Source organism: Streptomyces sp. SP18CS02 (genome assembly GCF_036322365.1).
Lineage (GTDB): Bacteria > Actinomycetota > Actinomycetes > Streptomycetales > Streptomycetaceae > Streptomyces.
In genome coordinates, this window is sequence record NZ_JAQYXC010000252.1 from 114,984 (window position 1) to 166,406 (window position 51,423).

Annotated in this window: 40 protein-coding genes, 1 tRNA gene, 1 rRNA gene and 1 pseudogene (1 of these 43 cut by a window edge); 15 read left to right on the plus strand and 28 right to left on the minus strand. The window is 71.7% G+C overall.

Translation table 11 applies throughout. The annotated features are described in order from the left end of the window. From PUR26_RS04060 to miaA, 5 genes are all read right to left on the minus strand, one after another. A protein-coding gene (locus PUR26_RS04060; RefSeq protein WP_329869280.1) for a M1 family metallopeptidase crosses the window boundary here: on the minus strand, nucleotides 1-480 show its start. 990 nt of this gene lie to the left of the window's left edge; only the first 480 of its 1,470 coding nucleotides appear in the window; its start codon is at nucleotides 478-480; its stop codon lies beyond the left edge, outside the window. Nucleotides 481-703: 223 nt separating this feature from the next. Then, nucleotides 704-2,824 carry a RelA/SpoT family protein gene (locus tag PUR26_RS04065; protein ID WP_329869282.1) on the minus strand — a complete coding sequence of 707 codons (2,121 nt, stop codon included), beginning with the start codon at nucleotides 2,822-2,824 and terminating at the stop codon, nucleotides 704-706. Nucleotides 2,825-2,965: 141 nt separating this feature from the next. Next, a complete protein-coding gene (dapF, locus tag PUR26_RS04070) occupies nucleotides 2,966-3,838 on the minus strand; it encodes a diaminopimelate epimerase (RefSeq protein WP_329869284.1) in 873 nt (290 codons plus the stop codon). Nucleotides 3,839-3,988: 150 nt separating this feature from the next. Next, the gene (locus PUR26_RS04075; RefSeq protein ID WP_329869350.1) at nucleotides 3,989-4,477 is read right to left on the minus strand and encodes a hypothetical protein; all 489 of its coding nucleotides are present in this window, start codon (nucleotides 4,475-4,477) and stop codon (nucleotides 3,989-3,991) included. Between the two features lie 106 nt (nucleotides 4,478-4,583). Continuing rightward, nucleotides 4,584-5,522 (minus strand): tRNA (adenosine(37)-N6)-dimethylallyltransferase MiaA, encoded by a 939-nt coding sequence (gene miaA / locus PUR26_RS04080; protein WP_329869286.1) that lies wholly within the window; start codon nucleotides 5,520-5,522, stop codon nucleotides 4,584-4,586. 182 nt (nucleotides 5,523-5,704) lie between these two features. On the opposite strand from miaA, the gene PUR26_RS04085 reads away from it, so the two are divergent. Together PUR26_RS04085 and PUR26_RS04090 are read left to right on the plus strand one after the other, a co-directional pair. Further along, complete coding sequence (locus tag PUR26_RS04085; protein WP_329869288.1) at nucleotides 5,705-6,010, plus strand: hypothetical protein; 306 nt, start codon at nucleotides 5,705-5,707, stop codon at nucleotides 6,008-6,010. A 36-nt stretch (nucleotides 6,011-6,046) separates the two neighbouring features. After that, nucleotides 6,047-6,292, plus strand: a complete 246-nt coding sequence (locus tag PUR26_RS04090) for an antitoxin (RefSeq protein ID WP_329869290.1) — start codon at nucleotides 6,047-6,049, stop codon at nucleotides 6,290-6,292. Between the two features lie 265 nt (nucleotides 6,293-6,557). Here the strand turns inward: PUR26_RS04090 and PUR26_RS04095 are convergent, their stop codons facing one another. Further along, a complete protein-coding gene (locus PUR26_RS04095) occupies nucleotides 6,558-7,313 on the minus strand; it encodes a class III extradiol dioxygenase subunit B-like domain-containing protein (RefSeq protein ID WP_329869292.1) in 756 nt (251 codons plus the stop codon). A gap of 72 nt (nucleotides 7,314-7,385) precedes the next feature. Next, nucleotides 7,386-8,903 carry a tRNA (N6-isopentenyl adenosine(37)-C2)-methylthiotransferase MiaB gene (gene miaB, locus PUR26_RS04100; protein WP_329869294.1) on the minus strand — a complete coding sequence of 506 codons (1,518 nt, stop codon included), beginning with the start codon at nucleotides 8,901-8,903 and terminating at the stop codon, nucleotides 7,386-7,388. Between the two features lie 110 nt (nucleotides 8,904-9,013). On the opposite strand from miaB, the gene PUR26_RS04105 reads away from it, so the two are divergent. Continuing rightward, complete coding sequence (locus tag PUR26_RS04105) at nucleotides 9,014-10,012, plus strand: TAXI family TRAP transporter solute-binding subunit (protein WP_329869296.1); 999 nt, start codon at nucleotides 9,014-9,016, stop codon at nucleotides 10,010-10,012. Between the two features lie 138 nt (nucleotides 10,013-10,150). Here the strand turns inward: PUR26_RS04105 and PUR26_RS04110 are convergent, their stop codons facing one another. Further along, entirely contained in the window at nucleotides 10,151-11,545 is a 1,395-nt protein-coding gene (locus PUR26_RS04110; RefSeq protein ID WP_329869298.1) for a sensor histidine kinase, read from the minus strand. 9 nt (nucleotides 11,546-11,554) lie between these two features. Next, on the minus strand, nucleotides 11,555-12,265 hold the full coding sequence (locus PUR26_RS04115; protein ID WP_329869300.1) for a response regulator transcription factor: 711 nt from the start codon (nucleotides 12,263-12,265) through the stop codon (nucleotides 11,555-11,557). A gap of 260 nt (nucleotides 12,266-12,525) precedes the next feature. Here PUR26_RS04115 and PUR26_RS04120 point away from each other — a divergent pair, with 260 nt between their 5' ends. The 8 genes from PUR26_RS04120 (at nucleotide 12,526) to PUR26_RS04155 (ending at nucleotide 19,748) form a co-directional block, all read left to right on the plus strand. Continuing rightward, nucleotides 12,526-13,311 (plus strand): amino acid ABC transporter ATP-binding protein, encoded by a 786-nt coding sequence (locus PUR26_RS04120; protein ID WP_329869302.1) that lies wholly within the window; start codon nucleotides 12,526-12,528, stop codon nucleotides 13,309-13,311. A gap of 34 nt (nucleotides 13,312-13,345) precedes the next feature. Continuing rightward, nucleotides 13,346-14,266 carry a glutamate ABC transporter substrate-binding protein gene (locus PUR26_RS04125; protein WP_329869304.1) on the plus strand — a complete coding sequence of 307 codons (921 nt, stop codon included), beginning with the start codon at nucleotides 13,346-13,348 and terminating at the stop codon, nucleotides 14,264-14,266. 116 nt (nucleotides 14,267-14,382) lie between these two features. After that, the gene (locus PUR26_RS04130; protein ID WP_329869306.1) at nucleotides 14,383-15,030 is read left to right on the plus strand and encodes an amino acid ABC transporter permease; all 648 of its coding nucleotides are present in this window, start codon (nucleotides 14,383-14,385) and stop codon (nucleotides 15,028-15,030) included. Further along, a complete protein-coding gene (locus PUR26_RS04135) occupies nucleotides 15,027-15,962 on the plus strand; it encodes an amino acid ABC transporter permease (protein ID WP_329869308.1) in 936 nt (311 codons plus the stop codon). Before PUR26_RS04130 ends, PUR26_RS04135 begins: the two co-directional genes overlap by 4 nt. Before the next feature lie 186 nt (nucleotides 15,963-16,148). Further along, entirely contained in the window at nucleotides 16,149-17,939 is a 1,791-nt protein-coding gene (locus PUR26_RS04140) for an FAD-dependent monooxygenase (protein ID WP_329869310.1), read from the plus strand. A 210-nt stretch (nucleotides 17,940-18,149) separates the two neighbouring features. Further along, a complete protein-coding gene (locus tag PUR26_RS04145) occupies nucleotides 18,150-18,692 on the plus strand; it encodes a cysteine dioxygenase (RefSeq protein ID WP_329869312.1) in 543 nt (180 codons plus the stop codon). Further along, nucleotides 18,689-19,087 (plus strand): rhodanese-like domain-containing protein, encoded by a 399-nt coding sequence (locus PUR26_RS04150; protein ID WP_329869313.1) that lies wholly within the window; start codon nucleotides 18,689-18,691, stop codon nucleotides 19,085-19,087. The genes PUR26_RS04145 and PUR26_RS04150 overlap by 4 nt, the downstream gene beginning before the upstream one ends. 169 nt (nucleotides 19,088-19,256) lie before the next feature. Continuing rightward, entirely contained in the window at nucleotides 19,257-19,748 is a 492-nt protein-coding gene (locus tag PUR26_RS04155; RefSeq protein WP_329869314.1) for a hemerythrin domain-containing protein, read from the plus strand. 374 nt (nucleotides 19,749-20,122) lie between these two features. Here PUR26_RS04155 and recX read toward each other — a convergent pair whose 3' ends face one another. From recX to PUR26_RS04175, 4 genes are all read right to left on the minus strand, one after another. Next, nucleotides 20,123-20,692: a recombination regulator RecX gene (gene recX, locus PUR26_RS04160; RefSeq protein ID WP_329869315.1), complete on the minus strand. Its 570-nt coding sequence runs from the start codon at nucleotides 20,690-20,692 to the stop codon at nucleotides 20,123-20,125. 3 nt (nucleotides 20,693-20,695) lie between these two features. Then, nucleotides 20,696-21,820, minus strand: coding sequence for a recombinase RecA (gene recA, locus PUR26_RS04165; protein WP_329869317.1), 1,125 nt, complete (start codon nucleotides 21,818-21,820; stop codon nucleotides 20,696-20,698). A 278-nt stretch (nucleotides 21,821-22,098) separates the two neighbouring features. Beyond that, nucleotides 22,099-23,235 (minus strand): AI-2E family transporter, encoded by a 1,137-nt coding sequence (locus PUR26_RS04170; RefSeq protein ID WP_329869352.1) that lies wholly within the window; start codon nucleotides 23,233-23,235, stop codon nucleotides 22,099-22,101. 250 nt (nucleotides 23,236-23,485) lie between these two features. Beyond that, on the minus strand, nucleotides 23,486-23,680 hold the full coding sequence (locus tag PUR26_RS04175) for a DUF3046 domain-containing protein (protein WP_329869319.1): 195 nt from the start codon (nucleotides 23,678-23,680) through the stop codon (nucleotides 23,486-23,488). A gap of 79 nt (nucleotides 23,681-23,759) precedes the next feature. Between PUR26_RS04175 and PUR26_RS04180 the strand changes: the two genes are divergently transcribed. Next, entirely contained in the window at nucleotides 23,760-24,665 is a 906-nt protein-coding gene (locus PUR26_RS04180) for a hypothetical protein (RefSeq protein WP_329869321.1), read from the plus strand. A 119-nt stretch (nucleotides 24,666-24,784) separates the two neighbouring features. Here the strand turns inward: PUR26_RS04180 and PUR26_RS04185 are convergent, their stop codons facing one another. The 3 genes from PUR26_RS04185 to PUR26_RS04195 all read right to left on the minus strand — a co-directional run bounded on the left by PUR26_RS04185 (nucleotide 24,785) and on the right by PUR26_RS04195 (nucleotide 26,854). Further along, nucleotides 24,785-25,093, minus strand: a complete 309-nt coding sequence (locus tag PUR26_RS04185) for an AzlD domain-containing protein (RefSeq protein WP_329869322.1) — start codon at nucleotides 25,091-25,093, stop codon at nucleotides 24,785-24,787. After that, a complete protein-coding gene (locus tag PUR26_RS04190) occupies nucleotides 25,090-25,851 on the minus strand; it encodes an AzlC family ABC transporter permease (protein ID WP_443076963.1) in 762 nt (253 codons plus the stop codon). The genes PUR26_RS04185 and PUR26_RS04190 overlap by 4 nt, the downstream gene beginning before the upstream one ends. Nucleotides 25,852-25,954: 103 nt before the next feature. Next, nucleotides 25,955-26,854: an AraC family transcriptional regulator gene (locus PUR26_RS04195; RefSeq protein WP_329869324.1), complete on the minus strand. Its 900-nt coding sequence runs from the start codon at nucleotides 26,852-26,854 to the stop codon at nucleotides 25,955-25,957. 89 nt (nucleotides 26,855-26,943) lie between these two features. On the opposite strand from PUR26_RS04195, the gene PUR26_RS04200 reads away from it, so the two are divergent. Both PUR26_RS04200 and PUR26_RS04205 read left to right on the plus strand, forming a co-directional pair. Continuing rightward, the gene (locus tag PUR26_RS04200) at nucleotides 26,944-31,575 is read left to right on the plus strand and encodes an ATP-dependent helicase (protein ID WP_329869325.1); all 4,632 of its coding nucleotides are present in this window, start codon (nucleotides 26,944-26,946) and stop codon (nucleotides 31,573-31,575) included. Between the two features lie 270 nt (nucleotides 31,576-31,845). Then, nucleotides 31,846-32,634 (plus strand): Fpg/Nei family DNA glycosylase, encoded by a 789-nt coding sequence (locus PUR26_RS04205; RefSeq protein ID WP_329869326.1) that lies wholly within the window; start codon nucleotides 31,846-31,848, stop codon nucleotides 32,632-32,634. 451 nt (nucleotides 32,635-33,085) lie between these two features. Here the strand turns inward: PUR26_RS04205 and PUR26_RS34590 are convergent. The 10 genes and pseudogenes from PUR26_RS34590 to PUR26_RS04255 form a co-directional block, all read right to left on the minus strand. Beyond that, nucleotides 33,086-33,274, minus strand: a pseudogene (locus PUR26_RS34590) (hypothetical protein); the annotation flags it as partial. Between the two features lie 158 nt (nucleotides 33,275-33,432). Then, nucleotides 33,433-33,903 carry a Dps family protein gene (locus PUR26_RS04215; RefSeq protein WP_329869327.1) on the minus strand — a complete coding sequence of 157 codons (471 nt, stop codon included), beginning with the start codon at nucleotides 33,901-33,903 and terminating at the stop codon, nucleotides 33,433-33,435. A gap of 195 nt (nucleotides 33,904-34,098) precedes the next feature. Then, nucleotides 34,099-34,482: a helix-turn-helix domain-containing protein gene (locus PUR26_RS04220; protein WP_329869329.1), complete on the minus strand. Its 384-nt coding sequence runs from the start codon at nucleotides 34,480-34,482 to the stop codon at nucleotides 34,099-34,101. A gap of 109 nt (nucleotides 34,483-34,591) precedes the next feature. Beyond that, a complete protein-coding gene (locus PUR26_RS04225; RefSeq protein WP_443076964.1) occupies nucleotides 34,592-35,116 on the minus strand; it encodes a CinA family protein in 525 nt (174 codons plus the stop codon). Further along, complete coding sequence (gene pgsA, locus PUR26_RS04230; RefSeq protein WP_329869333.1) at nucleotides 35,113-35,808, minus strand: CDP-diacylglycerol--glycerol-3-phosphate 3-phosphatidyltransferase; 696 nt, start codon at nucleotides 35,806-35,808, stop codon at nucleotides 35,113-35,115. Before pgsA ends, PUR26_RS04225 begins: the two co-directional genes overlap by 4 nt. Then, the gene (rimO, locus tag PUR26_RS04235; RefSeq protein ID WP_329869335.1) at nucleotides 35,805-37,259 is read right to left on the minus strand and encodes a 30S ribosomal protein S12 methylthiotransferase RimO; all 1,455 of its coding nucleotides are present in this window, start codon (nucleotides 37,257-37,259) and stop codon (nucleotides 35,805-35,807) included. The genes pgsA and rimO overlap by 4 nt, the downstream gene beginning before the upstream one ends. 71 nt (nucleotides 37,260-37,330) lie before the next feature. Then, entirely contained in the window at nucleotides 37,331-38,158 is an 828-nt protein-coding gene (locus PUR26_RS04240; RefSeq protein WP_329869337.1) for a helix-turn-helix domain-containing protein, read from the minus strand. A gap of 192 nt (nucleotides 38,159-38,350) precedes the next feature. After that, entirely contained in the window at nucleotides 38,351-41,143 is a 2,793-nt protein-coding gene (locus PUR26_RS04245; RefSeq protein WP_329869339.1) for a DNA translocase FtsK, read from the minus strand. Nucleotides 41,144-41,477: 334 nt separating this feature from the next. After that, nucleotides 41,478-42,158 (minus strand): response regulator, encoded by a 681-nt coding sequence (locus tag PUR26_RS04250; RefSeq protein ID WP_329869340.1) that lies wholly within the window; start codon nucleotides 42,156-42,158, stop codon nucleotides 41,478-41,480. Between the two features lie 244 nt (nucleotides 42,159-42,402). Next, a complete protein-coding gene (locus PUR26_RS04255; protein ID WP_329869342.1) occupies nucleotides 42,403-47,937 on the minus strand; it encodes a HAMP domain-containing protein in 5,535 nt (1,844 codons plus the stop codon). Nucleotides 47,938-48,218: 281 nt separating this feature from the next. Between PUR26_RS04255 and PUR26_RS04260 the strand changes: the two genes are divergently transcribed. Beyond that, nucleotides 48,219-50,870, plus strand: a complete 2,652-nt coding sequence (locus tag PUR26_RS04260; RefSeq protein ID WP_329869343.1) for a SpoIIE family protein phosphatase — start codon at nucleotides 48,219-48,221, stop codon at nucleotides 50,868-50,870. A 56-nt stretch (nucleotides 50,871-50,926) separates the two neighbouring features. Here PUR26_RS04260 and PUR26_RS04265 read toward each other — a convergent pair. Beyond that, nucleotides 50,927-50,999 (minus strand) — tRNA-Thr (locus tag PUR26_RS04265). Between the two features lie 333 nt (nucleotides 51,000-51,332). Further along, nucleotides 51,333-51,423, minus strand: a 5S ribosomal RNA gene (gene rrf / locus PUR26_RS04270); the annotation flags it as partial.

Here is a 51,423-nt window from a genome sequence, read left to right on the forward strand (position 1 = left end):
GTGCCCGGCGTCGGCCTGGTTGGCCATCGCCAGCCCGTCGGCGGTGGCGACCCAGCCGCCGGCGTCCTTGGGGCCGCCCGGGTCGCTGGTGTGGCTCACGGCGATGTGCACCCGGGCACCCGCCTCGACCGGCTGGGCGGGGGTGACGACCAGGTCCTCGCCAGCGGTCGTGAAATCGGCGGCGCGGCCGTCGACCTCGACCGAGCGGACGGTGCCGTGGGTGAAGTCGAGGTTGACGCGGTCCAGTCGTTGTGCGGCCCGCGCGTCGATCTTGGTGAGCGCGTCCAGCGGCTTCTTGTTGTCCCCGGGGTAGGTGAGGGCGATGTCGTACGAGAGGACGTCGTACCCGGGGTTTCCGAGGTGGGGGAAGAGCGGGTCGCCGATGCCGAGCGGTTCGGGCGCGGGCAGGGCCGCTGCGATCATTCCGGCCGAGGCGGCGGCGAGCAGGGCCACGCGCAGGCGTCGAGAGGTGAGGGGCATGGACCAACCGCTACCAGCGCATACGGCGCGAAGAGCGACGGCGCGCGCCTCGCGCACCCGAACGGCGCCGGAAGCGTCCCGATGAGGGCGGGTACCTGCGGGCCGGCCGGCCGTACGGGTTCACCGAGCCGGGCGGGTCCACGGGGCCGGCCGGGGGCTCGCCCACCCCGGACCGGCGGGAGGACCGGTACCGCAGGGGGACCGGTACCAGGCGCGTCGCCGCTCAGGCGGGCGTCGCCGGCTCCTGGGCGCGGCTGACGTCGTAGACGCCGCCGACGTCGCGCATGGCGCGCATCAGCGCGGGCAGCTCGGCCGCGTCGGCGAGCTGGAGGGTGTACGTGTGCCGGACCCGCTGTTCGCTGGGCGGCTCGACGATGGCCGAGACGATCGCCGCGCCCGCCGTCGCGATGACCTCGGTGAGGTCGGCGAGCAGCCTGGGCCGGCCGAACGATTCGGCGACGAGGGTGACCCGGCAGCCGGCCGCTTCGCCCCACCGCACCGCGACCGGGGCGCGGCCGAGGGCCTTCATGCGCCGGACCGCGGCGCACTCCGCCCGGTGGACGGTGACGGCCCCGCCGCGTACGGCGAATCCGGTGACGTCGTCGGGCGGCACCGGAGTGCAGCAGCCGGCCGGGCGGACGCCCGCGTGCGGGGGGTCGACGACGAACGCGTTCGCCCCGGAGTGCCGGTCGGGCGCGGCGGGGGGGCTGCCGGGCGCGGCGGCGGTGACCGCCGGGGGGCGCGGGGCGGTCGTGGCCGCCTTCACGCCCTCGGGGTGCGCGTCCAGCCAGGCGCTGATGGCGATCCGCGCGGCGGGCGTGCGGGCGTGGCCGAGCCACTCGGGCGAGGGCCCGGACGCGGAGTCCTGGGCCAGCAGCAGCTGCACGGTGTCGCCGTCGCCCAGGACCGTGCCGAGCGAGGTCAGCCGGCCGTTGACCCGGGCGCCGATGCAGGCGTGCGCCACTTCGCCGTACTGCTCGTACGCGGCGTCCACGCAGGTGGCGCCGGCCGGCAGCCCCAGCCTTCCCCCGTCGGCGCGGAACACGGTGATCTCCCCGTCCTGGGCCAGGTCGGCGTGGAGCGAGGTCCAGAAGGTGTCGGGGTCGGGCGTGGACTGCTGCCACTCCAGCAGCCGGGACAGCCAGCCGGGGCGGGTGGGGTCGGCACGCTCGCCGTCGTCGGCGCCGTCGGCCGGGTCGGCGCTGTCGAGGGGGGCGGCATAGGGGTTGCCCAGGGCGATGACCCCGGCCTCGGCGACCTTGTGCATCTGGTGCGTACGGATGAGGACTTCGGCGACCGCCCCGTCCGGAGCGGCGACGGCCGTGTGGAGCGACTGGTAGAGGTTGAACTTGGGCGCCGCGATGAAGTCCTTGAACTCGGAGATGACCGGGGTGAAACAGGTGTGCAGTTCACCGAGGACGCCGTAGCAGTCGGCGTCCTCGCCGACCAGGACGAGCAGACGTCCGAAGTCGGTGCCGCGCAGCTCGCCGCGCTTGAGCCTCACCCGGTGCACGGAGACGAAGTGCCGAGGACGGATGAGGACTTCGGCGTTGATGCCGGAATCGCGGAGCACGTTGCGCGCGTCGTCGGCGATGGCGGCGAGGGCGTCCCCGGCGGTGGCGTTCTCGGCGATGAGGGCGCGGGTGTTCTCGTACTCGGCCGGGTGGAGGATGGCGAAGACCAGGTCCTCCAGCTCGGTCTTGAGCGCCTGCACGCCGAGTCTCTCCGCGAGCGGGATGAGGACGTCGCGGGTGACCTTGGCGATGCGGGCCTGTTTCTCGGGGCGCATCACGCCCAGGGTCCGCATGTTGTGCAGCCGGTCGGCGAGTTTGATGGACATGACGCGTACGTCGTTGCCGGTGGCGACAAGCATCTTGCGGAAGGTCTCGGGTTCGGCGGCCGCGCCGTAGTCGACCTTCTCCAGCTTGGTGACGCCGTCCACCAGGTAGCAGACCTCCTCGCCGAACTCCTCGCGGACCTGATCGAGCGTCACCTCGGTGTCCTCCACGGTGTCGTGGAGGAGGGAGGCGGTCAAGGTCGTGGTCTCGGCGCCGAGTTCGGCGAGGATCAGGGTGACGGCGAGGGGGTGGGTGATGTACGGCTCCCCGCTCTTGCGGAACTGTCCGCGGTGCGAGGACTCGGCGAGGACGTAGGCCCGGCGCAGGACGGCCATGTCCGCGTCCGGGTGGTGGGCGCGGTGCGCCTCGGCGACATGGCTGATGGCGTCCGGCAGCCGGTCCCGGGTGGTGGGACCGAGCAGTGCGGCGCGGCTGAGCCGTCGGAGATCGATCCTCGGGCGGCCGCGCCTGCGACTGGGAGCGGGGTTGGTGGCCTCTGCGCTCATGGGGCACCTCCGGCGGCGTCGACCGGCGGTGGGCGGACAAGGCATGCCCGCCGGGGCCGGTGCTTGATGCTACCGAGCCCATCACGTGGCGTTGACCTGCTCTCGCTCAGAGTGAAGCGGATCACCCATTCGAGCGACAGGTCAGGCACGGGTGGTGACGAGCCAGGCGGGGTCGAGGTGTCCCTCGGCCACGATCACCGCCGGTCCGGTCATCTCGATCTCACCGTCGGGGTGCTCGGTGATCCTCAGGGTGCCGCCGAGGACGTCGACGGTGTACGTGACGGGGGTGCCGGTCTCGGCGGGATCGGCACCGTCCCGGCGGGCGGCCGCGACGGCGACCGCGCAGGCGCCGGTGCCGCAGGAGCGGGTCTCGGCGGCGCCCCGCTCGTGCACGCGCATGGCCACGTGGCGCGTCCCGCGGTCGACGACGAACTCGACGTTCACCCCGTCCGGGTAGACGGCCTGGGGCGCGAACGGCGGCGGGACCCGCAGTTCGCCCGCGTGGTCGAGGTCCTCGACGAAGGCCACGGCGTGCGGATTGCCCATGTTCACGTTGCGCGCGGGCCAGCTGCGGCCGTCGACGGTCACGGTGACGCCGTCGTCGGGGAGCAGGGCACGGCCCATGGAGACGGTGACGTCGCCGTCCTTGGCGACGTGGACCCGCTTGACCCCGGAGCGGGTGGCGACGGCGACGTCACCGGCCGTGATGTGGCCGGCGTGCTCCAGATAGCGGGCGAAGACCCGGACGCCGTTGCCGCACATCTCCGCGACCGAGCCGTCGGCGTTGCGGTAGTCCATGAACCACTCGGCCTCGTCGGCCATCTGCCGCGCCTCGGCGTGGGCGGCGGACCGGACGACGTGCAGCAGTCCGTCGCCGCCGACACCGGCCCGGCGGTCGCAGATCCGCGCCACCACGGAGGCGGGCAGGTCGATGGCGTTGTCCGGGTCGGGCACGATCACGAAGTCGTTCTCGGTGCCGTGGCCCTTGAGGAAGGCGGTGTGTGCTGTGGTCACGCGATCAATCGTACGGGGCCGCTCCGACAGCCGCCGGAACCGGGCGGCGGGCCGGGGCGGTACTCCCCGGGGACGGCACGGACGGCACGGACGGCGGAACCGAAGTACGTCAGCGGCACCGGGGCGGTGCGGTCGCGGCGGGGCGGATTCTCAGCGGAGGCGGGCGACGCGCCACACGGCCAGTGCGACGAGCAGGCCGACACCGACGACGTACAGCGCGATCACGCGCCAGTCGGGGCGTTCCCCCGAGCCCCGGGCGGGCAGTCCCGGCCAGGTGTAGCCCACGCGCCGGGCGGCCATCATGCCCCAGCCGGCCGCGCAGCCGCAGAGCAGCAGGCCCAGCATGGCGAGGACGGCGCCGCCGTCGCCCGAGCCGAAGGCCAGCGGGAAGGCGAACATCAGGGAGCCGAGCGCCGCCAGCCCCACGATGGGGGCCAGCTGCCAGATGCGCAGCCGGCGCTGCGGGCGCAGTTCGACCTCGACCTCGTCGGGGGCGATGTCCGGCGTCCCGTCCTCGGTGAGGTCGGGACCGTCCGGGCTCAGCCCGGGTGCGTCGGGCACCCGTGCGCCGCCCGGTGCGCTGTCCGGTGCGCTGTCCGGTGCTCCGTGCTGTTCTCTGTCGCGAGGGCCGGCCTCCATCGCCACGCGCCCTCCCCACTCGGATCCACTGGTCGATCGATGCTCGATGATGGCACGCCCCCGACCGCCGGAATGACGGGCAGGGCGTCCCGATGCCATCACGTGATCAGGCTGTAACCGCTCGTTCGACCAACGTCAGCGCCAGTCGCGGGAGTTCCGCGCGGTCCGCGACGGCGCCGCTCAGCCAGTGCACGCGCGGGTCACGCCGGAACCAGGAGTCCTGCCGGCGCGCGAACCGCTTGGTGGCGCGCACCGTCTCGGCCCGTGCCGCGTCCTCGGTGCACTCCCCGGCCAGCGCCGCCAGCACCTGCTGGTAGCCGAGGGCGCGGGCGGCCGTACGCCCTTCGCGCAGGCCGCGCTCCTCCAGTACCCGTACCTCGTCGACGAGGCCGGCGTCCCACATCCGGTCCACCCGCGTGGCGATCCGCTCGTCCAGTTCGGGACGTCCGACGTCGACGCCGATCTGGACGGTGTCGTACACCGAGTCGTGCCCGGGAAGGTTGGCGGTGAACGGCTTGCCCGTGATCTCGATGACCTCCAGGGCCCGGACGATGCGGCGGCCGTTGCCGGGGAGGATGGCACGGGCGGCGCCGGGGTCGGCGGCGGCGAGCCGGACGTGCAGCGCGCCGGGGCCTCGCTCGTCGAGCTCGGCCTCCAGGCGGGCGCGGACATCGGGGTCGGTGCCGGGGAATTCGAGGGCGTCGACGGCCCCTCGTACGTACAGCCCCGAACCGCCGACCAGGATCGGTGTGCGACCCTCGGCGAGCAGCCGGTCGATGTGCGCGCGGGCCAGTCGCTGGTACTCGGCCACGCTGGCCGCCTCGGTGACGTCCCAGATGTCGAGGAGGTGGTGGGGAACGCCGCCGCGTTCCTCGGGCGTCAGCTTGGCGGTGCCGATATCCATCCCACGGTAGAGCTGCATGGAGTCCGCGTTGACGACTTCACCGCCGAGCTGTTGGGCGAGGAAGACGCCCAGATCGGACTTTCCGGCCGCGGTGGGCCCGACAACGGCGATGACCCGCGGGGCGGGAGCTGCACTTCTCACTGCCCCAGTCTCGCAAACCTCGGGGCCATTACCCGAACGAGCTACGTGACGGCACGCTCCCGGGTTCGTTGCCTGTTGCGAGGTTCCGACCGCCGGTTTACCGACCGGCTCCACCGGGCGACGCAATGGGACGCTCCGGCCGACGCGGAATTTCGCCTTCACAAGTACCCTATGGAGCAAATATGGGCGTTTTGGATTGGTTTCGCCGGAAGAGTAAGGACTCTGCCAAGGCCCCGGCCGAGGAGACGGCGACCGACACGGTGACGGCGGATCCCGCTGACTTCGACCCGGCGGCCTCGCCGGCCTCGCCGGCCGAGGCATCGGACACCGCCTCGGCGGAGTCGGCGGCCGAGGCGTCCGAGACTTCGGACACGGCCGAGGCGGCGGAGAAGGCGGAGCCGGCCGTCGCCGAGGGCGTCGAGATCCCCAAGCAGCAGTCCGCCGAGGAGGCGGCGGACAACGAGGCCGGCGAAGGCGCCCGTAAGTAGGACCCGACGACGGACACTTCGAGGGAAGGTGACCCCATGGGCCTCCTGGATTCGTTGAAGGCCAAGCTCGCCCCGGCCAAGGACAAGGTCTCCGGCCTCGCGCAGCAGCACGGGGACAAGATCGACCACGGGCTGGACAAGGCCGCGCGCCTGGTCGACCAGAAGACCAAGGGCAAGTACAGCGACAAGATCGAATCAGGTACGGGCAGGGCCAAGCACGCCCTGGACCGGATCGCCCACAAGGACGACGGCGGCACACCGCCGACGCCGCCGGTCTCCTGACTTCGGCCATCACGGCACGGCGGACGGCCGCGGAGCACACGCTCCGCGGCCGTCCGCCGTTCGCGGGGCCGGGGGTGCCGGAGTTCCGTCACACCGGACCGTCACCGAGGCGGGCGGGGGGCGCAGCGGGTCCTCGCGCGGCCGCGCCCGGAACGCCGGACCGCGGGACCACCGAACGGCAGGACCACCGGGACGCAGGACCACCGGACCGCCGGACCGCCGGCATCACGCGGTCGCACGGTCACGGGGTGAGGGGGCCACGCGGCTACGACCAGGTGGCGACGTAGTACCCGACGCCGTACGGAGCGTCCTCGTGGAGCAGCCGGCCGGCCAGGCCCGCCCCCTCCGCGGCGCCCGCGAGGACCTGCCAGGGAGCCCGGCCCGCGACCTTCAGTTCATGGGCCAGGTGCTCGTCCAGCGCCGCCAGGGCTCCGGTGTCCGCCCGGCCGAGGGCGCGGCCCACCCGCGCGTCGAAGGGCGCGGCCCGCTCGTCGAGGTACCCGGGCGCCTTGAGGGTGCGGCAGGCACTCCCGTCGCCCATCACCAGGAGCGCCACCCGGCCGCCCCGGCCGACGAGCTCGCGGCCCGTGTCCGCGCAGCGCGAGGGGGCGAGCCGCTCCCCCACGGCGACGGCCTCGACCGGGGCACCGGACCAGGTCGCCCGGTCGAGCAGCCAGGCAGCGACGGCGAGGGACGCGGGCAGCGGCCGCGCGTCGCGGGCGCCGGAGGCGTCAGGGACGTCGGAGGCGTCCGGAGCGGCCTCGCGGTCGCCGGGGAACCGTACCCGGACGTCCACGCCGAAGCCCCGGAAGTCCCCCACCGATCCGGCCGGGTACCGCTCGGGCCCGCCGTCGCCCGGGTACGGCCCGACCACGACCAGCCGGTCGGGCCGGGCCGCGGCGAGCACTCCGACGGCGTCGGCGCACGCCGTGCGGGCGGCGTCCAGCTCGGGCGCGGCACCGGCGGCGACAGGGGGGACGAGGAGCGGGGGGCAGGGGCAGACAGCCGCGGCGACAAGCATGATCCGCAGCGTAACCGGTGGTTCCCGCGACCGGCCGGGGAGCGGCCCCCGGGGGGACGGTGGTTCGCGCCGTCAGCCGACGGAGCAACCCTCGGTGACCGGAGGGAGCGGGTCCGGGGCGCCGATCCGGGGAAGGCCGAGCATGACGCCGGCGGGCTTGGCCGCCTGCGCCGTGTTGCGCTTCTCCCAGGCGTCGCCCGCGCGGGTGCGGCGCACGCCGGTCGTCGGGCCCTCGGCCAGCAGGTGGTGCGGGGCCGCGTAGGTGACCTCCACGGTCACCACGTCACCGGGGCGCACCTCCTCGTCCGGCTTGGTGAAGTGCACCAGGCGGTTGTCCGGGGCACGGCCGGACAGGCGGTGGGTGGCGCCGTCCTTGCGGCCCTCGCCCTCGGCGACCATGACCTCGAGGGTCCGGCCGACCTGCTTCTTGTTCTCCGCCCAGGAGATCTCCTCCTGGAGGGCGACCAGCCGCTCGTAGCGCGCCTGCACGACCGCCTTGGGGATCTGGTCCTCCATCTCGGCGGCCGGGGTGCCGGGGCGCTTGGAGTACTGGAAGGTGAAGGCGTTGGCGAAGCGGGCCTCGCGGACCGTGTGCATGGTCTGCTCGAAGTCCTCCTCGGTCTCGCCGGGGAAGCCCACGATGATGTCGGTGGAGATGGCGGCGTGCGGGATCGCGGCACGGACCTTCTCGATGATGCCGAGGAAGCGCTCCTGCCGGTACGAGCGGCGCATGGCCTTCAGGACCGTGTCGGAGCCGGACTGCAGCGGCATGTGCAGCTGCGGCATCACGTTCGGCGTCTCGGCCATGGCCGCGATCACGTCGTCCGTGAAGTCCCGCGGGTGCGGGGAGGTGAAGCGCACGCGCTCCAGGCCCTCGATCGTCCCGCAGGCCCGCAGCAGCTTGGAGAACGCCTCGCGGTCGCCGATGTCGGAGCCGTACGCGTTCACGTTCTGGCCGAGCAGGGTGATCTCGGAGACGCCCTCGCCGACGAGCGCCTCGATCTCCGCGAGGATGTCGCCGGGCCGGCGGTCCTTCTCCTTCCCCCGCAGCGCGGGGACGATGCAGAAGGTGCAGGTGTTGTTGCAGCCGACGGAGATGGAGACCCACGCGGCGTAGGCGGACTCGCGCCGGGTGGGCAGGGTGGAGGGGAACGCCTCCAGCGACTCGGCGATCTCGACCTGCGCCTCCTCCTGGATGCGCGCCCGCTCCAGGAGCACCGGCAGCTTGCCGATGTTGTGCGTACCGAAGACGACGTCGACCCAGGGCGCCTTCGTCACGATGGTGTCCCGGTCCTTCTGGGCCAGGCAGCCGCCGACGGCGATCTGCATGCCGGGGCGCCTGGTCTTCATCGGGGCGAGCCGGCCGAGGTTGCCGTACAGCTTGTTGTCGGCGTTCTCGCGGACCGCGCAGGTATTGAAGACGACCACGTCGGCGTCGCCGTCGGAGCCCTCGGGCGCGCGCACGTAGCCGGCGCCCTCCAGCAGGCCGGAGAGCCGCTCCGAGTCGTGGACGTTCATCTGGCACCCGTAGGTGCGCACCTCGTATGTTCGATTGGTGTCCACTGCCTGGCTCCGGTCGCTGCTGGTCATGGAACAAGGGTAGGCGGTGCCCGGGGGCCTCCCGGCCGAGGAGTGGGGTCCCGGGTCTCTTCCCGGCCAGGGCCTGGCCATTACGGGGAGTGAGCTGGCAGGATCTCGCCATGCTTTCGGTCCTGTCCCGCGTCGCCCGCCGCCGTGCCCTCCAGGGGTCCGTCGCGGCCCTGCTGACGACGGGGCTGCTGCTGTGGTGGCTGATGCCGTTCGGCGACGCCTCGCCGAGCGGGAAGGTCACGTTCAGCACCGGGGTGCCGACGGGGGTGTACCAGCGCTACGGCGAGCTCCTGGAGGAAGCGCTGGGGCGCAATATGCCGGACGTGGCGGTGACCCTGCGCAACAGCGAGGGCTCCCAGCAGAACCTGGCGCGGATCGCCTCGGGAGAGGTCGATTTCACGATCGCCACCGCCGACGCGGTCGCCAAGTACATCAAGGAGAGCAGGCCCGGATCGCACCGGCTGCGCGGCTGCGCGCGGCTGTACGACGACTATGTGCAGCTGATCGTGCCCAAGGGGTCGAGGGTCCGCTCGACTGGCGACCTGGCCGGGCTGCGCGTGGGGGTGGGGCAGGAGGGCTCCGGGGTCCGGCTGATCGCGGAGCGGCTGCTCAAGGCGGCGGACCTGGACGCGACGGGGGCCATCCGGCCCGTGTCCGCCGGGATCGACACGATGCCGGGACTGCTGGAGCGTGGGCAGCTGGACGCCTTCTTCTGGTCGGGCGGTCTGCCCACCAGCGCGGTGCAGAAGCTCTCGGAGCGCTTCCCGGTACGGCTCGTGCCGCTGGAGGGCGACCTGGTGGAGAAGGTGCACGAGTCGGGCGGGACCAGCCGGTTCTACCGCTCGGCGGTGGTGCCCGCCGACGCCTACGCGCTGGCCCAGGAGGGACAGCCGGTCGAGACGCTGGCGGTGGCGAACCTGCTGGTGACGACCGACCGGACGGACGCGGAGCTGACGGAGGGCGTCACCAGCACCGTGATCAGGAGCCGGGACCGGATCGGCGGGGAGGTGCACCCGGCCCAGCTGGTCGATCTGCGGACGGCCATCTACACGGACCCGCTGCCCCTGCACGACGGGGCACGGCGCTACTACAGCTCGGCCAAGCCCTGAGCCCGGCGCCTCCCCGGCACGGGCGGCACCGCTGCCGGACCCGGTGTCACCCGCGGCCCGTCAGGAGGCCGGCTCGGTACGCGCAAGCGTGACCGTCGGACCACCGGCTCCGTACACGGAACGACGCCCCGCAGCCCGTCAGGAGGCCGGTTCCGTACGCGGAAGCGTGACCGTCACCCGCAGACCGTGCGGCTCCCGGTGGGCGTACGCGATGGAGCCCCCGCCCGCCGAGAGGAGCGCGCGCGAGATCGACAGGCCCAGGCCCGACCCCTTCACGTTCTGATGACGGCCGCTGCGCCAGAAGCGGTCGCCGACGCGCGCCAGCTCGTCGTCGGTGAGGCCGGGCCCCCCGTCGGTCACCACGATGGTGGAGGTGTCGCTCCGGGAGGCGACGGTGACGGTGACCTCCTCCCCGGCGGGTGTGAACTTCAGCGCGTTGTCGATCACGGCGTCCAGGGCGCTGGAGAGGGCGACCGGGTCGGCCCAGGCGGTGACGGCGGCTTCGCAGCCGGTCAGCCGGACGCCCTTCTCGTCGGCGAGCGGACGCCAGGCCGCGACGCGCTCCGCCGCCAGCTCTCCGATGTCGGTGAGCCGCAGGTCGGCCGCGGCGTGCTCGGCGAGCGCCAGGTCCAGCAGGTCGTCGAGGACCTGGGCCAGGCGCTTGCCCTCCGTACGCACCGAGGCGATCTCCGGGTTGCCCGCCGGGAGTTCGAGCGCCAGGAGCTCGATCCGCAGCAGCAGGGCGGCCAGCGGGTTGCGCAACTGGTGCGAGGCGTCGGCGACGAAGGCCCGCTGCTGTTCCAGGACCTCCTCCACGTTGTCGGCCATCTCGTTGAACGAGCGGGCCAGCCGGCGGAGTTCGGGCGGGCCGCCCGCGGCGGCGACCCGCGAGTTCATCCTGCCGGTCGCTATGTCGTGGGTGGCCGCGTCCAGGACGCGTACGGGCTTGAGCACCCAGCCGGTGAGGCGGAAGGCGGCGCCGACGGCGAGCAGCATCGCCGCGACCTCGCCCGCCGCGATCAGCAGCCAGCCGTGCAGGATGCGGGAGCGCAGCTGCCCGGTCGGCGAGTCCGTGACCACGACGGCGACGACGTCCCCGTCCCGCACCACCGGTGAGGCGACCGCGAGCCGGGCGTTGCCCTGCCAGGGCCAGACCTGGGGCGGGTCGTGGCTGCGACGCCCGACCAGGGCTTCCCTGAAGGCCCGCCGCGGCTCGCCCTTGTCGGGCACGTCCCAGCCGGCGGGGGCGCGGGCCATGGAGGTGCCGTCACGGAAGAAGACGCCCGCCTCGATCCCGTACACCTCGTTGTAGCGGACGAGTTCGTCCTGGAGGGTGGAGGTGCGCTCGTCGATGCCGTGTTCGCGTTCGGTGACGAACTGGGCGAGGGCCGCGAAGCGCGCCGTGTCGTCGATCCGGTCGATGACGACGGTCTGCTGCTGGGCGGCGGCGAGGCTGCCGGCGAGCGGGAATCCGAGCGCGAGCAGCACGCCCGCCATGAGGACGATGAGCAGGGGGAGCAGGCGGGTGCGCACAGGAGGAAGTTACGTGGCCGGGGCGACCAGGCGGTAACCGACGCCGCGTACGGTCTCGATCAGGGCGGGCATCGCCAGCTTGGCGCGCAGGGAGGCGACGTGCACCTCCAGGGTGCGGCCGGTCCCCTCCCAACTGGTCCGCCAGACCTCGCTGATGATCTGCTCCCGCCGGAAGACGACGCCCGGCCGCTGGGCGAGGAGGGCGAGCAGGTCGAACTCCTTGCGGGTGAGCTGGACCACCGCTCCGTCGACACAGACCTGACGCGTGGCCAGCTCGATGACCACGGCCCCGAGCCGCAGGGGCACCTCGTCGGCGGCCGTCGCGGACTCGTCGCCGTCGCCGCCCGCGGAGCGCCGGCTGACGGCGTGGATCCGGGCGAGCAGCTCACCGGTGTCGTACGGCTTGACGACGTAGTCGTCGGCGCCGAGGTTCAGGCCGTGGATCCGGGAGCGGACGTCGGCCCGGGCGGTCACCATGATCACCGGAGTGGTGGTGAGCTTCCGGATCTTGCCGCACACCTGGTAGCCGTCCTGGTCGGGCAGGCCGAGGTCGAGGAGGACGACTCCGAAGGGCGCCTTGCCCACGCTGCCCGAGGGCAGCACGGCCTGGAGCGCCTCCTCGCCGTTGCGGGCGTGGGTGACGTCGAAGCCGTGCTTCTTGAGGATCGCGGACAGGGCCGCGGCGACGTGGTCGTCGTCCTCGACGAGCAGCAGTCTCATGGCCCCCCTCCGAAAGGTGCGATCGCTTCGGCGACCAAATGGTCACCTGGGCATGAACGCCGATGCCGCGTCCCCAGTCAAGAGGGTTCTCGTTGCAGCGGGGTTTCCGTTATCCACCCGGTACTCCGCCCCGGGCCCCGTTCACGCGGTGTGTCCGGCCGCAGCCGGATCGTTATCCTCAATTTCCGCTCAGATGTAATGACGCTGGTCGCACTGCGTGATTAATGTCCTCCCAACCAAGCAGGACGGAGCAAGAGCCGATGAGCGGAGTGTCAGTGACCAAGGGCGCGGAAGACGTCGTACCGACGGCGGGCGACCTGGTCGTGCTGAGCAACGTCAACAAGCACTTCGGCGCGCTGCACGTGCTCCAGGACATCGACCTGACCATCGCGCGTGGCGAGGTCGTGGTCGTCATCGGGCCCTCCGGGTCCGGAAAGTCCACGCTGTGCCGCACCATCAACCGCCTGGAGACGGTCGACTCCGGTTCGATCACGATCGACGGCAAGCCGCTGCCCCAGGAGGGCAAGGAGCTCGCCCGGCTGCGCGCCGACGTCGGCATGGTCTTCCAGTCGTTCAATCTCTTCGCGCACAAGACGGTGCTGGAGAACGTCATGCTGGGCCAGACCAAGGTCCGCAAGACCGAGAAGGGCGCCGCCGAGCAGAAGGCCCGCAAGCTGCTGGACCGGGTGGGTGTCGGCTCGCAGGCCGACAAGTACCCGGCACAGCTCTCCGGCGGGCAGCAGCAACGCGTCGCCATCGCGCGCGCGTTGGCGATGGACCCCAAGGTCATGCTCTTCGACGAGCCCACGTCGGCGCTCGACCCGGAGATGATCAACGAGGTCCTGGAGGTCATGCAGCAGCTGGCGCGCGACGGCATGACGATGGTCGTCGTCACGCACGAGATGGGCTTCGCCCGCTCCGCCGCCAACCGCGTCGTCTTCATGGCCGACGGCAAGATCGTCGAAGAGGCCGCGCCCGAGCAGTTCTTCAGCAACCCGCGCAGCGACCGGGCCAAGGACTTCCTGTCGAAGATCCTCCACCACTGACGACCAACGAACCACGACATAAGGGATGTTCACCATGAAGCTCCGCAAGACGGCCGCGCTGGCCGTTGCCGTGCTCGCGCTGACCGCGACCGCCTGTGGTGGCAAGGAGGGCTCGGCCGGCGACAAGCCCGGTGGCGTGCAGCCGGGCGCGACGAACGCGCCGCAGCTGCCCCAGTACATCGTCGCCTCGAACGTGAAGCTGGACTCCCCGGCCTTCAAGGCGGCCAAGGAGCGCGGCAAGCTGATCATCGGCTCCAAGGCCGACCAGCCGTACCTCGGCTTCGAGGACCAGGCCACGAAGAAGCGCTCCGGCTTCGACATCGAGATCGCCAAGATGATCGCCGCCGACCTGGGCTTCACCGAGAGCCAGATCGAGTGGAAGACCGTCGACTCCAGCACCCGTGAGACCGCGATCTCCAAGGGCCAGGTCGACTACTACGTCGGCACCTACACGATCAACGACAAGCGCAAGGCGCAGGTCGGCTTCGCGGGTCCGTACTACATGGCCGGCGCCGCGCTCCTGGTCCGCAAGGACGAGGCGACGATCACCGGTCCGCAGACCCTCAAGGGCAAGAAGGTCTGCTCCATCACGGGCTCCACCCCGCTCCAGGAGATCAAGAAGCCGCAGTACGGTGCGCAGACCACCGAGCTCGCCAAGTACTCGGACTGTGTGCAGCAGGTGCTCACCAAGCAGGTCGACGCCCTCACCACCGACGACTCGATCCTCAAGGGCTACGCCGCGGCCAACCCCGCCAAGCTCAAGGTGGTCGGTGACCCGTTCACCAAGGAGCCGTACGGCGTGGGCATGAACAAGGACGACAAGGTGCTGCGCGAGGCGATCAACAAGTCGCTGGAGACGCACATCAAGGACGGCACGTACAAGAAGATCTACGACGCGACGCTGGGCCTTTCCGGCTCCCCGTTCGTCCAGCCGCCGGCGATCGTCCGCTACTGACGAACAGCCCGAAGCGAGGCGCCCCGTACGGGAGTACGGGGCGCCCCTCCACCTGCCCGTGAGCATGCGCACCGCGCCCATGCCGCCAAGCCGCTGACCGCCGACGCGGAGACCTCATGAACGTACTACTCGACCATTTCCCGGAGTTCCGCGACGGCTTCATAGGAACCGTGTCGATCACCGCCGTCAGCTCGGCCATCGCGCTGGTCCTCGGCGTCGTCATAGCGGGTTTCCGGGTCTCGCCCGTACCTCCGCTGCGCTTCTTCGGCACCGCGTGGGTCACCCTGCTGCGCAACACCCCGCTGACGCTGCTCTTCCTGGTCTCCTTCTTCGTCGTCCCGGAGATCCTCTTCCCCGGCATGAGCCCGTTCCTGCTCGGATCGCTCGCGCTCGGCTTCTACACGTCCTCCTTCGTCTGCGAGGCCGTGCGCTCCGGTATCAGCACGGTGCCGGTCGGCCAGGCCGAGGCGGCCCGTTCGCTCGGCATGACGTTCTCCCAGACCCTGCGGATGATCGTCCTGCCGCAGGCCACCCGGACCGTACTGCCCCCGCTGAGCTCGATCTTCATCGCGCTCACGAAGAACTCGGCCATCGCCGGTGCCTTCAGTGTCGCCGAGCTCTTCGGCTGGCAGAAGCTGATGAGCGAGGAGGGCTACGACATCCTGCCCATCTTCCTCTGGGTCGCCCTCGGCTACCTGGTCATCACCTTCGCCATCAGTGGCGTCTTCCGACTTCTTGAGCGCCGTATGGAGGTCGCCCGATGAGCGCCAGTGTCCTGTACGACGCACCCGGCCCCAAGGCCGTCGTCCGCAACCGGATCTACGCCGTCGTCGGCACCCTGGCCATCCTGGCCCTGGTCGGCGTCAGTGTCGTACGGCTCAGCGACAAGGGGCACCTCGCCCCCGAGATGTGGGACATCTTCAACTACGCCGGCATCCGGCAGAACATCGCGGACGGCGTCGTCGCCACCCTCAAGGTGTTCGGCCTCGCCGCGGTCGGCTCGCTGGTGCTCGGCGTGGTCCTCGCCGTGGGACGGCTCTCCGACCACAAGCCGGTCCGGTGGCTGGCGACCGGCTTCATCGAGCTGTTCCGCTCGATCCCGCTGCTGATCACCATCTACGCCGTGTGGGTCGGTTTCCTGGCCGACTACTCGATGTGGGCGCTGGCGCTCGGACTGTCGGTCTACAACGGCTGCGTCCAGGCCGAGGTGCTGCGCGCCGGCGTGAACGCCGTGCCGAAGGGCCAGCGCGAGGCCGCGTACGCGCTCGGCATGAGCAAGACGCAGGTCATGGTCAGTGTGCTGCTTCCGCAGGCGGTCCGCGCCATGCTGCCGACGATCATCAGCCAGCTGGTGGTGACCCTCAAGGACACCTCGCTCGGATACATCATCCTGTTCCCCGAGCTGCTCTACTCGGCCCGCCTGATCGCCTCCAACACGCTGGTCAACGGCCAGTACCCCTACGTCTCGACCATCGTGGTGGTCGGCGCCATCTACGTGGCGATGTGTCTGCTGCTGTCCGCCCTGGCCACCTGGATCGAGAAGCGGGGCCGGCGCGCCAAGACCGGCATCGGGGTGGCCTCGGCAGCCGAGCCCGCCGCCTCCTCGACCGTGATCGGTAGCGAGGCCGGGACCGTCGGTGCCGTCGCGGACGGCGGGGCCGACGGGACCGACGGGGCGGGCGTTTCGAAGAACTGACGGTATGTGACATCATCCGGGTGTCGTGAGGGGGCAGTGGCGCTCGCGCCGCTGCCCCCGTCGCTTGACGCGGGCACTCGCAGTGGGTTGCATACGTTCTGTGATCGCCTCGCACCGGACCCCAGCAGCTGTTTCCCCTGTTTCCCCTGTACACCGCACGACCGTCCGGGCCTCAGGAGTCACGCCGTGGACCCGGTGATCATCGTCGGCGCGGGCCCGGTCGGGCTTGCCCTGGCCCTCTCCCTCGCCGCGCAGGGTGTCCCCTCCGTCGTCCTCGACGAGAGCGCCGGCAAGGAAGAGCCCCGCCCCGCGCGAACCGCCGTACTGCGCGCGGACATGGCCGCGTTCGTGGAGCGGCTGGGATGCGCCACCGTACGGTACGAAGGGGCCCGCTGGGCCGGCTGGCGGTCGATGCGCCGCAGGCAGGAAGCGCGACGCGTCCTGTTCGCCGAGGAGCCGGACACGCCCGGCGGGCGGGGCGACTCCGACCGGGAGCCCGGCCCCCGTCCCGGTCCCGGTCCCGGCATCGGCCATGACAGCGGCAGCGGCTTCGGCTTCGGCTTGGGTTTCGATCGACGTCCGGATCACGACTTCGACGACAGCGGCGGCTTCGAGCCCGACGGGCCCGAAGAGCCCGACGGCGACCGTGTCCCCTCACCGCTGCACATTCCTCAGCACGCGCTCGCGGGCGGCCTGCGCCAGGCGATCGCCACGCTCCCGGCGGGCGAGCTGGTGCAGGTGGTCCCGCACAGCCGCCTCGACGCGATCGAGCAGGACGCGCACGGCGTCACCGCCCACACCCGCGGCCCGGAGGCGACCTGGTGGCGCGGCAGCTACCTGGTCGGCTGCGACGGCGCCCGCTCCACGGTACGCAAGCTGCTGGGGGTCCGTTTCCCCGGACGTACGGCGGTCGAACGGCACGCCGTCGCCACGCTCCGCACCGAACTGCCCTGGCCCGGGGAGGGGCTGCTGCACCGCCAGCCCCCGTGGCGGGGCGGCGACGAGATCACGGCGCGCCCGCTGCCGGACGACGGCTGGCGGCTGGACTGGCTGCTGCCGCCGCGCGGCGAGCTGGTGACGCCCGACGCCCTGGTGTCCCGGATCCGCGAGACGCTGGCCGGCTGGTGCGGTACGACCCCCGCCTACGATCTCGTCGACACCGGCGTCTACACGCTGCACCACCGGCTCGCCCGGAGCTGGCGCGTGGACCGGGCCTTCCTCGCCGGCGACGCGGCCCATCTGCTGGGCGCGCTCGGCACCCAGGGCCTCGACGAGGGGCTGCGGGACGCCGAGAACCTGGCCTGGAAGCTGGCCCAGGCCTGGCACCACGGCGCCTCGGTGACCCTGCTCGACAGCTACCAGACCGAGCGGCGAACGGCGGTGGCGGCCCGGTTGCGCGCCGCCGACCAGTCACTGCCCGTGCTGCGGGGGGCGGGCGGCCTGCGGACGTACCTGCGCGGAGGCACGCGCGGGTACGACACCCTGCTGACCGACGGCCACCTGGGGCGCGGGCCGCTCGGCGCTCCCCCCTCGTACGCCCACTCCCCCCTGATGCCCGAGCACGTGGAGGCGCACGCGAGCGTCGGCACACCGCCGGGCGCGCCGGTCGCCGACGTCCGGGTCACGGCGCCGGACGGCACGAGCGTGCGGCTGCGGGACCGGCTGGGCCGGGGCCGGCTGCTGGTGGTGCTGGTCGCCCCCGGGACGGGGGTGTGGGACCGGCGGCACTGGATGACCGCCGGTGTGATGCCTCGCCTGGCGGCCGCGGTGACCGCGATGCCGGTCGAGGGCGAGCTGCTGGTGACCGAGGCGTACCCCGGCGCGGCCGCGCACTCGGTGCTGCTGGTGCGGCCCGACGGTCATCTGGCCGCGGCGTTCGAGGGGGTGCGTCCTCAGGAGCTGAGGGCGGCCGCCGACGCCGTGCGCGGGGGTGCTCCGTCGGCGGTGCGGAGCGACGAGACCGCGAACATCAATTGACCGGCGCGGGAGGACGTGCTGTACTCCCGACCATGACCGACACCGATGTGCGCCTGTGGCGGAGGGTCCATATGGACCTGCTCCGTTATGCAGGCGGCGTGTGTCGTCCGTCCTGCTGAAATCGCCATTCCCCCGCGCCCCGGCGCGCGCGTCCGCGCGCGGCCGTGTGTTGCGCGCACTTCCGGTTCCAGTACCCCAGGACGGTTCTACGTGTCCCCTTCCGTACCCCGGTCCGTCTCCGTACGGGCCGCCGAGGCGGCGGCGCCGACCGCTGCCCGGCTTCTCGACTTCGTCCGCCGCACCGCCGCCGACGACCGGCTGGTCGCCTCCCTGCCCCTCGATCCGGAGGGCCGCACCTGGGTCCGGCTCGAAGGGCCCGGTGGCAGCGAGGCCTGGCTGATCGGCTGGCCGCCCGGGACCGGCACCGGGTGGCACGACCACGCCGAGTCGATGGGCGCCTTCGCCACCGCCCGCGGCACCCTCAAGGAGAACTCCCTGTCCGTGCGGCTGCCCTCGGACGGCTGGCGCACGCTCGAACTCCATGAGGGCGTCGACCGTGAACGTGCGCTGTCGGCGGGCCGCGGGCGGGCGTTCGGCCGGCACCATGTGCACGAGGTGCTCAATGAGTCGGCCACCGAGCACGCGGTGTCGGTGCATGCGTACTATCCGCCGTTGCCGCTGATCAGGCGCTTCAGCCGGACGGGCGCGGTACTGCGGCTGGAGCAGGTCGAACGGCCGGAGGACTGGCAGTGAGCAGCGGACGGGTGGGCATCGACGAACTGCTGGAGCGGGTGCGCGAGGGGCTGGAGCGGATCGGCCCCCGCGAGGCCTTCGGCGCGGCCGAGGCGGGTGACGCGCTGCTCGTGGACATCCGTTACGCGGCGCTGCGCGACCGGGACGGGCTGATCCCGGGTGCGCTGGTCATCGAACGCAACGAGCTGGAGTGGCGGCTGGACCCGCGGGGCAGCCACCGGGTGCCGGAGGCCGTGAACCACGATCTGCGTGTCGTGGTGATCTGCAACGAGGGATACGCGTCGTCTCTCGCGGCGGATTCCCTGCGGCAGCTGGGGCTGCACCGGGCGACGGATCTCATCGGGGGCTTCCAGGCCTGGAGGTCCGAGGGGCTGCCGGTCACCCTCGGCCGGTGACCTCGCTCCCCGGGGCGGTCACCGGCCGAGGGTGACCGCCCCGGTTCCAGGAGGGCCGGGGGGCCGGCTCACCGGGTGAGGACAGGATTGGTCCGGCGGGCGGCGGCAAGGTGGGGAAGTGAGCTGATGGCGGAACGCATCAGCGCCGTCTGTCGAGGAAGGACCCCGCATGCCGATCGAGCACGACGTCGTGGAACTGATCCTGGCCGATCACCGGAAGATGGAGGACCTGTTCCGCGAGATGCGGGACGTGGAGGGTGACCGTGAAGGCGCGCTGAAGACCTTCGCGGACCTGTTGATCGCCCACGCCGAGGCGGAGGAGGGCAAGGTCTATCCGGCGCTCAAGCGGTTCCGCGACATCCCGGACGACGAGGTCGAGCACGGCGTGGAGGAGCACACCGAGGGCAACGAGGCGCTGCTGGACCTCCTTGAGGTGAAGGAGGTGGGCTCGGAGGAGTGGGACGAGAAGCTGGAGAAGCTGGTGGAGGCGGTGAACCACCATGCGCACGAGGAGGAGAGCACGATCCTCAACGGCGCCCGCGAGAACGTCCCGGACGAGCGCCGAGCCGAACTGGGCACCGCGTTCATGGCGGAACGCGAACGCCGGCTGGCCGCCGGCTGCGGCGATCCTGCTTATATCCGCCGCCTTCTCGGCAAGTGAGCCCGCGGCACCTCTCCACCACGCGGCTCTTCCCCGTCGTTTCCGCCGCTCCCGTGCCCGTCGACCGTCGCTCCTCGTGAACGGGCGCAGTGCCCCTTTCACCCGGCCCGCACGCGGGTGCCCGCTTCGGTACGGGAGCCACGCGGGCGGCCGTGGCACCCGGGGCACATAGCCTCCGTGGCACGAGCCACGCCCGGCAGGACGGGCGCGGCAGCACGACGCCGACCGCTCTCTCCCGCGGGCACCCGTGACGAGAGCTCGACGTCCCGGTACGCGTGCGAGAGCTCGACGCCGCGGCGCCCGTGGGCGGGAGCGGCACTCGACGCGGGGCAGCCCCCGTGGCACGAGCCACGCCGGGCCCGCGGCGCGGCGGGTCAGAGGCCGTAGGGGTCCAGGTCGTCGGTCGACTCGCCCTCGGCCTCCAGGGCCTGCCTCACCACTCGCAGAGCCATGCCCTCCGGGTAGCCCTTGCGGGCGAGCATTCCCGCGAGGCGCCTCAGGCGGCGGTCACGGTCGAGGCCCCGGGTCGAGCGGAGCTTGCGGTCCACCAGCTCACGGGCGGTCGCCTCCTCCTGCTCCGAGTCGAGCTGCCCGACCGCCTCGTCGATCAGTTCGGCGTCCACCCCCTTCGTCCGCAGCTCCCGCACCAGAGCGCGCCGTGCCAGGCCGCGGCCGTGGTGACGGGACTCGACCCACGCACCCGCGAACGCGGCGTCGTCGATCAGCCCGACGTCCTCGAAGCGCGCGAGGACCTCGTCGGCGACCTCGTCCGGGATTTCTCGTTTGCGCAGGGCGTCGGCGAGCTGCTTGCGGGTGCGGGGGGTCCCGGTGAGCAGGCGCAGGCAGATCGCCCGCGCCCGCTCAGCCGGATCCTGGGGCGACAGTTCCTTCTCGGCCCTCGACGAGTCGGCGCTGTCGCCCGGCCATTCGGTGCGCCGGGCCACGGCCTAGCCCTTGGCCGCCGTGGCCTTGGTGGCCTTGGTGACCTTCGACGCGGGAGCCGGGACCGCCTTGGACTCGTCGGTGGCCGTGGCCCCCGCCGCGTCCGCGCCCGGCTCGGCCGCCGTGGCCTCCGGCCGGACGCCGACGCCCAGCTTCTCCTTGATCTTCCTCTCGATCTCGTTGGCGAGGTCGGGGTTGTCCTTCAGGAAGTTGCGGGCGTTCTCCTTGCCCTGTCCCAGCTGGTCGCCCTCGTACGTGTACCAGGCGCCCGCCTTGCGCACGAAGCCGTGCTCCACGCCCATGTCGATCAGGCCGCCCTCACGGCTGATGCCCTGGCCGTAGAGGATGTCGAACTCGGCCTGCTTGAAGGGCGGCGCGACCTTGTTCTTGACGACCTTGACCCTGGTGCGGTTGCCCACCGCGTCGGTGCCGTCCTTGAGCGTCTCGATCCGGCGGATGTCGAGCCGCACCGAGGCGTAGAACTTCAGCGCGCGGCCACCGGTCGTGGTCTCCGGCGAGCCGAACATCACACCGATCTTCTCGCGGAGCTGGTTGATGAAGATCGCGGTGGTCTTGGACTGGTTGAGCGCGCTGGTGATCTTCCGGAGCGCCTGGCTCATCAGGCGGGCCTGGAGACCCACGTGCGAGTCGCCCATCTCGCCCTCGATCTCCGCACGCGGCACGAGCGCGGCGACGGAGTCGATGACGATCAGGTCGAGCGCACCGGAGCGGACCAGCATGTCCACGATCTCCAGAGCCTGCTCGCCGTTGTCCGGCTGCGAGAGGATCAGGCTGTCGATGTCGACCCCGAGCTTCTTCGCGTACTCGGGGTCGAGGGCGTGCTCGGCGTCCACGAAGGCCACCTGCCCGCCGGCCTTCTGGGCGTTGGCCACCGCGTGCAGGGTGAGAGTCGTCTTACCGGAGGACTCGGGGCCGTACACCTCCACCACCCGGCCGCGCGGCAGGCCGCCGACGCCGAGCGCGACGTCGAGCGCGGTCGACCCGGTGGGGATGACCTCGATGGGCTCGTTCGGTCGCTCGCCCAGGCGCATCACTGCGCCCTTGCCGAACTGTCGTTCAATCTGCGCGAGCGCGGCGTCGAGCGCCTTCTCGCGGTCGGTTCCTGCCATGGGTTCCACCCGGTTTGCTTGAGTCGATCGCTTCACGTCAAAGACGCTAACCCCTGCCACTGACAATGGGCCCCGACGTCCCTCCGACCTGTGGATAACTCGGCGGCAGACACCTCGTCGGCCCCGGCGAACAGCGGGCCGGAATCCCATAAGAATGGATGTTCGATTTTGGTGTCAAGCGAGCCACACCGCGTGCGGAGCGCTCGTGCCGCCGCCCCTTCCCGCACGGGATCCGGGCGGGCGGCCCGGCGCGCGCCGCCGAGACGCTCAGCCCCCGGTCAGACGTCGTCGTGCGGCGCCGCCTGGTCCTTCTTCGCGCGCAGCGCCCGCTGCACCCGGGCCAGCACCGCCTCTCCGTGCCGCCGGTGACCGTGCACCCGCGGGTCCTCCGTCACGGCGTACCGCTTCACGTAGGCGCCCAGGAACGCCTGGAGCGTGGCGACCGCCGGGATCGCGATCAACGCGCCGACCGCGCCGAGCAGCGCGGTGCCGGCCACGACCGAGCCGAAGGCCACCGCGGGATGGATGTCGACGGTCTTGGCGGTGAGCTTCGGCTGCAGCACGTAGTTCTCGAACTGCTGGTACACCACGACGAAGATCAGCACCCACAGCGCGTACCAGGGGTTCACGGTGAAGGCGATGAGCATCGGCAGGGCGCCGGCCAGATACGTACCGATGGTGGGGAGGAACTGGGACACCAGACCGACCCACACCGCCAGCGCGGGCGCGTACGGCACACCCAGTATCTCCAGCAGGATGAAGTGCGCGATGCCGGAGATCAGCGCCATCAGCCCGCGCGAGTACAGATAGCCACCCGTCTTGTCGACGGCGATCTCCCAGGCGCGGAGCACCTCGGCCTGCTTCGCCGGGGGCAGCACGGAGCACAGGGCCCGGCGGAACCGTGGCCCGTCGGCGGCGAAGTAGAACGAGAACAGGAAGATCGTCAGCAGCTTGAACAGCCCGCCGAGCACGGTCGCCGAGACGTCGAGGACGCCGCTCGCGCTGTTCTGCACGTACTTCTGCAGCCAGTCGGAGCGCAACAGGCTGTCCTGGACCTCGACCCTGGACAGCTCGGTGTGGAAGGTGTGGTTGATCCAGTTGATGACGGAGTCGAGGTACTGGGGGAAGTCCCCGACCATCTCGACGATCTGGCCGGCCAGCATCGACCCGAGCAGCACGACGAAGCCGATCGCGGCGACCAGTACGGCGAAGAACACCAGGAAGGTGGCGAGTCCGCGACGCATGCCGCGGGCCGCCATCCGCCCCACCGCGGGCTCGATGGCCAGGGCGAGGAAGAAGGCGATCAGGATGTTGACCAACAGCCCGATGAGCTGATGAAAGGCCCAGCTTCCCAGTTGGAAGCAGGCGTAGAGGGCGAGTGCCAGCGCCATCGCACGCGGAAGCCAGCGGGGCATGCGGGCGGCCGCGGCACCACCCGGCGACACCGGGCCCGCGGGCGGGCCACCGGCCGTACTCACGCCGGAACCACCGGCCGTGCTCACGCCGGAACCACCGGGCATGCCCGCGCCGGAGGCGACCGGCGCCGTCTCGTTGGTCGCCGGGCCACCCGGCGACGGCTCGCCGGGCGTCGGCTCGTTCTTGTCAGTCGGGGCCACAGGGCAAGTCTCGCGTACGGCTGGGACAACCGGCAGTCCGCCCTGGCGATCAGCGCTTCTCCGCGGGAACGTCCAGCGCCGCGCAGACCGCCCGCCAGACGTCCTTGGCCTCCCACCCGGCGTCCAGGGCCTCGTACACGGTCCGCCCGCCCAGCTCCGACATCACGTGGTCCCGGGCGAAGGACTCGGCGTAGGACGCTCCGAAGTGGTCCGCCATCCGCTCCCAGAAAATCGTCAACCGCATGACACCAGTATCCCGCTCCTGAGAGTGCAGCCCGCCCCACCCGGCTTGCCGGGAGCCCTTTTCGCCCTACCGTCGGAGCATGGCTGGAACTCCCCTCGCGCGCGCCGAGCACTTCATCTGGCTGACGGCCCGCGTGCTCGAACAGCGGCGGTTCGCTTATCACTTCCTGGGAGGCGGTGCCGAAGCCGTCGAAGCCGCCCTCACCGCGTACCTGAACGAGGACGGCGGCTACGGCCACGCCCTCGAACCCGATCTGCGCGGCCCGGTGAGCCAGCCGCTGCACGCGGGGCACGCACTGCGCGTGCTGGACTCCATCGGCCGCTGCGGCGGGCTGCGGGTGGAGCGGATCTGCCGCTACCTGACGGCGGTGTCCACCCATGAAGGGGCGCTCCCCGCGGTCCACCCCTCGGTGCGCGGCTATCCGGTGGCGCCGTTCGTCGAGATCGTCGACCGCCCGCGCGGCGAGTTGCTGGCGACCGGTCCCGTGGTGGGGCTGCTCCACAAGAACCAGGTGTGGCACGCGTGGCTGTTCCGTGCCACGGACTTCTGCTGGGCCGCCGTGGACGCGCTGGAGAAGTCGCATCCCTACGAGGTCCACGCGGCGGTCGCGTTCCTGGACGGGGTCCCGGACCGGGCGCGCGCGGAGGCGGCCGCGGACCGGCTCGGCCGGCTGGTCCGGGAGCGGCGGCTGGTGGTGCTGGACCCCGAGCGGATCGATGACCACCCGGTCGCCCCCGGCTACGCGCCGGGCGAGCACCACTTCCCGCACGACTACGCGCGCGTGCCCGACTCGCTGGCACGGCGCTGGTTCACCGACGACGAGATGGCCCGTTCGCTGGACCACCTCGCCGCCGAGCAGGGCGAGGACGGCGGCTGGCCGGTCACCTGGCGCCAGTGGGCGCCCGGCACGGCCCTGGAGTCACGGCCTGTCGTGACGATCGAGGCGCTGCGCACGCTGCGGGCACACGGCCGCGGGATCGGCTGACGGCACACCGGAAGCGAGAACCGGAGCCACCGGCTCACCACCGCGGCCCGGAACGCCACCCGCCGCGGGCCGGCCACCGCCTCGGCAGGCCGCCCGCCCCCCCCGGACGCCACCGCGCGTCAGCCGCCGATGGCCCGTACGCCCGCCGTCACCACCACGGCGGCGCCGACCACCACCAGGAACGGGGCGCGCAGGACGAGGGCGAGCGCGGCAGCGGCGAGACCCGCGGCGCGCGCGTCCACGACCAGCGCGCTGCCGGTGCTGAAGGTCTGCTGCGCGGTCAGGGCGGCCAGCAGGGCGACGGGCAGCAGCGCCGACAGCCGTCGTACCAGCGGCCGCTCCAGCGCACCCGCCGGCACCAGCAGCCCGATGAGCTTGACCAGGTAGCAGCCGGCGGCGGTCAGACCGATCGCGATCCATATGCTCATCGGCCCGTTTCCTTCCGCCGCTGCCTGTCATCGATCCGGCGGCCCTCGAACCACAGGACCGCGGGTGCCGCCAGCGCCGCGGCCAGGACCGGTACCCCCGCGGGCAGCACGGGCAGGAAACCGAGCCCCAGCAGAACCGCGATCCCGGCCACGGCCCGTTCGGTCGTCGTACGCAGCATGGGGGCGAGCAACGCGAGGAAGACCGCCGGGCCCGCGGCGTCCAGTCCCCAGGCGTCGGTGTCCCCGATCGCCTCGGCCCCCAGCGCCCCGAGCAGCGTGGTGAGGTTCCACAGCACGTACAGGGTCAGGCCGGTGACCGTGAAGCCGATACGGGCGGCGCGCCGGGTCGGCTGGGCCAGCGAGACGGCCGTGGTCTCGTCGATGACCCAGTGGGCCGCGAGCGGCCGTACGAACCGGGGCAGCGCGAGGAGCTGGGACAGCCGCAGCCCGTAGAAGGCGTTGCGGGTGCCCAGGAAGAAGGCGCCGGCCGCCGCGGTGAACGGGTTGCCTCCGCCCGCCAGCGCTCCCACCAGCGCGAACTGCGAGGCGCCGGTGAAGACCAGGAGACTGAGCGCACAGGTCTGGAGGACTCCGAGGCCGGCACCGGCCGAGGTGACGCCGAAGGCGAAGCCGGAGAGCCCCACGGCGACGCCGACGCCCAGTGCGTCGCGGACGACGGCACGGTCGGGCTTCACGGGGGGTTCGGCATGCGGTGGGGAGCCGGTGCACGGGGACGCTGGAGCTGTTTGTTCTGCCACGTCAGGGACCTTAGGAGCGGGGGCGCTCCCCGGTCTTGTACGTTCTTGCGCGTCCGGGGGCCCGGCGCCCGGCGGGGGCCGGACGGACCTTCCCGGCCCGCGCCTACGTCCGGGCGCGCCCATCCGCCCGCCGGGGCGTGAAGGGGCGCCCGGCCTCGTGCGGCCGCGCGCGTTCGCGCTGGTAGGCGCCCGGCGGCACTCCGACGATCCGGGTGAAGTGCCGGTTCAGGTGCGGCTGGTCGGTGAATCCGACGGCGGCCGCCGCCTCGGCGGGCGGGGTGCCCGCCTCCAGGAGACGGCGTGCGCTGCGCACGCGCGCGTTGGTGAGCCAGGTGTGCGGCGGCATCCCGTACGCGGCCTTGAAGGCCCGCAGCAGCGCGAAGGGGCCGACGCCGAGCTCCCGCGCCAGTTGTTCCAGGGAGGGCGGGTCGGCCATGCGCTCCTGGAGGAGGTCCTTGGCGAGGGCGGCGGTACGGGCTCCGGCCGCCTGCGGGGCACGGGCCGGCAGGGAACGGCCGTGACGGGTCAGCAGCCGGGCCACGGCGACGCGCAGCACGCTGTCGGCGGCGAGGGCGTTGCCCTCCTCCGCGGCCCGGTGGACCGCACGTATGAGCCGTGCGGTCTCCTCGTCCTCGACGATGGTCTCCGCGAACCCGGCCGTGCCCCGCAGTGTCGTCGTCTCCTCGGCTATCCCCGCGACCAGCTGCGAGGAGGGGTACAGCGTGGCGTACGACCAGCCTTCGGGCACCCCGGCGTGGGCGGCGTGCGGGACCTCCGGATTGATCATGACGACGGTGCCGGGCCTGGCACGGATGGTGCCCTCGGGCATGACGACGTCCTCGATGCCGTGCCGGACCGCTCCGAGCACGAAGCCCTCATGGCTGTGTCGTGCGAAGGAGTGGCGGACGTAGCGCGCCCGCAGCAGGTCGAGGCCGGGCACTCCGGGGTACTGCCAGTGCCTCGCCCACTCGTCCTTCCGCTCACCCTCTCGCCCGGTCCCCATCCCCCCATTCTGCTCCGGGCGACACCCGCTGACCTGCGCGTCCACGTCCTGGACATCCGTTGTCAGTGGTCGGGTGCACGATGGAGGGCATGGCCAGGACTGCGCTCGACTCGTTCTCCCCCGCGACCCGCGGATGGTTCACGGGGGCTTTCAGCGCGCCCACCGCCGCGCAGGAGGGCGCCTGGCGGGCGATCGGTGAGGGATCCGACGTGCTGGTCGTGGCCCCGACCGGGTCGGGCAAGACTCTGGCGGCCTTCCTGGCCTCGCTGGACCGGCTCGCCTCCGCGCCGCCGCCAGCCGACGCGAAGAAGCGCTGCCGGGTGCTCTACGTCTCGCCGCTCAAGGCTCTCGCCGTGGACGTCGAGCGCAATCTGCGCAGCCCGCTCACCGGGATCCGGCAGGAGTCGGTCAGGCTGGGGCTGCCCGAGCCGGACGTACGGGTCGGGATCCGCTCGGGCGACACCCCGGCCGCCGAGCGCCGCTCCCTGGCCACCCGGCCTCCGGACATCCTGATCACCACGCCCGAGTCGCTGTTCCTGATGCTCACGTCCTCCGCCCGGGACGCGCTCTCGGGCATCGAGACGGTCATCCTGGACGAGGTCCACGCGGTCGCCGGCACCAAGCGGGGCGCGCATCTGGCGGTGTCGCTGGAGCGGATGGACGAGCTCCTGCCCCGCCCGGCGCGCCGTATCGGGCTGTCCGCGACGGTGCGTCCGGTGGACGAGGTGGCCCGGTACCTCTCGCCGCAGCGGCGGGTGGAGATCGTCCAGCCCCCGTCCGGCAAGGAATTCGACCTGTCGGTGGTCGTCCCGGTCGAGGACCTGGGCGAGCTGGGCGGCCCCCCGGCGGCGGATGCCGCCGCGGATCCCGACCGTGCGGAGAAGCCGTCGATCTGGCCGCATGTCGAGGAGAGGATCGCCGACCTCGTCCAGTCGCACCGCTCCACGATCGTCTTCGCCAACTCGCGCCGGCTGGCCGAGCGACTGTGCAACCGGCTGAACGAGATCGCCTATGAGCGGGCCACGGGCGAGGCCATGCCCGAGGACCAGTCGCCCGCCGAGCTGATGGCCCAGTCGGGCGCCGCCAGGGGCGCGCCGCCGCTGCTCGCCCGGGCGCACCACGGCTCGGTCTCCAAGGAGCAGCGCGCCCTGGTCGAGGAGGACCTGAAGGCGGGGCGGCTGCCCGCCGTGGTCGCCACGTCCAGTCTGGAGCTGGGCATCGACATGGGCGCGGTGGACCTGGTCGTCCAGGTCGAGTCGCCCCCGTCCGTCGCCTCCGGGCTCCAGCGCGTCGGCCGGGCCGGGCACCAGGTGGGCGCGGTCTCGACGGGCGTGGTCTTCCCCAAGTACCGCGGAGACCTGGTGCAGGCGGCGGTGGTCACCGAGCGGATGCGCACCGGCTCCATCGAGTCGATGCGCATCCCGGCGAACCCGCTGGACGTGCTGGCCCAGCAGCTGGTCGCCATGGTTGCCCTGGACACCTGGCAGTTCGACGACCTCCTGGCGGTGGTCCGGCGCGCCGCGCCCTTCGCGTCGCTGCCCGAGTCGGCGTTCACCGCCGTCCTGGACATGCTGGCCGGACGCTACCCCTCCGACGCGTTCGCCGAGCTGCGCCCGCGTGTGGTGTGGGACCGGGTGGCGGGCACGGTCACCGGCCGGCCCGGCGCACAGCGCCTGGCCGTCACCTCCGGCGGCACCATCCCCGACCGTGGCCTGTTCGGGGTGTTCCTGGCCGGCTCCGACCCGAAGAAGGGGGGCGGGCGGGTCGGCGAGCTCGACGAGGAGATGGTGTACGAGTCACGGGTCGGGGACGTGTTCACCCTCGGCACCTCCTCGTGGCGGATCGAGGACATCACACGCGACCGGGTGCTGGTCTCGCCCGCTCCCGGTGTGCCGGGGCGGCTCCCGTTCTGGAAGGGCGACCAGCTGGGCCGTCCGCTGGAACTGGGCCGGGCGGTGGGTGCCTTCCTGCGCGAGGTCGGCTCCCTGTCGCCGGACGACGCGCGGCTGCGGCTGCTGTCGGCGGGGCTGGACGCGTGGGCGGCCGACAACGTCCTGGCGTACCTGGACGAGCAGCGCCGCGCCTGCGGCCATGTGCCGGACGACCGGACCATCCTCGTCGAGCGGTTCCGCGACGAGCTGGGCGACTGGCGGGTGGTGGTGCACTCGCCGTTCGGCGCCCAGGTGCACGCCCCCTGGGCGCTGGCCCTGGCCTCCCGGCTCTCCGAGCGGTACGGCATGGACGCCCAGGTGATGCACGCCGACGACGGCATCGTGCTGCGGCTGCCGGACGCGGACCTGATGGGGCTGGACCTGCTCGACCAGGACGTGGCGGCGCCGGGCCCGGAGTACGACAGCGAGAAGGCGCCGGTCGGCGCCGCCGACGTGGTCTTCGACAAGGGCGAGGTCGACCAGATCGTCACCGACCAGGTGGGCGGTTCAGCGCTGTTCGCCTCCCGGTTCCGCGAGTGCGCCGCCCGCGCCCTGTTGCTGCCCCGCCGCAGTCCGGGCAAGCGGACGCCGCTGTGGCAGCAGCGTCAGCGGGCCTCCCAGCTGCTCCAGGTGGCGAGCGAGTTCGGCTCGTTCCCCATCGTCCTGGAGGCGGTCCGCGAGTGCCTCCAGGACGTGTTCGACGTCCCCGGGCTGCGGGAGCTGATGGGGGATCTGGAGGCGCGCCGGGTCCGGCTGGTGGAGGTCACCACTCCCGAGCCCTCGCCCTTCGCGCGCTCCCTGCTGTTCGGCTATGTCGCCCAGTTCCTGTACGAGGGCGACTCCCCGCTCGCCGAGCGGCGGGCCGCGGCGCTCTCCCTGGACTCGCGCCTGCTGGCCGAGCTGCTGGGCCAGGCCGAGCTGCGCGAGCTTCTCGACGCGGACGTCCTCGCCGAGCTGGAGGGCGAGCTCCAGTGGCTGTCGGAGGACCGCCGCGTCAAGGACATCGAGGGCGTGGCCGACCTGCTGCGCCTGCTGGGCCCTCTCACCGACGCCGAGCTGGCCGAGCGCGGTGCCGAACCGGGCTGGGCCCGGGAGCTCGGCGAAGCGCGCCGGGCCATCCGCGTCCGTATCGGGGGCGCCGACCACTGGGCGGCCGTGGAGGATGCCGGGCGGCTGCGCGACGCCCTGGGCACCGCCCTCCCGGTCGGCGTCCCCGAGGCGTTCACCGAGCCGGTGAAGGACCCGCTGGGCGACCTCCTCGCGCGGTACGGGCGTACGCACGGCCCCTTCACCTCCTCGCAGGCAGCCGCCCGCTTCGGCCTCGGCACCGCCGTCACGGACGGGGCCCTGCAGCGCCTGGCGGCGGACGGCCGCGTCGTGCAGGGCGAGTTCCACCCCGCCGGCATCGGGCAGGAGTGGTGCGACGCGGCCGTCCTGCGACGCCTGAGGCGCCGTTCGCTGGCCGCCCTGCGCCACGAGCTGGAGCCTGTTCCGCCGACCGCGCTGGCCACCTTCCTCCCTCAGTGGCAGCATCTGGGCGGCCACAGCCTGCGGGGCGTCGACGGCCTCGCCCGCGCGGTCGAGCAGTTGCAGGGCGCGCCCGTCCCCGCCTCGGCCCTGGAGAAGCTGGTCCTGCCGGCGCGCGTCACCGGCTACACCCCGGCCATGCTCGACGAGCTGACCACCACCGGCGAGGTCCTGTGGGCCGGCGCGGGCGCCCTGCCCGGGAAGGACGGCTGGGTGTCGCTGTATCCGGCCGACGCCGCGCCCCTGCTCCTGCCGCCACCGCACCCGCTGGAGCTCACCGCGCTGCACGAGTCCGTCCTGACCGCCCTCTCCGGTGGTTACGGCCTGTTCTTCCGCCAGATCGCCGACCAGGTCCGCGCCACGACACACCCGGACGTCACCGAACCCCAGCTGGCCGACGCCCTGTGGGAGCTGGCCTGGTCCGGCCGCCTCACCAACGACACGCTCGCGCCGCTGCGCGCGCTGCTCGGCTCGGGCCGTACGGCCGGATCCACCGCACACCGCGCCAAGCGCGCCGTCCCCCGCGGCCGGTACGGCACGCTGACGGCCGCCGCCCGCCCGGCGTCCCGCACCGGCCCGCCGACCGTCAGCGGCCGCTGGTCGCTGCTCCCGTCCCTGGACCCGGAGCCGACGCACCGCGCCCACGCCCTCGCCCGCACCCTGCTGGACCGGCACGGTGTGGTCACCCGGGGTGCGGTCGCGGCCGAGGGCGTCGAGGGCGGGTTCTCCGCCACGTACCGCGTCCTGTCCGCGTTCGAGGACAGCGGCCAGGCCCGTCGCGGCTACGTCGTCGAGGGCCTGGGCGCCGCCCAGTTCGCGATGGACGGTGCCGTGGACCGTCTGCGCGCGGCCGCCACGGCCCGCGAGCGCGCCGACTCCTCCACCACCGGGCGCGCGCTCGTCCTGGCCGCGGCCGACCCGGCCAACGCCTATGGCGCCGCCCTGTCCTGGCCCGAGCCTCCCACCGGGGCGGGGCACAAGCCCGGCCGCAAGGCGGGCTCCCTGGTCGTGCTGGTCGACGGCGAGCTCACGCTCTACATGGAGCGTGGTGGCAAGACCCTGCTGGCCTGGCCGGCCGAGCCGGACGACCCGGCGCTCCAGGCGGCCGCGGAGGCCCTCGCCGCGTCCGCCCGCGCGGGTTCCCTGGGCACCATCACGGTGGAGCGGATCAACGGTGGGTCGGCTCTCACCTCGCCCCTGTCCCGCTCGCTGGAGGAGGCCGGTTTCCACGCCACTCCGAGGGGCCTGCGTCTGCGCGCTTAGGTCGTGTCCGGAAGGTCTCGCCTTGACGGCGACACCCCGTACGCCCTCCCCCGTACGCCCTCCGGGCACGGGGGCACCCCCACCGCGTCGGCTCCCTCCTGCGTCCTGCGATCCGCCCCCTCGGCCCCGGGGACCTGGGGATGCCCCGGACACCTGACCCCGCTCACTGATCCGGCCCGATCCGGCCCGATCCGGCTCGATCCACGAAAGACCTCCCAGCCGAAAGACCTCAGTCGCCCCGGCGGGGACACCGTCGCGCATCATGGATCCATGCCTGAAGGAGACACCGTCTGGCGGACCGCCCACCGGCTGAACGACGCACTCGCCGGCCGGCCCCTCACCGGCTTCGATCTGCGGGTACCACGGTTCGCCACCGTCGACCTGACGGGCCGGACGCTGCTGGACGTCACGCCGCGCGGCAAGCATCTGCTGACCCGGATCGAAGGCGGACTGACCCTTCACTCCCATCTTCTGATGGAGGGGGCCTGGCTCCTCTACACACCGGGCGAACGCTGGCGTGGCGGTCCCTGGCACCAGATCCGGGCCGTCCTGTCGACCGCCACGCACACCGCCGTCGGCTATCGCCTGTCCGTCCTCGAACTGATCCGTACCGGCGACGAGCCGAGCGTCGTCGGCCATCTGGGACCGGACCTCCTCGGCCCGGACTGGGACTTCGAGGAAGCGGTGCGCAGAGTGTGCGCCGACCCCGCGCGCCCCTTGGGTGAGGCCCTGCTGGACCAGCGCAATCTGGCCGGCATCGGCAATGTCTTCAAGTGCGAGCTCGCCTTCCTGGCCCGCGTGACCCCGTGGCTCCCGGTAGGGGAACTGGCGCCCGAGGTGCCCGAGCGGCTGGTCGCTACCGCCCACCGCCTCCTGGAGGCGAACAAGGACCGGCCCGACCGCCGCACCGTGAGCGGCAACCGCCCCGACCGGCGCCTGTACGTCTACGGCCGCCGGAATCATCCCTGTTACCGGTGCGGTACGCCCATCCGCTGGAACGACCAGCACGAGCGGATCTCCTACTGGTGTCCGGGCTGCCAGCAAGGGCCCACACCCTGACGGCTGACGGCACGCCCCCGCCCGGCCCCGTACCGCGCCCCTCCGCGACGCGCACACATGATTGACGGCCCGTCAGCAGGGTTCGCGTGCTCCGGTCCCGTCCCCTCCCGCCGGAGAGATCGCCCGCACCGTCCCGCGACCGGCCCGCCGCACCCCGGACTCACGACCGGCCGGATCCTCCGCCGCCACGGCGGCGAAGCCACACCCGGGCGGCAGCCGGGATCCTTCCCAGGACGGCGCGCGCCAGTCCGGTCGCCGCGCCTGATCCGGCGGCGGCGCGCACCGGCCCCCCGCCGGCCCGCGCCGTCCCCCCACCGGTCCGCGCCACCGGGCCCCCACCCGCGGCTCGTACCGATCCCCCGGCGGCTCCCGCCGCCCGTACCCCGGCGCCGGACGACGGGCCCCCGTGCCCCGCCACCCCCGCCGGCCCCTGTGGCGCGAACTCTGCCGGCACACCGCCGGTCCTCCGCGCCGAGGCGACATGGACGGGCAGCAGGCTGAGCCCCCAGCCACCCGCCGCCACGGCCCCCTCGACGAGTCCCGCCTGCCCGGGTGTCAGTGCCATCCTCAGCACCGCCCACCACCACAGCCCGCCCCACACGAGCGCGAGCGCGAGCAGCGGACCCCGTCGCCTCACCATGGCCGCCTCCTGCGTTCGACGCTAGACCGGAGCGATCACGCGGGGCGAGGGCGCACCACAGCAGCCCGGGCGCATCCGGTGCGCGGCCCCGGGGCACACGCACCCACGGGGCGCACCCGCCGTCGGGCGTGCCCCGTGGTCACGCTTCCGCGCTCCGTTCACGCGCTCTCCGCCTGGAACATCCACGCGTGCTTCTCGAGTTCGGCGGTCAGGGCGATCAGCAGATCCTGGGTGACCGGGTCGGGCTCGTCGGTGACCTCGATCCGCTCCCGCATCCGGGCGGTCACCGCCTCCAGGGCCTCCACGAGGGTCCGCACCGCGTCGGTGTCCTTGATCCAGCCCTCGGGCGCCGTCCCGATGGCACTGCCGGACGCGACGGACGCGGCACGGCCGTCCGGGTTCACACCGATGGCCGCCGCACGCTCGGCAACCGTGTCGGAGTGCCGCCGGGCCGTGTCCACGACTTCGTCCAGCTGCAGGTGTACCGAGCGGAAGCGCGGACCCACCACATTCCAGTGCACCTGCTTGGCCACCAGGCCCAGGTCGATCAGGTCCACCAGTGCGCCCTGCAGGGCTTCGCCGACCACCTTCAGGTCGGCGTCGGACAGGGAGCTCTTGACGACAGACATCCGAATCCTCCATTCCGGCGTGCGATCGATCGCACGCACGTCCACCATGGCACAAAGGACCTAAAACGGGCATTCGGGTAAGCGAAAGCCCCGGTCGGCCACTCGGGTACCCGACCGGGGCTCAGCCCAAAACCTGTGCGTCCAGGTGTGCTCTTGGCGACACGAAACCGGCCCCCACCTGCGCGGGGACCGGGTTCAGGCGGCGACGACGTCCACCGCCTCCGCGGGCGCCTTGATGGTCACCCGCTCGGGCGGCACGCCCGCCACCGACGTCACGGACACGGAATTCAGCATCGGTCGTACTGGCGCGGGCACCGGCTCGTTCGCCGCTGCCGACTGGGCCAGCTCCGCCAGCGAGAGCTCGTCGCTCACTTCCCGCATGAGCTCGGACATCCGTACGTCAAGCGCGTCGCAGATCGCGGAGAGCAGTTCGGAGGACGCCTCCTTCTGCCCCCGCTCCACCTCGGAGAGATAGCCGAGCGAAACTCGGGCGGACGAGGAGACTTCGCGCAGAGTACGGCCCTGGCGCTGGCGCTGCCGACGCAGCACGTCACCCAGCAGGCGACGGAGCAGAATCATCGGTGGCTCCCTCCTCGGACCGCGTAGCCGCATCCTTCACGCCCCACCGTACCGCCTTGCGCTGCGGCCGTGCGGGGAGCGATGTCGTGTTCACTCAGGGCTGCAAACATCAATTCCCCCCGTTCTGTTCCGTATCCTGTGCCCGCGCATTTCCCGAGAGTTCGTCCGCGAGCAGTTCCAGCACGCTCCGTACACTCTCTCTACGGATTTCCGCCCGATCGCCGTTCAATCGCAGCGCGGCCACTTTCCCTGTGCCGAGCGGCCCTCCGACGGGACCGCAGACGGCCACATATACCGTCCCGACGGGCTGTCCGTCCTGCGGTTCGGGCCCTGCGACGCCCGTGGTCGCGAGCCCCCAGTCGGCCCCAAGCCGGTCCCGCACACCCGCTGCCATCTGCAGCGCGACCTCGGAGTCGACCGCTCCGCGCTCCGCCAGCAGGTCACCGTCGACCCCGAGGAGCTCCCTCTTCAGCCCGGTCGCGTACGCCGTGACGGATCCCCGGAAAGATTTTGAGGCCCCCGGGACGGAAGTGAGTTCCGCGGCCACCAGGCCGCCGGTCAGCGACTCCGCGACAGCGAGGGTCCAGCTACGCTCCGCGAGCAGGGTCAGGGCCCGCGCCGCCACCCGGCTCACCGTCCGGACTCCGAGGCGGCCCGCCGCGCCTCCTGCTCCACCTGCTGCGCCCGCTCGGCGGCGAGCCCCTTGCGCCGCAGCACCACGGCCTGTCGCACGTAGTCCAGCCCCGTGAGCACCGTCAGCACGACGGCCAGCGCCATCACCCAGAAGCGCAGGGTCGCGAGTGGACCGGTCAGCGCGAGCACGTACATACCGACGGCCGTGCCCTGTGCCAGGGTCTTGAGCTTTCCGCCACGGCTGGCCGGAATGACCGCGTGCCGGATGACCCAGAACCGCATCAGGGTGATGCCCAGCTCACGGAAGAGAATGACCCCGGTCACCCACCACGGCAGGTCGCCGAGAGCCGACAGGCAGATCAGCCCGGCCGCCATGATCGCCTTGTCGGCGATGGGATCGGCGATCTTCCCGAAATCCGTGACGAGGTTGTACGTACGGGCCAGATGCCCGTCGAATACATCGGTGATCATGGCGACGGCGAACGCCGCCCACGCCCAGGCGCGCCAGGCCGGGTCGTAACCGCCGTCCTGGAGCATCAGCATCACGAACGCCGGCACGAGGACCAGCCGCAGCATGGTGAGGATGTTGGCGATGTTCCACAGGCTGGCCTCGTCGACGGCCGCAGCGCCCAGCTTGCCGCCGGGCGTCGGCCTACCCGTACCGCCCGCAGCGGATGCCGGGGCTCCGGTCATCTGCCCGCCTCCTCACCCAGACACTCGGCCACGAGGTCGACGCCTTCCGTGCCGACGACCTTCGCCGTGACCATACGGCCGGCCACGAGGCCCTCACCGGTGGTGAAGACCACCTGGCCGTCGGTCTCCGGTGCCTGGTGCGCCGCCCGGCCCACCGCGCCGTCCTCGTCGTCGACCGACTCGACCAGTACCTCCATGGTCTCTCCGAGGCGCTCCTCCGCGCGCTGCGCGGTCAGCTCCTCGGCAAGCCGCGACAGGTGCGCGAGGCGCTCGTCGACGATCTCCTGGTCGAGCTTGTTCTCGTAGGTCGCGGCCTCCGTGCCGTCCTCGTCGGAGTACCCGAAGACGCCGATGGCGTCGAGCCGGGCGTGCGTGATGAAACGCTCCAGCTCGGCGAAGTCGCCCTCCTTCTCGCCGGGGAAGCCCACGATGAAGTTGGAGCGCACTCCGGCCTGCGGCGCCTTGCCCCGGATGGTGTCGAGCAGCTCCAGGAAGCGGTCGGTGTCACCGAAGCGCCGCATCGAGCGCAGCACGTCGGGCGCCGAGTGCTGGAAGGACAGGTCGAAGTACGGGGCGACCTTCTCCGTCGAGGTCAGCACGTCGATGAGTCCGGGCCGCATCTCGGCGGGCTGCAGGTAGCTGACCCTGATCCGCTCGATGCCGTCGACCGCCGCCAGCTCGGGCAGCAGCGTCTCCAGGAGCCGGATGTCGCCCAGGTCCTTGCCGTAGGAGGTGTTGTTCTCGGAGACCAGCATGATCTCCTTGACGCCCTGCTCGGCGAGCCAGCGCGTCTCGCCCAGCACGTCGCTCGGCCGCCTGGAGATGAAGGAGCCGCGGAAGGACGGGATGGCGCAGAACGAGCAGCGCCGGTCGCAGCCGGAGGCCAGCTTGACGGAGGCGACCGGACTGGTGTCGAGCCGGCGGCGCAGGGGGGCGCGCGGCCCGGAGGCGGGAGCGACGCCGTCGGGGAGGTCCGCCGGAGCGCCGTGGCCGGGCAGGGCCACATCCGTGGCGGCCTGCCGCTCCACCGGGCTGAGCGGCAGCAGCTTGCGGCGGTCGCGCGGCGTGTGCGAGGCGTGGATGCCGCCGTTGAGAATGGTCTGGAGCCGGTCGGAGATGTCGGCGTAGTCGTCGAAGCCGAGCACCCCGTCGGCTTCCGGCAGCGCCTCGGCGAGCTCCTTGCCGTACCGCTCGGCCATGCAGCCGACCGCGACGACGGCCTGGGTCCTGCCGTGGTCCTTCAGATCATTGGCTTCCAGCAGGGCGTCGACGGAGTCCTTCTTGGCGGCCTCGACGAACCCACAGGTGTTGACGACTGCGACATCCGCTTCGGCGGCTTCCTCGACGAGCTCCCAGCCGTCCGCTGCCAAGCGGCCTGCGAGCTCCTCCGAGTCCACCTCGTTACGGGCGCAGCCAAGAGTGACAAGGGCGACGGTACGGCGTTCGGGCATGGGCTCAAGACTACTTTGTCCCGGCCGCGACCCTGCCGCGCAGGGTCGCGGCCCTCCCCTCGCCGCTCACGTCATCCGACCTCGGGGTCACCCTTCGTGTACGACAGCCGCTCGACCTGGCCGTCGTCGAACTGCTCCTCGACCTTCTTGCCGTTCACGAACAGCTCGATCGCCCCGGCGTTGCCCAGGATCAGGTCGAGCCGCTCGTCGTCCTGGAAGGTCTTCGCGTCGCCCTTCTGGAGCAGGCCGTCGAAGAGCAGCTTTCCGTCGCTCGCCTTGGCGGAGATCCAGCTCTTGTCCTCGGTGGCGGTGAGCCTGACCGTCACCTTGTCCTTCGGCGCCGCCGCGATGGCGCTGTCCGAAGGGACGGGCACCGGGTCGGCGGGCTTGGGCGGAGTGGGCTTCGGGGTGGTCTTCTGGGCGGGCGCCGGGCCTTCGGCCACATGGCTGGTCGGTGACCCGCTGTCATCGCCCTTGAACATCGTGAAGCCGACGAACCCGATCACCGCGACGATCGCGGCGACCATGGCGGCGGTCCAGTTCGGCCGACGACGCTCCGGACGGATGCGTTCCGCCTCGAAGAGCGGCGCGGCGGCGGTCGGCGAAGGGCGGCCGCCGTGCTCGGCGTCGTACTGCTCGACCAGGCCGGCCGGATCGAGCCCGACGGCGCGCGCGAGCGTGCGGATGTGGCCACGGGCGTAGACGTCGCCGCCGCAGCGGGAGAAGTCTTCCTCCTCGATCGCGTGCACGATCGGGATGCGCACCCGGGTGGAGGTACTGATCTCTTCAACGGTCAGACCCGCGTCGATACGGGCCTGCTGGAGTACGCGGCCGATCGGGAGACGGTCGCTCGGAGGGGTCGAAGGCCGGTCGTCTTCAGGGGAGTTGCCGATGGACACGAGGGCGCCTTTCGAGCGTGTAACCACCTGCTGGAGGTTCAGTCTATGGGTGGTACGAAAGGGTGGAGCAACCGGACGGACGTACTTTGTACGCCATCGGTATGGCCGACATCCGATGGGGCGGGGCGTCTATTTTCCGCCCCTCCCCCCAACTTGACGTACGACCGGAGGAAACGGTTGCCCTTGATCCGCTCACGAGTCGGTCTCGCCGCGGATCACGGCCAGCACTCCGTCAAGATCATCCGGTTTGACCAGGACGTCCCGCGCCTTCGACCCCTCGCTGGGGCCGACGATGTTGCGCGACTCCATCAGGTCCATCAGCCTTCCGGCCTTGGCGAAGCCGACCCGCAGCTTGCGCTGGAGCATGGAGGTGGAGCCGAACTGCGTGGAGACGACCAGCTCGGCCGCCTGGCAGAGCAGGTCGAGGTCGTCGCCGATGTCCTCGTCGATCTCCTTCTTCTGCTTCGTCCCCACGGTGACGTCGTCCCGGAAGACCGGGGCCATCTGATCCTTGCAGTGCCGGACGACCGCCGCGACCTCGTCCTCGGTCACGAAGGCGCCCTGCATACGGGTCGGCTTGTTGGCGCCCATGGGCAGGAACAGGCCGTCGCCCTTGCCGATCAGCTTCTCGGCACCCGGCTGGTCCAGGATGACCCGGCTGTCGGCGAGGGACGAGGTCGCGAAGGCGAGCCGGGACGGCACGTTCGCCTTGATGAGGCCGGTGACGACGTCCACGGACGGCCGCTGGGTGGCGAGCACCAGATGGATGCCGGCGGCACGGGCCAGCTGGGTGATGCGGACGATGGCGTCCTCGACATCACGCGGCGCCACCATCATCAGGTCGGCCAGCTCGTCGACGATGACCAGCAGGTACGGATAGGGCTGCAGCTCGCGCTCGCTGCCCTCCGGCGGTTTCACCTTGCCACTGCGCACGGCGGCGTTGAAGTCGTCGATGTGCCGGTAGCCGTAGGCCGCGAGGTCGTCGTAGCGCAGGTCCATCTCGCGCACGACCCACTGCAGCGCCTCGGCGGCCCGCTTCGGGTTGGTGATGATCGGCGTGATCAGGTGCGGGATGCCCTCGTACGCGGTGAGCTCGACCCGCTTGGGGTCGACGAGCACCATCCGGACGTCCTCCGGCGTCGCCCTTATCATCACCGAGGTGATCAGGCAGTTGATGCACGAGGACTTTCCGGAGCCGGTCGCGCCGGCCACCAGGATGTGCGGCATCTTCGCCAGGTTGGCCATGACGTAGCCGCCCTCGACGTCCTTGCCGAGCGCGACGAGCATCGGATGGTCGTCCTCGGCCGCGTCGGCCAGCCGCAGCACGTCGCCGAGGTTGACCATCTCGCGGTCGGTGTTGGGGATCTCGATGCCGACGGCGGACTTGCCGGGGATCGGGGAGATGATCCGTACGTCGGGGCTGGCGACGGCGTACGCGATGTTCTTGGTGAGCGCGGTGATCCGCTCGACCTTCACCGCGGGGCCCAGCTCCACCTCGTAACGGGTGACCGTCGGCCCCCGGGTGAAACCGGTGACGGCCGCGTCGACCTTGAACTCCGAGAACACCGTGGTCAGCGAGGCCACGATCGCGTCGTTGGCGGCACTGCGCGTCTTGCCCGGACCGCCGCGCTCCAGCAGGTCGAGCGAGGGCAGTGCGTACGTGATGTCCCCGGCGAGCCGGAGCTGCTCCGCGCGCGGGGGCAGCGGCTGGGTCTCGTCGCGTACGGGCGCGGGCTTGGTCAGGTCCGGCACGACCCCGTCACCCGGAGTCCTCCCGGCGTCGCGCGCGGGCGGTACGGCGGCGGTCCCCCCGGCGCCGGCCGTCCGGGCGGCCCCGGCGGCCCGCTCCCGGTCGCCGGTGACGTCCCGCGTGAGGTCGGCGACCAGCGGAGAGGGCGGCATGCCGTTGAGCACGGCCCCGTCGAGGTCGGCCGCCGCCGCGGCGGCGATGTCCACCGCGTCCATGGGCCGGTCGAAGGACTGCCGCGGGGCCGCGGCCTTCGGGCGCCGGCGCCCGGTGAGCGCCTGCTCCTCGGCCTGGTCGGCGTCGTACGCCTCGGGGGCGGGCCCCCGCCTGCGCGTGCGGGCGGGCAGCGCCTCGCGCCACTGCTCCTCGTACCGCTCGTCGTCGTCGCCCACGACCGGCTGCGGCGCGTACGGCTCGACGATGCCCAGCCGGGCACCGAGCGCGCGCAGCCGCTGCGGGATGGCGTTGACGGGCGTGGCCGTGACGACCAGCAGACCGAAGAGCGTCAGCAGCACCAGCATCGGTACGGCCAGCACCTCGCCCATCATGAAGATCAGCGGCTTGGAGGCGGTCCAGCCGATCAGTCCGCCGGCGTCCTGCATCGCCTCGGTGCCCTCGCCGCGGCCGGGTGAGCCGCAGGCGATGTGCACCTGCCCCAGCACACCGACGACGAGCGCGGAGAGGCCGATGACGATCCGCCCGTTGGCCTCGGGCTTCTCGGGGTGGAGGATCAGCCTCACGGCGATCGCGCCCACCAGCAGCGGGACGAGCAGGTCGAGGCGTCCGAAGGCGCCGGTCACCAGCATCTCGACGAGGTCGCCCACGGGACCGCGCAGATTGGCCCAGGTACCGGCGGCGACGATCAGGGCCAGAGCCAGCAGCAGGAGCGCCACACCGTCCTTGCGGTGCGCCGGGTCCAGTCCCTTGGCGCCGCGCCCCACACCACGGAACATGGCGCCGACGGCGTGGGCGAGCCCCAGCCACAGGGCGCGGACGATCCGGAACAGGCCCCCGGTGGGCGACGGAGCCGGCTTCGGCGCGGCCTTCTTGACCGCCGCCTTCCGGGCGGGCCCCCTCGCGGGCGCCTTCTTCGCGGGGACGCGCTTCTTGGGGACGGGCTTCCTGGCGGGCGGCTTGGCGGGGACCGCCTTCTTCGCGGCGCCGGCGGTACGGCCGGCGCGCGGCTTCGCGGTGCCCGCCGTGCCCTGGGAACCCTTGCCGGACGTACGTGAGGCCATGGGGGGCAGGTTACCGGTGTGACCGGCGGTCGACACGCGTGCCCACTGGTTCACCCGTTCGTGTCGCCCTTGACGCGTCGGCAAACTGACGCCCGCTCAGCCCCAAGGGCCGTACGGCCCAGGGGCCTTCGGAGGATCCGCGTCCGGTACGGGTGGCCGGGGCGTCCGGCCCGACCGGCGGGCCTGAGGTCGTGGCGTGCGCCCCGCCGTGCCGCCCGCGGCAGCGGAAGTGCGGAAGTGCGTGCCACGTGCGCCGCGTCGACCGGGCGCGGGGCATGGCCCGAGCTCTCCGCGGGGCGCGGCCCGGGGCCCGTCCCGCCCGCCCGGCGGCCGGTCAGTTCTGGGCGGGAAGGGTGGGCGAACCGCCCGCGGTACCGGGCTCCAGGGCGTCCAGGGCGCGGCGCAGCCCGGTGAGCTTGCGCTCCAGGTGCGCGGCGGTCGCCACGGCGGCGGCGTCCGCCGAGTCGTCGTCGAGCTGCTTGGAGAGCGCCTCGGCCTGCTCCTCGACGGCGGCGAGGCGTGCGGAGAGTTCGGCGAGGAGACCGGCGGACTCCTTCACCGCACCTCCCTGCCCGCCGCCGCCCTCCAGCTGGAGCCTCAGCAGCGCGGCCTGTTCGCGCAGCTGACAGTTCTTCATGTACAGCTCGACGAAGACCGAGACCTTGGCGCGCAGGACCCACGGGTCGAACGGCTTGGAGATGTAGTCCACGGCACCGGCGGCGTACCCCCGGAAGGTGTGGTGCGGGCCGTGGTTGATCGCGGTCAGGAAGATGATCGGGATGTCCCGTGTCCGTTCCCGACGCTTGATGTGCGCGGCGGTCTCGAAACCGTCCATTCCTGGCATCTGGACGTCCAGCAGAATGACCGCGAAATCGTCCGTCAGCAGCGCTTTGAGCGCTTCCTCCCCTGACGATGCCCGTACCAGCGTCTGATCGAGCGCAGAGAGGATGGCCTCCAGCGCCAGCAGATTCTCCGGTCGGTCATCGACCAGGAGGATCTTGGCCTTCTGCACCATGGCCCGTCCTCCTCGTCCCGGCGATTGGCCGGGCGCCGCCCCAGGGGACGACTCCCTTGCGCCGTCCGTCCTTGTGCCGGTCATGGTAGCCGCACCCCGCCTGTCACCACACCCTGTCACCGCGATGTCACTGTGCACACAGCGGAAACGCGGTGGGAGACCAGAAGGTTCCCCGAAATCCGTCGCCTCACACGCTTTCGACCACACTCAGTCAGCAACTCGTCGGTACTCGTCCAGCGGCCGCTCACTCTCCGCGCATCCACTGCTCCATCACGGAGAGCAGATGATCCGGATCCACCGGCTTCGTAACGTAATCGGAAGCGCCGGACTCGATCGCCTTCTCCCGGTCGCCCTTCATCGCCTTCGCGGTGAGCGCGATGATCGGCAGCCCGGCGAACTGCGGCATCCGACGGATGGCGGTCGTCGTCGCGTACCCGTCCATCTCGGGCATCATGATGTCCATCAGTACGACCGTCACATCGTCGTGCTGCTCCAGGACTTCGATGCCCTCGCGGCCGTTCTCCGCGTACAGCACGGACAGCCCGTGCTGCTCCAGAACGCTGGTGAGCGCGAAGACGTTACGGATGTCGTCGTCGACGATGAGCACCTTCTCGCCGCCGAACTCGAAGCTGCGGCGCGGCTCCTGGACCTCCTGCCCGGCCGTCCCCCACGGGTCCTGGGAGCTCGGCCCCGACACCGGAGCCGGGCCGGCCACGGGTCCCGGGGCGGCCGGGGCCGCTCCCGTCCCGGCCGGCTGACCGGGCAGCGCGGGCCGCTGCTCCGTGCGTCCCAGCGCCCTGCGCCGGTGCCGGAAGAGCGCCCCGGAGCGGTTGCCGCCGGGCAGGTGCCCCGCCATCTGCCCGGACGCGGACTGCGTGTTCCCCGCCGCGTACGGCACGTCGTCGTCCCCGATGCCCAGGTGCGGGTCGCCCGGGCCGTGCCCCTGCTGGGCGTAGCCCTGGGGCGGCAGCTCGCTCGGGTGCAGCGGCAGGTAGAGCGTGAAGGTGGAACCGCGGCCCGGCTCGCTCGCCGCGTGGATCTCGCCGCCGAGCAGCCGGGCGATCTCCCGGCTGATCGACAGACCCAGACCGGTACCCCCGTACTTGCGGCTGGTCGTGCCGTCCGCCTGCTTGAACGCCTCGAAGATCACCCGCATCTTGCTGGCCGCGATACCGATCCCGGTGTCCGTCACCGAGAAGGCGATCAGGTCCCCGTCCGGGTCACGGAGCGAACCGGCCTCCAGCAGCTGCTCACGGATCGACTGCGGCACGTCCGCCTGGGCCGGCCGGATCACCAGCTCGACGGCGCCGGTGTCGGTGAACTTGACCGCGTTGGACAGCAGGTTGCGCAACACCTGCAACAGGCGCTGCTCATCGGTGTGCAGGGTCGCGGGCAGCTCCGGGGAGACCCGTACGGAGAAGTCCAGCCCCTTCTCCGCGGTCAGTGGCCGGAACGTGGCCTCCACGTAGTCGACGAGCTGGACCAGCGCGATACGCGTCGGGCTGACGTCCATCTTGCCCGCCTCGACCTTCGACAGGTCGAGGATGTCGTTGATCAACTGGAGCAGGTCCGAACCGGCCCCGTGGATCGTCTCCGCGAACTCCACCTGCTTCGGCGACAGATTCCCGTCCGCGTTGTCCGCGAGCAGCTTCGCCAGGATGAGCAGCGAGTTCAGCGGCGTCCGCAGCTCGTGCGACATGTTCGCCAGGAACTCCGACTTGTAGCGCATGGAGACGGCGAGCTGCTCGGCCCGCTCCTCCAGCACCTGCCGGGCCTCCTCGATCTCGGTGTTCTTCACCTCGATGTCGCGGTTCTGCTGCGCCAGCAGCTCCGCCTTCTCCTCCAGCTCCGCGTTGGAGTCCTGAAGGGCCTTCTGCCGGCTCTCCAGCTCCGCCGACCGCTCCCGCAACTGCTCGGTCAGCTCCTGCGACTGCTTGAGCAGGACCTCGGTCTTCGTATTGACGCTGATGGTGTTGACGCTGGTCGCGATCATCTCGGCGATCTGGTTCAGGAAGTCGCGCTGGATCTGGGTGAAGGGCTGGAACGACGCCAGCTCGATCACGCCGAGGACCTTGCCCTCGAAGAGCACCGGCAGCACGATCACATGCGCGGGCGCCCCCTCCCCGAGCCCCGAGGAGATCCGCAGATAGCCCGGCGGCACGTTGACCTGGATGGTTCGCTTCTCCTCCGCGGCCGTCCCGATCAGCGTCTCGCCCGGCCGGAAGGACGTCGGCATCGAACCGGCCGAGTAGCCGTAGCTGCCCCTCATGCACAGCTCGTACGCACTGTCCGCCTGGGTCGCCAGCTCGGCACCGCCGCTCGTCGGCATCGCCAGGAAGAACGCGCCGTGCTGCGCGGAGACCACGGGCGTCAGCTCGCTCATGATCAGCGAGGCGACGTCGTCGAGATCGCGCCGCCCCTGCATGAGGCCCGAGATGCGGGCCAGGTTGCCCTTGAGCCAGTCCTGCTCCTCGTTGGCGAGGGTGGTGTCGCGCAGGTTGGCGATCATCGTGTTGATGTTGTCCTGCAGGACCTGGATCTCGCCCGCCGCGTCCACATCGATCTTGAGGTTCAGGTCGCCGCGGGTCACCGCCGTGGCGACGGCCGCGATGGCACGCACCTGGCGGGTCAGGTTACCGGCCATCTCGTTCACCGACTCGGTCAGGTCGCGCCAGGTGCCGTCGACGTCCCGGACCCGGGCCTGCCCGCCCAGCTGGCCGTCCGTGCCCACCTCACGGGCCACCCGGGTGACCTCCTCGGCGAACGACGACAGCTGGTCGACCATCGTGTTGATGGTGTTCTTCAGCTCCTGGATCTCACCCCGCGCGTCGATGTCGATCTTCTTGGTGAGGTCGCCCTTGGCGATGGCGGTGGTGACCGTGGCGATCTGACGGACCTGGCCCGTCAGGTTGGACGCCATCGAGTTCACCGATTCGGTGAGGTCCTTCCACGTACCGGAGACGCCCGGCACACGCGCCTGGCCGCCCAGCTCCCCTTCCGTGCCCACCTCACGCGCGACCCGCGTCACCTCGTCGGCGAACGACGACAGCGTCGTCACCATCGTGTTGACGGTGTCGGCGAGCTCGGCGACCTCGCCGCGTGCCTCGACCGTCACCTTCTTGGTCAGATCGCCGTTGGCGACGGCCGACGACACCCGGGAGATGTTGCGCACCTGGGAGGTCAGGTTGTTGGCCATCACGTTGACGTTGTCGCTGAGGTCCTTCCAGATGCCGGTGACGCCCCGCACCCGGGCCTGGCCGCCCAGGATGCCCTCCGTGCCGACCTCGCGGGCCACCCGCGTCACCTCGTCGGCGAAGTTGGACAGCTGGTCCACCATCGTGTTGACGGTGGTGACCAGGTCGAGGATCTCGCCGCGGGCGTCGACGGTGATCTTCTTCGACAGATCGCCACGGGCCACCGCGGTCGTCACCTCGGCGATGTTGCGCACCTGGGAGGTCAGGTTGTTCGCCATGAAGTTGACGGACTGGGTGAGGTCCTTCCAGGTGCCGGAGACGCCCTGCACCTCGGCCTGACCGCCGAGGATGCCCTCGGTACCCACCTCGCGGGCCACCCGGGTCACCTGCTCCGCGAAGTTGGACAGCTGGTCCACCATCGTGTTGAGGGTGTTCTTCAGCTCCAGGATCTCGCCCCGCGCGTCCACGTCGATCTTCTGCGACAGATCGCCGCGCGCCACGGCGGTCGCGACCTGGGCGATGTTGCGGACCTGCGCCGTGAGGTTGCCCGCCATGCCGTTCACCGAGTCGGTCAGGTCCCGCCACACACCGGCGACACCCGGCACCTGCGCCTGCCCGCCCAGCCGTCCGTCCGTGCCCACCTCACGGGCCACCCGCGTCACCTGCTCCGCGAACGCGGACAGCTGGTCCACCATCGTGTTGATGGTGTTCTTCAGCTCCAGGATCTCGCCCCGCGCGTCCACGTCGATCTTCTGCGACAGGTCACCACGGGCCACCGCCGTCGTCACCTGGGCGATCTGGCGCACCTGCGACGTCAGGTTCCCGGCCATGAAGTTGACCGAGTCGGTGAGCTCCTTCCACGTACCGGAGACACCGTCCACGCGCGCCTGGCCCCCGAGCCGGCCCTCGGTGCCCACGTCCCGCGCCATCCGTGTCACCTGGTCGGCGAAGGACGACAGCTGCGCCACCATCGTGTTGACGGTGTTCTTCAGCTCCAGCATCTCGCCCGCGACGTCGACCGTGACCTTCTGCGACAGATCGCCATTGGCCACCGCCGTCGTCACCTGCGCGATGTCCCGCACCTGGCCGGTGAGGTTACGGAACGCCGTGTTCACCGAATCGGTGAGGTCCTTCCACGTACCGGCCGCGCCGGGCACCTCCGCCTGCCCGCCCAGCCGGCCCTCGACGCCGACCTCCCGCGCCACTCGCGTCACTTCGGACCCGAACGCGGAGAGCTGGTCCACCATCGTGTTGACGGTGTTCTTCAGCTCCAGCATCTCGCCCGCGACGTCGACCGTGACCTTCTGCGACAGATCACCGTTGGCCACCGCCGTCGTCACCTGCGCGATGTCCCGCACCTGCGTCGTGAGATTGCGGAAGACGGTGTTCACCGAATCGGTGAGGTCCTTCCACGTTCCCGCCGCACCCGGCACCTGCGCCTGCCCGCCGAGCAGCCCCTCGGCGCCCACCTCGCTCGCCACCCGGGTGACCTCGTCGGCGAACGTCCGCAGCGTCTCGGTCATCTGGTTGATGGTGTCGGCGAGCTGCGCGACCTCACCGCGTGCGCTCACGGTGACCTTCTGCGACAGATCACCGTTGGCGACGGCCGTGGTGACCTCGGCGATCCCTCGCACCTGCGACGTCAGATTGCCCGCCATCGTGTTGACGGAGTCGGTGAGGTCCTTCCATACACCGGCGACGCCCGGCACCTCGGCCTGCCCGCCCAGCTCGCCCTCGGTACCCACCTCGCGCGCGACCCGCGTCACCTCCGAGGAGAACGAGGACAGCTGGTCCACCATCGTGTTGACGGTGTTCTTGAGCTGGAGCATCTCACCGGCCACATGAACGGTGACCTTCCGTGACAGATCACCCTTGGCGACCGCCGTCGTGACGAGAGCGATGTCGCGCACCTGTGCCGTCAGCCGGTACGCCATGGTGTTGACCGAGTCCGTGAGGTCCTTCCACGAACCGGACATGCCGCGCACCTGCGCCTGGCCCCCGAGCTTGCCCTCGGTACCGACCTCCAGCGCGACCCGGGTCACCTCGTCGGTGAACGCCGACAGCTGGTCGACCAGGTTGTTGACCGTACGGGCGACCTTCAGGAACTCCCCGCGCAACGGCCTGGCGGTGCCCTCCGCGCCGTCCGAACGCAACTCCATCCGCTGGTCCAGGTCACCGTCGGCGACCGCGGACAGCACCCGCCCGACCTCGGAGACCGGCCGGGTCATGTCGTCGACCAGGGCGTTCGCCGCCTCGATCGCCGACGCCCAGGCGCCTTCGCTGGCCCCGAACTCCAGGCGCTCGGAAAGCTTGCCCTCGCGCCCCACCATCCTGCGGACCCGCGACAGCTCGCCCGTCAGATGCAGTTTCCGGTCGGCGACCTCGTTGAACACGGCGGAGATCTCCGCCATCATCCCCTCGCCGGTCACGGTCAGGCGTTTGCGGAAGTTGCCGTCCCGCATCGACACCAGGGCGGCCAGCAGCCGCTCCAGCGACGCGGCGTCGACCTCCACCGTTCCACCGGTCCGGGACCGGCCGCCCCTTGCGCGCGGGCTGCCGCCCCGCGCCGCCACGCCAGACTCCACCGTGTCCCTCCCGAAGGGGTTGACCGTATTGCTGCTCGGGTAATGCTCAGGCTCCCGATGGAAGCCTTTCCAGTGTTTCACCACGGCCGAACGTGGCCATAACAGTTCGGCAGCTTCGCATAACGTCCCCACCCCCGGGGGACGGAAACAGCGGTGACCACCATCCGCCCGGACAGCGAAGGTAAGTAACCTGGCATCCGGCTGTCCAACCGCCCCGGTCCGCCCGGCGGGGGTGGTATGGCGGAGTACCATCACCGGGCACGGGGAGGGCAGGGCCGATCATGGCAGAGCCGGGCGTCGAGACGCGTACGAGGAGTTCTGTGATCACCGCGCGGGCGGCTGCCAGTTTCGAGCCTGTTGGGCGGTCCGTCGCGACCGCGAGGGCATTCGTCCGGGACACCTTGCAAGGGTGGGGATACACGGATGTCGTCGACGACGCCGTGGTGCTCACCAGCGAGCTGGTCACCAACGCCGTCGTCCACGCGGGCACCTCGGCCGACGTGCTGTGTCTGCGGACCGAGGAAGGCGTCCGCGTCGAGGTCGCCGACCACTACCCGGAACGCGAGGTGCCCATGCAGGGCACCGGCCGCTCACTGGGCAGCCCCGACCGGGAGAACGGCCGCGGACTGCTGCTCTGCGCGGCTCTCGCCTCCCGCTGGGGCGTCGAGTACTCCCCCACCCAGAAGCAGGTCTGGTTCCAGCTCGACCTGCCGGAGCGGCCCGTGGGCACCCGTTCCGCCGGCCCCGTCCTGCCCATCGGCATGCTTCCGCTCGCCGACGAGCAGATCCGCGTCGCCGTCATCCAGATCGACCGCAACGGCGCCATCTCCGCCTGGAACGAGGACGCCGAGCGCCTCTTCGGATACGCGGCGGACCAGGTCGTGGGCAAACCCCTGGGCGACTTCGCCGCCTGGCCGCAGACCCCCGGCATCGGTACGGGCATCGCCGAGGCCCTCCGGATGTCCCGCTGGGAGGGCAGCTACGGCCTGCGCTGCAACGACGGCCGGGTCATCCCGGTCTACGCCTCTCACCTGCGCGTCCGTGACGCCCATGGCGAGCCCTCCACGGTGTGTCTGCTCGTACGGGACTACGAACGGGCCATCCTCCAGTCCCCGACACGGACGCCGGTCACCGACTCGGGCGGCGACAACCGCCACGCCGACCCCTTCGAGGTGTTCATCGGCTCCCCCGCCCCGGACGATCTCGACGGGCTGCTCCAGCGCACGGTGGAGCGGGCCCGCGACATGCTGGACGGCGACGCCGCGTTCCTGCTGCTCGCGACGGACGACGAGACCGAACTGGAGGTGCGGGCCACCACGGGCCTTCCCTCGGCCCGCCAGCGCTTCGCCCGCGTCCCGGTGGAGTCGGGTACCGGCCGCTACGCCTCGGCCCGCATGCCCGCCGTCCACGAGGACCTCACCGCCGTCCACGGCGGGGTTCCCCTGCTGAACGGCACGGGGATGCGCTCGGTGGTCACCGTCCCGCTCAAGGTCGAGGGGCGCCTGACCGGCTCCCTGGGCGTCGCCGCCGAATCCGCCGGCCGGTACTCCAACGAGCAGGCCCTGCGTCTGCAGTTCGCCGCGGACCGGATCGCCCTGGCCGTCGAATCGGCCCGCCTCGGTGAACTCGAACGTCTGCGCCGCGGCTCGCTCAGCTTCCTCGTCGAAGCCTCCGACCTGCTCGCCGGCACCCTGGACCGCGACCAGACGCTGGCCCTGATGGCCCAGATGACCGTCCCGACGCTGGCCACCTGGTGCGCGGTGTACACGATCGCCGACCAGTCCTCGGAGCCGTACCTCTCCTACGTCCTGCACGAGGACGAGGAGCGTATCGACGGCCTCAAGGCCCTCCTGTCCAGGATCGCCCCGCCCGAGCCCGTGCCGTCCCCCGGGGCGCGTGTGTGGACCGCGCCCGGCGAGGCCGCCCACCAGGCCGCCCTGCGCACCTCCATGCGCGAGCTGGGCCTCGCCTCGACCCCATTGTCCTCCGGCATCGGTACGACGCTGGCGACGGCCGCGGCCGTCGGCGGCGAGACGGTCGTCCTGCCGCTGGTCGCCCGCAATCGCGTGATCGGCATGCTGACCCTGGGCAAGCCATCCGACGACCACTTCCGCCAGGAGATCCTGGAACTCGCCGAGGACCTGTCCCGCCGGGCCGCGCTCGCCCTGGACAACTCGCGCCTCTACTCCGAGCGCGTGGCGATCAGCCAGTCCCTCCAGCGCAGCCTGCTGCCTCCGGGCCTCCCCCAGATCCCGGGTGTCGAGGTCGACGTCATCTACCGCGCGGCCGGCGAGGGCAATGAGGTCGGCGGCGACTTCTACGACCTCTTCCCCATCGAGGACAACGCGTACGGCTTCGCCATCGGCGACGTGTGCGGTACGGGACCGGAGGCCGCCGCCGTCACGGGCCTGGCCCGGCACGCCCTGCGCCTGCTGGCCCGGGAGGGCTTCGGCGGTCCCGCGGTCCTGGAGCGCCTGAACGCGGCGATCCTCGACGAGGGCGCCCGCAGCCGGTTCCTGACGCTGCTGTACGGCGAGTTGCGGCCCCAGGAGGACGGCAGCGCGGTCCTCAAGGTGGTGTGCGCGGGCCATCCGCTCCCGTTGCGCCTGCGCCCCGACGGCACGGTCGAGCCGGCGGCGGAACCGCAGCCGCTGCTGGGCGTGATGGAGGACCTCGAACTGTACGAGCAGACGGTGACGCTGGATCCGGGCGATGTCCTGCTCTGTGTGACGGACGGTGTGACGGAACGCCGTGAGGGGACCCGCATGCTGGGCGACGACGGCCTGGCGGAGGTCCTGACCACGTGTACGGGCCTGACGGCCGGCGCGGTCACCGCCCGTGTTCTGCGCGCGGTGGAACGCTTCGCCGCGGAGCCCGCCTCGGACGACATGGCCATTCTCGCGATGCGTGTCCCCCAGCCGCACACCAGCTGACCGGCGAACACGAAGAAGGCCCCCGCCACTTGGGCGGGGGCCTTCTTCGTCTTCGGAGCCCCCAAACGGAATCGAACCGTTGACCTTCTCCTTACCATGGAGACGCTCTGCCGACTGAGCTATAGGGGCCGGCTTGTCGCTTCGGGGTTTCCCCCTCGGCAACGGAATAGATCATACCCCGAATCAGCGGGTGTTCAGAACCATCGCCGCTGCGGACCGGCGGACTGCCTCGACGGCTCGTCCACCGCTCACCCCTCCGCCTCCAACGCTCCGACGCCGAAGTCCGATTGGGCCGGGCCGCCGGCCGTATGGGCGGACTGCTCGGCGGGCGGCCGGGCAGCGAGGTGGGTGATGAGGCGCCGACAGTGCCGGAGCTGCTCGCGGACCCGTCCTTCACTCCACTCTGGTCCTGAACGCAGGAAAGCCCCGCACCATAAGGTGCGGGGCTTTCCCACAATAATTGTTCGGCGGCGTCCTACTCTCCCACAGGGTCCCCCCTGCAGTACCATCGGCGCTGAAAGGCTTAGCTTCCGGGTTCGGAATGTAACCGGGC

Coding starts and splice junctions, on each gene's coding strand:
- rimO (WP_329869335.1), bottom strand. CDS start 37,259: ATGCCCGAACGCCGTACCGTCGCCCTTGTCACTCTTGGCTGCGCCCGT.
- PUR26_RS04125 (WP_329869304.1), top strand. CDS start 13,346: ATGAAGCTCCGCAAGACGGCCGCGCTGGCCGTTGCCGTGCTCGCGCTG.
- PUR26_RS04195 (WP_329869324.1), bottom strand. CDS start 26,854: ATGGGGACCGGGCGAGAGGGTGAGCGGAAGGACGAGTGGGCGAGGCAC.
- recA (WP_329869317.1), bottom strand. CDS start 21,820: ATGGCAGGAACCGACCGCGAGAAGGCGCTCGACGCCGCGCTCGCGCAG.
- PUR26_RS04065 (WP_329869282.1), bottom strand. CDS start 2,824: ATGAGCGCAGAGGCCACCAACCCCGCTCCCAGTCGCAGGCGCGGCCGC.
- PUR26_RS04105 (WP_329869296.1), top strand. CDS start 9,014: ATGCTTTCGGTCCTGTCCCGCGTCGCCCGCCGCCGTGCCCTCCAGGGG.
- PUR26_RS04155 (WP_329869314.1), top strand. CDS start 19,257: ATGCCGATCGAGCACGACGTCGTGGAACTGATCCTGGCCGATCACCGG.
- PUR26_RS04175 (WP_329869319.1), bottom strand. CDS start 23,680: ATGCGGTTGACGATTTTCTGGGAGCGGATGGCGGACCACTTCGGAGCG.
- pgsA (WP_329869333.1), bottom strand. CDS start 35,808: ATGACCGGAGCCCCGGCATCCGCTGCGGGCGGTACGGGTAGGCCGACG.
- PUR26_RS04260 (WP_329869343.1), top strand. CDS start 48,219: ATGGCAGAGCCGGGCGTCGAGACGCGTACGAGGAGTTCTGTGATCACC.
- PUR26_RS04215 (WP_329869327.1), bottom strand. CDS start 33,903: ATGTCTGTCGTCAAGAGCTCCCTGTCCGACGCCGACCTGAAGGTGGTC.
- PUR26_RS04120 (WP_329869302.1), top strand. CDS start 12,526: ATGAGCGGAGTGTCAGTGACCAAGGGCGCGGAAGACGTCGTACCGACG.
- PUR26_RS04220 (WP_329869329.1), bottom strand. CDS start 34,482: ATGATTCTGCTCCGTCGCCTGCTGGGTGACGTGCTGCGTCGGCAGCGC.
- PUR26_RS04095 (WP_329869292.1), bottom strand. CDS start 7,313: ATGCTTGTCGCCGCGGCTGTCTGCCCCTGCCCCCCGCTCCTCGTCCCC.
- PUR26_RS04115 (WP_329869300.1), bottom strand. CDS start 12,265: ATGAGACTGCTGCTCGTCGAGGACGACGACCACGTCGCCGCGGCCCTG.
- PUR26_RS04085 (WP_329869288.1), top strand. CDS start 5,705: ATGGGCGTTTTGGATTGGTTTCGCCGGAAGAGTAAGGACTCTGCCAAG.
- PUR26_RS04075 (WP_329869350.1), bottom strand. CDS start 4,477: ATGGAGGCCGGCCCTCGCGACAGAGAACAGCACGGAGCACCGGACAGC.
- PUR26_RS04250 (WP_329869340.1), bottom strand. CDS start 42,158: ATGGTGCAGAAGGCCAAGATCCTCCTGGTCGATGACCGACCGGAGAAT.
- PUR26_RS04185 (WP_329869322.1), bottom strand. CDS start 25,093: ATGAGCATATGGATCGCGATCGGTCTGACCGCCGCCGGCTGCTACCTG.
- PUR26_RS04245 (WP_329869339.1), bottom strand. CDS start 41,143: ATGGCCTCACGTACGTCCGGCAAGGGTTCCCAGGGCACGGCGGGCACC.
- miaB (WP_329869294.1), bottom strand. CDS start 8,903: ATGACCAGCAGCGACCGGAGCCAGGCAGTGGACACCAATCGAACATAC.
- PUR26_RS04180 (WP_329869321.1), top strand. CDS start 23,760: ATGGCTGGAACTCCCCTCGCGCGCGCCGAGCACTTCATCTGGCTGACG.
- PUR26_RS04200 (WP_329869325.1), top strand. CDS start 26,944: ATGGCCAGGACTGCGCTCGACTCGTTCTCCCCCGCGACCCGCGGATGG.
- PUR26_RS04205 (WP_329869326.1), top strand. CDS start 31,846: ATGCCTGAAGGAGACACCGTCTGGCGGACCGCCCACCGGCTGAACGAC.
- PUR26_RS04090 (WP_329869290.1), top strand. CDS start 6,047: ATGGGCCTCCTGGATTCGTTGAAGGCCAAGCTCGCCCCGGCCAAGGAC.
- PUR26_RS04130 (WP_329869306.1), top strand. CDS start 14,383: ATGAACGTACTACTCGACCATTTCCCGGAGTTCCGCGACGGCTTCATA.
- PUR26_RS04135 (WP_329869308.1), top strand. CDS start 15,027: ATGAGCGCCAGTGTCCTGTACGACGCACCCGGCCCCAAGGCCGTCGTC.
- PUR26_RS04170 (WP_329869352.1), bottom strand. CDS start 23,235: ATGCCCCGCTGGCTTCCGCGTGCGATGGCGCTGGCACTCGCCCTCTAC.